This window comes from Pseudomonas sp. SWI44 (genome assembly GCF_002947915.1).
Taxonomy (GTDB): domain Bacteria; phylum Pseudomonadota; class Gammaproteobacteria; order Pseudomonadales; family Pseudomonadaceae; genus Aquipseudomonas; species Aquipseudomonas taiwanensis.
In genome coordinates this window covers 1,665,001-1,721,654 of sequence record NZ_CP026674.1, presented here as the reverse complement: position 1 = coordinate 1,721,654, position 56,654 = coordinate 1,665,001, and the positions used below count along the sequence as shown (strand labels likewise).

The 56,654-nt window shown below is 61.9% G+C and carries 51 protein-coding genes, 2 tRNA genes and 3 pseudogenes (2 of these 56 only partly in view); 34 read left to right on the top strand and 22 right to left on the bottom strand.

Translation table 11 applies throughout. The features are described 5' to 3' along the window. Together greA and C4Q26_RS08255 are read left to right on the top strand one after the other, a co-directional pair. Nucleotides 1-365, top strand: partial view of a transcription elongation factor GreA gene (gene greA / locus C4Q26_RS08260; protein ID WP_023378618.1) — the 3' portion only. The gene continues 118 nt to the left of window position 1, outside the view; only the last 365 of its 483 coding nucleotides appear in the window; its start codon lies off the left edge, out of view; its stop codon occupies nucleotides 363-365. Further along, nucleotides 343-792, top strand: a complete 450-nt coding sequence (locus C4Q26_RS08255) for an MFS transporter (protein WP_081669745.1) — start codon at nucleotides 343-345, stop codon at nucleotides 790-792. Before greA ends, C4Q26_RS08255 begins: the two co-directional genes overlap by 23 nt. 72 nt (nucleotides 793-864) lie before the next feature. On the opposite strand, the gene yhbY is transcribed toward C4Q26_RS08255, so the two are convergent. Next, nucleotides 865-1,173, bottom strand: a complete 309-nt coding sequence (gene yhbY / locus C4Q26_RS08250; RefSeq protein ID WP_023378620.1) for a ribosome assembly RNA-binding protein YhbY — start codon at nucleotides 1,171-1,173, stop codon at nucleotides 865-867. Between the two features lie 102 nt (nucleotides 1,174-1,275). On the opposite strand from yhbY, the gene rlmE reads away from it, so the two are divergent. From rlmE to C4Q26_RS08165, 16 genes are all read left to right on the top strand, one after another. Next, nucleotides 1,276-1,902: a 23S rRNA (uridine(2552)-2'-O)-methyltransferase RlmE gene (rlmE, locus tag C4Q26_RS08245; protein ID WP_023378621.1), complete on the top strand. Its 627-nt coding sequence runs from the start codon at nucleotides 1,276-1,278 to the stop codon at nucleotides 1,900-1,902. Between the two features lie 204 nt (nucleotides 1,903-2,106). Then, entirely contained in the window at nucleotides 2,107-4,011 is a 1,905-nt protein-coding gene (gene ftsH / locus C4Q26_RS08240) for an ATP-dependent zinc metalloprotease FtsH (RefSeq protein WP_023378622.1), read from the top strand. A gap of 8 nt (nucleotides 4,012-4,019) precedes the next feature. Beyond that, entirely contained in the window at nucleotides 4,020-4,871 is an 852-nt protein-coding gene (gene folP / locus C4Q26_RS08235) for a dihydropteroate synthase (protein WP_027908022.1), read from the top strand. 16 nt (nucleotides 4,872-4,887) lie between these two features. Next, nucleotides 4,888-6,228 (top strand): phosphoglucosamine mutase, encoded by a 1,341-nt coding sequence (glmM, locus tag C4Q26_RS08230; protein ID WP_023378624.1) that lies wholly within the window; start codon nucleotides 4,888-4,890, stop codon nucleotides 6,226-6,228. Nucleotides 6,229-6,294: 66 nt separating this feature from the next. Beyond that, complete coding sequence (gene tpiA, locus C4Q26_RS08225; RefSeq protein WP_027908023.1) at nucleotides 6,295-7,050, top strand: triose-phosphate isomerase; 756 nt, start codon at nucleotides 6,295-6,297, stop codon at nucleotides 7,048-7,050. Between the two features lie 4 nt (nucleotides 7,051-7,054). Beyond that, nucleotides 7,055-7,447, top strand: a complete 393-nt coding sequence (gene secG / locus C4Q26_RS08220) for a preprotein translocase subunit SecG (RefSeq protein ID WP_023378626.1) — start codon at nucleotides 7,055-7,057, stop codon at nucleotides 7,445-7,447. A gap of 21 nt (nucleotides 7,448-7,468) precedes the next feature. Further along, nucleotides 7,469-7,554 (top strand) — tRNA-Leu (locus tag C4Q26_RS08215). 98 nt (nucleotides 7,555-7,652) lie between these two features. Next, a tRNA-Met gene (locus tag C4Q26_RS08210) sits at nucleotides 7,653-7,729 on the top strand. Between the two features lie 130 nt (nucleotides 7,730-7,859). Continuing rightward, the gene (rimP, locus tag C4Q26_RS08205; protein ID WP_023378627.1) at nucleotides 7,860-8,318 is read left to right on the top strand and encodes a ribosome maturation factor RimP; all 459 of its coding nucleotides are present in this window, start codon (nucleotides 7,860-7,862) and stop codon (nucleotides 8,316-8,318) included. 59 nt (nucleotides 8,319-8,377) lie between these two features. Continuing rightward, nucleotides 8,378-9,859, top strand: coding sequence for a transcription termination factor NusA (gene nusA, locus C4Q26_RS08200; protein ID WP_023378628.1), 1,482 nt, complete (start codon nucleotides 8,378-8,380; stop codon nucleotides 9,857-9,859). Between the two features lie 27 nt (nucleotides 9,860-9,886). Next, nucleotides 9,887-12,424: a translation initiation factor IF-2 gene (gene infB, locus C4Q26_RS08195; RefSeq protein WP_023378629.1), complete on the top strand. Its 2,538-nt coding sequence runs from the start codon at nucleotides 9,887-9,889 to the stop codon at nucleotides 12,422-12,424. A gap of 116 nt (nucleotides 12,425-12,540) precedes the next feature. Beyond that, on the top strand, nucleotides 12,541-12,939 hold the full coding sequence (gene rbfA / locus C4Q26_RS08190) for a 30S ribosome-binding factor RbfA (protein WP_023378630.1): 399 nt from the start codon (nucleotides 12,541-12,543) through the stop codon (nucleotides 12,937-12,939). A gap of 3 nt (nucleotides 12,940-12,942) precedes the next feature. After that, on the top strand, nucleotides 12,943-13,860 hold the full coding sequence (gene truB / locus C4Q26_RS08185) for a tRNA pseudouridine(55) synthase TruB (RefSeq protein WP_023378631.1): 918 nt from the start codon (nucleotides 12,943-12,945) through the stop codon (nucleotides 13,858-13,860). 149 nt (nucleotides 13,861-14,009) lie between these two features. Next, nucleotides 14,010-14,279 (top strand): 30S ribosomal protein S15, encoded by a 270-nt coding sequence (rpsO, locus tag C4Q26_RS08180; protein ID WP_011532144.1) that lies wholly within the window; start codon nucleotides 14,010-14,012, stop codon nucleotides 14,277-14,279. 259 nt (nucleotides 14,280-14,538) lie between these two features. Next, complete coding sequence (gene pnp / locus C4Q26_RS08170) at nucleotides 14,539-16,644, top strand: polyribonucleotide nucleotidyltransferase (protein WP_023378632.1); 2,106 nt, start codon at nucleotides 14,539-14,541, stop codon at nucleotides 16,642-16,644. Between the two features lie 263 nt (nucleotides 16,645-16,907). After that, nucleotides 16,908-17,258, top strand: coding sequence for a BON domain-containing protein (locus C4Q26_RS08165; RefSeq protein WP_023378633.1), 351 nt, complete (start codon nucleotides 16,908-16,910; stop codon nucleotides 17,256-17,258). A 71-nt stretch (nucleotides 17,259-17,329) separates the two neighbouring features. Here C4Q26_RS08165 and C4Q26_RS08160 read toward each other — a convergent pair whose 3' ends face one another. Continuing rightward, nucleotides 17,330-17,632: a putative quinol monooxygenase gene (locus tag C4Q26_RS08160; RefSeq protein WP_023378634.1), complete on the bottom strand. Its 303-nt coding sequence runs from the start codon at nucleotides 17,630-17,632 to the stop codon at nucleotides 17,330-17,332. Between the two features lie 60 nt (nucleotides 17,633-17,692). Here C4Q26_RS08160 and C4Q26_RS08155 point away from each other — a divergent pair, with 60 nt between their 5' ends. After that, entirely contained in the window at nucleotides 17,693-18,106 is a 414-nt protein-coding gene (locus C4Q26_RS08155) for a VOC family protein (protein WP_023378635.1), read from the top strand. Nucleotides 18,107-18,179: 73 nt separating this feature from the next. Here C4Q26_RS08155 and C4Q26_RS08150 read toward each other — a convergent pair whose 3' ends face one another. From C4Q26_RS08150 to dksA, 16 genes and pseudogenes are all read right to left on the bottom strand, one after another. Beyond that, nucleotides 18,180-21,116 (bottom strand): DUF748 domain-containing protein, encoded by a 2,937-nt coding sequence (locus C4Q26_RS08150; RefSeq protein ID WP_104882188.1) that lies wholly within the window; start codon nucleotides 21,114-21,116, stop codon nucleotides 18,180-18,182. A gap of 78 nt (nucleotides 21,117-21,194) precedes the next feature. Further along, a complete protein-coding gene (locus tag C4Q26_RS08145) occupies nucleotides 21,195-22,064 on the bottom strand; it encodes an oxygenase MpaB family protein (RefSeq protein WP_023378637.1) in 870 nt (289 codons plus the stop codon). Between the two features lie 41 nt (nucleotides 22,065-22,105). Then, nucleotides 22,106-24,040 (bottom strand): acetate--CoA ligase, encoded by a 1,935-nt coding sequence (gene acs / locus C4Q26_RS08140; protein ID WP_027908025.1) that lies wholly within the window; start codon nucleotides 24,038-24,040, stop codon nucleotides 22,106-22,108. A gap of 188 nt (nucleotides 24,041-24,228) precedes the next feature. Then, nucleotides 24,229-25,893: a glucose-6-phosphate isomerase gene (pgi, locus tag C4Q26_RS08135; protein WP_023378639.1), complete on the bottom strand. Its 1,665-nt coding sequence runs from the start codon at nucleotides 25,891-25,893 to the stop codon at nucleotides 24,229-24,231. A gap of 269 nt (nucleotides 25,894-26,162) precedes the next feature. Next, on the bottom strand, nucleotides 26,163-27,026 hold the full coding sequence (gene panC / locus C4Q26_RS08130; RefSeq protein WP_023378640.1) for a pantoate--beta-alanine ligase: 864 nt from the start codon (nucleotides 27,024-27,026) through the stop codon (nucleotides 26,163-26,165). Continuing rightward, nucleotides 27,023-27,823, bottom strand: a complete 801-nt coding sequence (panB, locus tag C4Q26_RS08125; RefSeq protein ID WP_023378641.1) for a 3-methyl-2-oxobutanoate hydroxymethyltransferase — start codon at nucleotides 27,821-27,823, stop codon at nucleotides 27,023-27,025. The genes panC and panB overlap by 4 nt, the downstream gene beginning before the upstream one ends. A gap of 251 nt (nucleotides 27,824-28,074) precedes the next feature. Continuing rightward, the gene (gene folK / locus C4Q26_RS08120; RefSeq protein ID WP_104882962.1) at nucleotides 28,075-28,554 is read right to left on the bottom strand and encodes a 2-amino-4-hydroxy-6-hydroxymethyldihydropteridine diphosphokinase; all 480 of its coding nucleotides are present in this window, start codon (nucleotides 28,552-28,554) and stop codon (nucleotides 28,075-28,077) included. Continuing rightward, on the bottom strand, nucleotides 28,551-29,939 hold the full coding sequence (locus tag C4Q26_RS08115) for a polynucleotide adenylyltransferase PcnB (protein ID WP_023378643.1): 1,389 nt from the start codon (nucleotides 29,937-29,939) through the stop codon (nucleotides 28,551-28,553). Before C4Q26_RS08115 ends, folK begins: the two co-directional genes overlap by 4 nt. 904 nt (nucleotides 29,940-30,843) lie before the next feature. Further along, nucleotides 30,844-30,954: pseudogene (locus C4Q26_RS28725) on the bottom strand (hypothetical protein); the annotation flags it as partial. A 239-nt stretch (nucleotides 30,955-31,193) separates the two neighbouring features. Beyond that, nucleotides 31,194-31,304: pseudogene (locus C4Q26_RS28720) on the bottom strand (hypothetical protein); the annotation flags it as partial. Between the two features lie 239 nt (nucleotides 31,305-31,543). After that, nucleotides 31,544-31,654: pseudogene (locus C4Q26_RS28715) on the bottom strand (hypothetical protein); the annotation flags it as partial. Between the two features lie 239 nt (nucleotides 31,655-31,893). Continuing rightward, the gene (locus C4Q26_RS08095) at nucleotides 31,894-33,342 is read right to left on the bottom strand and encodes a sigma-54 dependent transcriptional regulator (RefSeq protein ID WP_023378644.1); all 1,449 of its coding nucleotides are present in this window, start codon (nucleotides 33,340-33,342) and stop codon (nucleotides 31,894-31,896) included. Nucleotides 33,343-33,346: 4 nt separating this feature from the next. Next, nucleotides 33,347-36,322 (bottom strand): sensor histidine kinase, encoded by a 2,976-nt coding sequence (locus C4Q26_RS08090; protein ID WP_027908026.1) that lies wholly within the window; start codon nucleotides 36,320-36,322, stop codon nucleotides 33,347-33,349. Beyond that, nucleotides 36,306-36,482 carry a hypothetical protein gene (locus C4Q26_RS08085; RefSeq protein WP_003250005.1) on the bottom strand — a complete coding sequence of 59 codons (177 nt, stop codon included), beginning with the start codon at nucleotides 36,480-36,482 and terminating at the stop codon, nucleotides 36,306-36,308. Before C4Q26_RS08085 ends, C4Q26_RS08090 begins: the two co-directional genes overlap by 17 nt. Nucleotides 36,483-36,620: 138 nt before the next feature. Further along, nucleotides 36,621-37,508, bottom strand: a complete 888-nt coding sequence (gluQRS, locus tag C4Q26_RS08080; protein WP_023378646.1) for a tRNA glutamyl-Q(34) synthetase GluQRS — start codon at nucleotides 37,506-37,508, stop codon at nucleotides 36,621-36,623. A 65-nt stretch (nucleotides 37,509-37,573) separates the two neighbouring features. Next, on the bottom strand, nucleotides 37,574-38,017 hold the full coding sequence (dksA, locus tag C4Q26_RS08075; protein ID WP_023378647.1) for an RNA polymerase-binding protein DksA: 444 nt from the start codon (nucleotides 38,015-38,017) through the stop codon (nucleotides 37,574-37,576). A 210-nt stretch (nucleotides 38,018-38,227) separates the two neighbouring features. On the opposite strand from dksA, the gene C4Q26_RS08070 reads away from it, so the two are divergent. Together C4Q26_RS08070 and sfsA are read left to right on the top strand one after the other, a co-directional pair. After that, on the top strand, nucleotides 38,228-39,400 hold the full coding sequence (locus C4Q26_RS08070) for a pyridoxal phosphate-dependent aminotransferase (protein WP_023378649.1): 1,173 nt from the start codon (nucleotides 38,228-38,230) through the stop codon (nucleotides 39,398-39,400). Continuing rightward, nucleotides 39,400-40,113, top strand: a complete 714-nt coding sequence (gene sfsA / locus C4Q26_RS08065; RefSeq protein ID WP_023378650.1) for a DNA/RNA nuclease SfsA — start codon at nucleotides 39,400-39,402, stop codon at nucleotides 40,111-40,113. Before C4Q26_RS08070 ends, sfsA begins: the two co-directional genes overlap by 1 nt. Here sfsA and C4Q26_RS08060 read toward each other — a convergent pair. Beyond that, nucleotides 40,103-40,420, bottom strand: a complete 318-nt coding sequence (locus C4Q26_RS08060) for a Rieske (2Fe-2S) protein (protein WP_027908027.1) — start codon at nucleotides 40,418-40,420, stop codon at nucleotides 40,103-40,105. The genes sfsA and C4Q26_RS08060 overlap by 11 nt on opposite strands. 148 nt (nucleotides 40,421-40,568) lie before the next feature. Here C4Q26_RS08060 and C4Q26_RS08055 point away from each other — a divergent pair, with 148 nt between their 5' ends. Genes C4Q26_RS08055 through C4Q26_RS08040 form a run of 4 tightly spaced genes read left to right on the top strand, consistent with a single transcriptional unit; the run spans nucleotide 40,569 to nucleotide 44,154 of the window. Next, entirely contained in the window at nucleotides 40,569-41,453 is an 885-nt protein-coding gene (locus C4Q26_RS08055) for a hemin ABC transporter substrate-binding protein (protein ID WP_104882181.1), read from the top strand. A 50-nt stretch (nucleotides 41,454-41,503) separates the two neighbouring features. Then, entirely contained in the window at nucleotides 41,504-42,487 is a 984-nt protein-coding gene (locus C4Q26_RS08050) for an iron ABC transporter permease (protein ID WP_177429858.1), read from the top strand. Beyond that, nucleotides 42,487-43,254, top strand: a complete 768-nt coding sequence (locus tag C4Q26_RS08045) for a heme ABC transporter ATP-binding protein (protein ID WP_104882179.1) — start codon at nucleotides 42,487-42,489, stop codon at nucleotides 43,252-43,254. Before C4Q26_RS08050 ends, C4Q26_RS08045 begins: the two co-directional genes overlap by 1 nt. A gap of 12 nt (nucleotides 43,255-43,266) precedes the next feature. Beyond that, entirely contained in the window at nucleotides 43,267-44,154 is an 888-nt protein-coding gene (locus C4Q26_RS08040) for a ChaN family lipoprotein (RefSeq protein WP_104882960.1), read from the top strand. 193 nt (nucleotides 44,155-44,347) lie between these two features. Here C4Q26_RS08040 and C4Q26_RS08035 read toward each other — a convergent pair whose 3' ends face one another. From C4Q26_RS08035 to C4Q26_RS08025, 3 genes are all read right to left on the bottom strand, one after another. Further along, a complete protein-coding gene (locus C4Q26_RS08035) occupies nucleotides 44,348-44,626 on the bottom strand; it encodes a TfoX/Sxy family protein (RefSeq protein WP_023378656.1) in 279 nt (92 codons plus the stop codon). A 154-nt stretch (nucleotides 44,627-44,780) separates the two neighbouring features. Then, nucleotides 44,781-45,128, bottom strand: coding sequence for a pentapeptide repeat-containing protein (locus C4Q26_RS08030; RefSeq protein ID WP_023378657.1), 348 nt, complete (start codon nucleotides 45,126-45,128; stop codon nucleotides 44,781-44,783). A 98-nt stretch (nucleotides 45,129-45,226) separates the two neighbouring features. Next, nucleotides 45,227-46,789 (bottom strand): bifunctional aminoglycoside phosphotransferase/ATP-binding protein, encoded by a 1,563-nt coding sequence (locus tag C4Q26_RS08025; RefSeq protein WP_104882959.1) that lies wholly within the window; start codon nucleotides 46,787-46,789, stop codon nucleotides 45,227-45,229. 116 nt (nucleotides 46,790-46,905) lie between these two features. Here C4Q26_RS08025 and mrcB point away from each other — a divergent pair, with 116 nt between their 5' ends. From mrcB to msrQ, 9 genes are all read left to right on the top strand, one after another. Continuing rightward, nucleotides 46,906-49,227, top strand: a complete 2,322-nt coding sequence (mrcB, locus tag C4Q26_RS08020; protein ID WP_023378659.1) for a penicillin-binding protein 1B — start codon at nucleotides 46,906-46,908, stop codon at nucleotides 49,225-49,227. A gap of 15 nt (nucleotides 49,228-49,242) precedes the next feature. Then, complete coding sequence (locus C4Q26_RS08015) at nucleotides 49,243-50,013, top strand: M48 family metallopeptidase (RefSeq protein ID WP_027908030.1); 771 nt, start codon at nucleotides 49,243-49,245, stop codon at nucleotides 50,011-50,013. Continuing rightward, nucleotides 50,013-50,345: a YqcC family protein gene (locus tag C4Q26_RS08010; RefSeq protein WP_023378661.1), complete on the top strand. Its 333-nt coding sequence runs from the start codon at nucleotides 50,013-50,015 to the stop codon at nucleotides 50,343-50,345. Before C4Q26_RS08015 ends, C4Q26_RS08010 begins: the two co-directional genes overlap by 1 nt. A 407-nt stretch (nucleotides 50,346-50,752) precedes the next feature. Further along, nucleotides 50,753-52,477, top strand: a complete 1,725-nt coding sequence (locus tag C4Q26_RS08005) for an acetolactate synthase 3 large subunit (RefSeq protein ID WP_023378662.1) — start codon at nucleotides 50,753-50,755, stop codon at nucleotides 52,475-52,477. A gap of 1 nt (nucleotide 52,478) precedes the next feature. Further along, nucleotides 52,479-52,970: an acetolactate synthase small subunit gene (gene ilvN, locus C4Q26_RS08000; protein ID WP_003250040.1), complete on the top strand. Its 492-nt coding sequence runs from the start codon at nucleotides 52,479-52,481 to the stop codon at nucleotides 52,968-52,970. 56 nt (nucleotides 52,971-53,026) lie between these two features. Continuing rightward, nucleotides 53,027-54,043, top strand: coding sequence for a ketol-acid reductoisomerase (gene ilvC, locus C4Q26_RS07995; protein WP_023378663.1), 1,017 nt, complete (start codon nucleotides 53,027-53,029; stop codon nucleotides 54,041-54,043). Between the two features lie 150 nt (nucleotides 54,044-54,193). Then, nucleotides 54,194-55,045: a CDP-diacylglycerol--serine O-phosphatidyltransferase gene (gene pssA, locus C4Q26_RS07990; protein WP_003250045.1), complete on the top strand. Its 852-nt coding sequence runs from the start codon at nucleotides 54,194-54,196 to the stop codon at nucleotides 55,043-55,045. 79 nt (nucleotides 55,046-55,124) lie between these two features. Beyond that, on the top strand, nucleotides 55,125-56,138 hold the full coding sequence (gene msrP / locus C4Q26_RS07985) for a protein-methionine-sulfoxide reductase catalytic subunit MsrP (protein WP_023378664.1): 1,014 nt from the start codon (nucleotides 55,125-55,127) through the stop codon (nucleotides 56,136-56,138). Beyond that, a protein-coding gene (gene msrQ, locus C4Q26_RS07980) for a protein-methionine-sulfoxide reductase heme-binding subunit MsrQ (protein ID WP_023378665.1) crosses the window boundary here: on the top strand, nucleotides 56,138-56,654 show its 5' portion. 95 nt of this gene lie beyond the right edge of the window; 517 of the gene's 612 nt are visible here — the first part of the coding sequence; it begins with the start codon at nucleotides 56,138-56,140; its stop codon lies beyond the right edge, outside the window. Before msrP ends, msrQ begins: the two co-directional genes overlap by 1 nt.

The following is a 56,654-nucleotide window of genomic DNA, read 5'->3' as shown; positions in this document are numbered from 1 at the left end:
AGCTGGGCGACCTCAAGGAAAACGCCGAGTACCATGCTGCCCGCGAAGAGCAGGGCATGGTCGAGGCGCGTATCCGTGACATCGAAGGCCGTCTGCAGAACTCGGTGGTGATCGATGTCACCACCATCGCGCACACCGGCAAGGTGATCTTCGGTACCACCGTGGACCTGGAGAACACCGAGACCGGCGATCAGGTGACCTACCAGATCGTGGGCGAGGACGAAGCCGACGTGAAGAAAGGCAAGCTGTCGAACAGTGCGCCGATCGCCCGTGCCATCATCGGCAAGGAAGAAGGTGACACCGTTGTCGTCAAGACGCCAAACGGTACGGTCGAGTACGAGATTGTCGAAGTCAAGCACATCTGACCGGCGCCTTCGGGCGCCCTCCCTCGAGGGAATCCTCTGGCAGCTGGCCCAGGTCTTCTGGGTTGGCGGCCTCTGGGTGTTCCATGTGGGTTTGGTGCCTGCGCTCAAGGTCAGTGGCCTGGCGCCATTGCTGGTGCAGGATATCGCTGGGCAGATTGACCGCTGGTTGATCGGCGTGGCGTTGCTTGGGCTGTTGACCCAGCTGGCGGTGCTGGCGAGGGTGGAGGGCCTGGCGGCCTGGTGGCGGCAGTTTCGCGGCCAGATGCTGTTGCTCGGCTTCGGTGCTTGCGTGGGGTACTACACCCTGCGCTATGGCATCTCGGTAGGCGAGCGCTGGCAGATGTTCTGTTTTCTGGTGCTGGGCTTCTCCGGTATCGTGCTGGTAGCCCAGCCTGTCCCGGTCAAGACGCGTTCACCGCGCCACTGACAGGGAAGGCGCCGAGGCCTCGACGCTGGCAAGCCGGCCCCCACAGGGTGAATACCTGCGGGGGCCTTTCCGTTACTTGTAACGGTGGATGTTGGACAGCTGCTTGTTCGGCTGCGGGTTCTTGCGGTAGATCAGCGCTTTCTTGCCGATGGTCTGCACCAGCTCCGCGCGGCCAGCCTTGCACAGCTCGGCGATGGCGGCGGCACGTTCTTCGCGATCTTCGGAGCGAATCTCGACCTTGATCAGTTCGTGGTCGGTGAGTGCACGTTCCAGTTCGGCGATGACGCCTTCGTTCAAGCCGTTGCCAGCCACGATCAAGACCGGCTTCAGGTCATGACCAATGGATTTGTACTGTTTCTTCTGCTCGTTATTGAGCGGCATAATCTGACCCTTTTCGTCTGATTCTGTAAAATTGACGGGCATTTTACCCGAGGGCCCGTGGCTCCGCCCAGTCAAACACGACGCATATCATCGAGGTGCCCCGTGGCGCAACGTTCCAAAAGCAGCCATAACTGGCTGAGAGAGCATTTCAACGATCCTTTCGTCAAGCAGGCGCAAAAGGATGGCTACCGCTCGCGCGCGAGCTACAAGCTGCTTGAGATCCAGGAAAAGGACCGACTGATCCGTCCTGGCATGAGCGTGATCGACCTGGGCGCCGCCCCGGGAGGCTGGTCGCAGGTGACCAGTCGTCTGATTGGTGGGCAGGGTCGCTTGATCGCATCCGACATCCTGGAAATGGACGCGATCCCCGACGTTACCTTCATTCAGGGCGACTTCACCCAGGATGAAGTCCTCGCCAGCATTCTGCAGGCAGTCGGCGATTCGCACGTGGACCTTGTGATTTCCGACATGGCCCCCAATATGAGTGGTACGCCTGCGGTGGACATGCCGCGCGCCATGTTCCTGTGTGAGCTGGCCCTCGATCTGGCCACCCGCGTCCTCAAGCCGGGCGGCGATTTCCTGATCAAGATTTTCCAGGGCGAAGGTTTTGACGTGTACCTCAAGGACGTGCGCAGCAAGTTCGACAAGGTACAGATGCGCAAGCCGTCGTCCTCGCGGGATCGCTCGCGTGAGCAATACCTGCTGGCCAGGGGCTTCAAAGGGGTGTGAAAAGGCGGGTTGGGGGGTGGTCGATAGTTATTTCCAATCGCCCGCCCCCTCAGGATCGTCCGAACTTCGTGTAGTCTAGGTTTCACAAAGGGTTACAGACGGTGCCTGCGGATGCGTAGGTAATGTAGTAAGTTAGGGCGACGAATATCATGCGAGGCACGGCTGCGTCGTGCGCCGGCCTCAGAGGGTAGCGAATTGAACGACATGGCAAAGAATCTGATCCTCTGGTTGATCATCGCGGCGGTCCTGGTGACGGTGATGAACAACTTCTCGAGCCCTAACGAGCCGCAGACCCTCAACTACTCCGACTTCATCCAGCAGGTAAAAGACGGGAAAGTCGAGCGTGTGACCGTCGATGGCTACATCATTACCGGCAAGCGTTCCGACGGCGACAACTTCAAGACCGTGCGTCCGGCCATTACCGACAATGGCCTGATCGGCGACCTGGTCGACAATCACGTCATCATCGAAGGCAAGCAGCCTGAGCAACAGAGCATCTGGACGCAGCTGCTGGTAGCCAGCTTCCCGATCCTGGTGATCATCGCCGTCTTCATGTTCTTCATGCGCCAGATGCAAGGCGGCGCGGGAGGCAAGGGCGGGCCGATGAGCTTCGGCAAGAGCAAGGCGCGCCTGTTGTCCGAAGACCAGGTCAAGACCACCCTGGCCGACGTCGCAGGTTGCGACGAAGCCAAGGAAGAGGTTGGCGAGCTGGTCGAGTTCCTGCGCGATCCGGGCAAGTTCCAGCGCCTGGGTGGCCGTATTCCGCGTGGCGTACTGATGGTAGGCCCGCCCGGTACCGGTAAGACCTTGCTGGCCAAGGCCATCGCCGGTGAAGCGAAAGTGCCGTTCTTCACCATTTCCGGTTCCGACTTCGTGGAAATGTTCGTGGGTGTCGGTGCCAGCCGCGTCCGTGACATGTTCGAGCAGGCCAAGAAGCACGCGCCTTGCATCATCTTCATCGACGAGATCGACGCCGTGGGTCGCCACCGTGGCGCGGGCATGGGCGGTGGTCACGACGAGCGCGAACAAACCCTCAACCAGTTGCTGGTCGAGATGGATGGCTTCGAAATGAACGATGGCATCATCGTCATCGCCGCCACCAACCGTCCGGACGTACTGGACCCTGCGCTGCTGCGTCCCGGCCGTTTCGACCGTCAGGTCGTGGTCGGCCTGCCGGATATCCGCGGCCGTGAACAGATTCTCAAGGTGCACATGCGCAAGGTGCCGGTCGGCGAGAACGTCAATCCGGCGGTCATCGCCCGTGGTACCCCTGGCTTCTCCGGTGCCGACCTGGCCAACCTGGTCAACGAGGCTTCGCTGTTCGCCGCACGCTCCAACAAGCGCCTGGTCGAAATGAAAGAGTTCGAACTGGCCAAGGACAAGATCATGATGGGCGCCGAGCGCAAGACCATGGTCATGTCCGAGAAGGAAAAACAGAACACTGCCTACCACGAGGCGGGTCATGCCATCGTCGGTCGTCTGGTGCCTGAGCATGACCCGGTCTACAAGGTGTCGATCATTCCTCGTGGCCGCGCCCTGGGTGTGACCATGTTCCTGCCGGAAGAGGACCGCTACAGCCTGTCCAAGCGCGCGTTGATCAGCCAGATCTGCTCGCTGTACGGTGGCCGTATCGCCGAGGAAATGACCCTGGGCTTCGACGGTGTCACCACGGGTGCCTCCAACGACATCATGCGTGCCAGCCAGATCGCCCGGAACATGGTGACCAAGTGGGGCCTGTCCGAGAAGCTCGGCCCGCTGATGTACGCCGAAGAGGAGGGCGAGGTGTTCCTCGGCCGCAGCGCTGCCAGCCAGCACGCCAGTGTCTCCGGTGAAACCGCCAAGCTGATCGACTCGGAAGTGCGCAGCATCATCGACCAGTGCTATGCCACGGCCAAGCAACTGCTGACCGACAACCGCGACAAGCTCGATGCCATGGCCGAGGCGCTGATGAAGTACGAGACCATCGACGCCGAGCAGATCGACGATATCATGGCCGGCCGTCCACCCCGCGAACCGCGTGACTGGGACGACGACTCGGCTTCGGGCACCTCTGCAACCCAGGGTGATCGCCCAGAGTCGCCGATTGGCGGCCCAGCGGCACAACACTAAGGGCACTTATGAGCTCACAGCAGTACCCGACCCGGTTGCCTTGCGGCAACCGGGTTCTTGATTTGTCCCGTACCCATGTCATGGGTATTCTCAATGTCACCCCCGACTCCTTCTCCGACGGCGGGCGCTTCAATCAGCGCGACGAAGCGCTTCGGCATGCCGAGGCGATGGTCGCTGCAGGCGCCACGCTGATCGACATCGGTGGCGAGTCGACCCGGCCTGGCGCGCGGGCAGTATCGGTTACTGAAGAGCTCGAGCGCGTGGCGCCGATGGTCGAGGCGATCAACAGTCGCCTGGATGTGGTGATTTCCGTGGATACGTCCACCCCGGCCGTGATCCGCGAGTCGGCGCGCCTGGGGGCCGGCCTGATCAACGACGTGCGCGCGCTGGAGCGCGACGGTGCACTGGATGCCGCTGCCGATACCGGCCTGCCGGTCTGCCTCATGCACATGCGTGGCGAGCCGGGCAATATGCAGGATGATCCACATTACGACGATGTGACCGCCGACGTTGCGCGCTATCTTGAACAGCGGATGGCGGCCTGCGCAGCGGCCGGTATCGACGCTGACCGAATCATTCTTGATCCTGGCTTCGGTTTCGCCAAGACCCTGGCGCATAACCTGAGCCTGTTCAAACACATGGAAGCGCTCTACCGCTTGGGGCGCCCGCTTTTGGTGGGCGTTTCGCGCAAAAGCATGATCGGCTTGACCCTGGATCGCCCGGTGGGCGAGCGGTTGTACGGCAGTCTTGCGCTGGCGGCATTGGCGATGACCAAGGGTGCTAGCATCCTGCGCGTCCATGACGTGGCCGAGACCGTTGATGTCGTGCGCATGATCGCTGCGGTACAGAACGCCGAATAAGAACATTGGAGTCCCTATGAGCAGAAAATACTTTGGTACCGACGGCATTCGTGGCCGCGTCGGCGAATACCCGATCACACCGGATTTCATGCTGAAACTGGGTTGGGCTGCGGGCATGGCGTTCCGCAAGCAGGGCAATTGCCGAGTGCTGGTAGGCAAGGACACCCGTATCTCCGGGTACATGTTCGAATCGGCGCTCGAAGCCGGTCTTTCTGCCGCCGGTGCCGATGTCATGCTGCTCGGGCCGATGCCGACGCCGGCTATCGCCTACCTCACCCGGACTTTCCATGCCGAAGCGGGGATCGTCATCAGCGCCTCGCACAACCCGCATGACGACAATGGCATCAAGTTCTTCTCGGGCCAGGGCACCAAGCTGCCGGACGAAGTCGAGCTGATGATCGAGGAGTTGCTGGACCAGCCGATGACAGTGGTCGAGTCGAGCAAGCTGGGCAAGGTGTCCCGTATCAACGACGCCGCCGGTCGCTACATCGAGTTCTGCAAGAGCAGCGTGCCGAGCAGCACCAGTTTCGAAGGCCTCAAGCTGGTGGTCGACTGCGCCCATGGCGCTACCTACAAGGTTGCGCCCAGCGTGTTCCGTGAGTTGGGCGCTCAGGTGACCGTGCTGCATGCCCAGCCGGACGGCCTCAACATCAACGAGAATTGCGGATCCACGCACATCGAGTCGCTGCAGGCTGCCGTACTGGTCGGCCATGCCGACCTGGGCATCGCATTCGATGGCGATGGGGACCGTGTGCTGATGGTCGACCACACTGGCGCCATCGTCGACGGAGACGAATTGCTGTTCATCATCGCGCGCGACCTGCACGAGCGCGGCAAGCTGCAGGGTGGCGTAGTGGGTACCCTGATGAGCAACCTCGGCCTGGAGCTGGCGCTCAAGGACCTGGATATTCCGTTCGTGCGGGCCAAGGTCGGCGACCGCTATGTCATGGCGGAGTTGCTCGAGCGCGAGTGGCTGGTTGGCGGGGAAAACTCCGGGCACGTGGTTTGCTGCAACCACACCACCACTGGCGATGCGATCATTGCCGCGCTGCAGGTGCTGTTGTCGCTCAAGCGCCGTGGCGAGACCCTGGCGCAGGCCCGCCAGGCCGTTCGCAAATGCCCACAGGTGCTGATCAACGTGCGCTTTGGCGCAAGCAAGGTCGACCCGCTGGAGCATCCTGCGGTGAAGGAGGCCAGTGCCAAGGTCACCGAGGCGATGGCTGGGCGCGGACGGGTACTTTTGCGCAAGTCGGGTACCGAGCCGCTGGTGCGGGTCATGGTCGAAGGCGACGACGAAAACCAAGTGCGCAGCCACGCCGAAGCCTTGGCCAAGCTGGTCAGCGAAGTTTGTGCCTGAAATAGGCTTGCCAGCGCAGATCTGGTTGGGTAAGATCTGCGCCCACTTTGACCGACGAGGTAAAGCATGCGTCGCCCCATGGTAGCTGGTAACTGGAAGATGCACGGTACCCGCGCCAGCGTCGCTGAGCTGATCCAGGGCTTGGGCAATATGTCCTTGCCAGACGGTGTGGAAGTCGCGGTGTTTCCGCCGGCGCTGTTCATCAATCAAGTCATTGATGGGCTGCAAGGCAGGGGGATCATCGTAGGTGCACAGAATTCTGCGGTAAAACCCGAAGAGGGTGCGCTGACGGGTGAAATTGCACCCAGTCAGTTGGTTGAAGCAGGTTGCAAGTTGGTTCTGATTGGCCATTCCGAACGCCGCCAAATTATGGGTGAAACTGAGGAAGTGCTGAAAGATAAGTTTGCAGCTGCTCAACTTAGTGGTTTAATGCCGGTGCTTTGCGTAGGGGAAACTCTCGAAGAGCGCGAGGCGGGCAAGACGCTTGAAGTTGTCGGGCGTCAACTAAGCAGTATCATCGATGCATTCGGTGTTAAGGCTTTTGCCAATGCAGTAATTGCTTATGAGCCCGTATGGGCCATTGGCACAGGTTTGACGGCTTCGCCGCAACAAGCGCAGGATGTGCATGCAGCCATTCGCGCGCAGTTGGCGGCGGAAGACGCCGAAGTTGCCGCGAACGTGCAGCTTCTCTACGGCGGCAGCGTGAAGGCGGCCAATGCGGCTGAGCTGTTCGGCATGCCGGATATCGATGGGGGGCTCATTGGTGGAGCGTCCCTGAACGCAGACGAATTCGGTGCAATTTGTCGCGCCGCAGGAAACTGAACAAATGCTGGAAACAGTTATCGTTGTTTTTCATCTGTTGGCAGCGCTGTCACTCGTAGTGCTGGTTCTGTTGCAACAGGGTAAAGGTGCGGAAGCAGGTGCATCTTTCGGCGCAGGTGCCTCTAACACTGTGTTCGGAAGCCAAGGTTCTGCTACCTTCCTGAGTAAATTGACTGCTATACTCGCTGCCACTTTCTTTTTGACAGCACTTGGGTTAGGATACTTCGCCAAGCAACAAGCTCACCAGCTGAGCCAGGCGGGTCTCCCAGATCCAGCGGTACTGGAAGTGAAAGAGCAGAAGCCGGCAGTTAATGATGATGTACCGGTGCTCCAGGAGCAGAAGAGCGAAACCACCAACGCTGGTGACGTACCTCCTCCGGCTCAAGAGCAGAAGTAACGGGTTTCAAGTAGTAATATTGCCGAGGTGGTGGAATTGGTAGACACGCAACCTTGAGGTGGTTGTGCCCATAGGGTGTAGGGGTTCGAGTCCCCTTCTCGGTACCAATTAAAGCTTGAGAGCCCGCTTTAGCGGGCTTTCTTGCAGGTGGAGGTTAGATTGACCCTGTAGCGGGTTCAGTCTTATACTTTCGCCCCAGCTTTGTCGCGGGGTGGAGCAGCTTGGTAGCTCGTCGGGCTCATAACCCGAAGGTCGTTGGTTCAAATCCAGCCCCCGCAACCAGCTTCAGCGGAGCCCCTTTTCAGGGGCTTTTTGCTAGCCGAACAGTTATCGGCGTCGTTGTCCAACGGCGCTTTCAGGGATGGGCGCTTCGCCCATTTTTTATTTGCACAGCATGCACGAGGGGGTTCAGGTGTCGAGCAAGCTAGAACAGTTGCAGGCCTTGTTGGCCCCGGTGGTCGAGGGTCTGGGCTACCAATGCTGGGGGATCGAATACATCTCCCAGGGCAAACATTCGGTCCTGCGTATCTACATCGACAAGGAAGGCGGAATCCTGGTGGACGACTGCGAAGCGGTCAGCCGTCAGGCCAGTGCCATCCTGGATGTTGAAGATCCGATCAGCAGTGAATATACCCTCGAGGTGTCCTCTCCAGGCATGGATCGCCCGCTGTTCACTCTGGAACAGTTTGCTTCGCATGCCGGCGAACAAGTGAAGATCAAGCTGCGTACGCCCTTCGAGGGTCGTCGTAACTTCCAGGGCCTTCTCCGCGGTGTGGAGGAGCAGGATGTGGTGGTCCAGGTGGACAATCACGAGTTCCTGTTGCCGATCGACTCGATCGACAAGGCCAATATTATTCCCAGTTTTGACTGAGACGTGCCGGGCCCGGCGGACTGTCCGGACCCAATGGCTTGCGCAAGGCGAGGCGTACGATGAGCAAAGAAGTACTGCTGGTTGTTGAATCGGTATCCAACGAGAAAGGTGTACCGCCCGGCGTCATTTTCGAGGCGCTGGAAGTGGCCCTGGCCACTGCAACCAAAAAACGTTTTGAGGACGAAGTCGACCTGCGTGTGGAAATCAACCGCCACACCGGTAGCTACGAGACCTTCCGCCGCTGGACCGTGGTCGACGAGAACGACCTGGACGATCCGGCTATCGAAACCTGGCTGAGCAAGATCCAGGACACGCATCCGGATGCCAAGATCGGTGACGTGATCGAAGAGAAGATCGAGTCCATCGAGTTCGGTCGTATCGCCGCCCAGACCGCCAAGCAGGTCATCGTGCAGAAAGTGCGCGAGGCCGAGCGTGCCCAAGTGGTCGACGCCTACCGCGAGCGCGTTGGCGAGATCATCTCCGGTACCGTCAAGAAGGTTACCCGCGACAACGTCATCGTCGACCTGGGTAACAACGCCGAGGCCCTGTTGGCTCGCGAAGACATCATTCCCCGTGAGACCTTCCGTGTCGGCGTGCGCCTGCGTGCGCTGCTCAAGGAAATCCGCACCGAGAACCGCGGTCCGCAACTGATCCTGTCGCGCACTGCGCCACAGATGCTGATCGAGTTGTTCCGCATCGAGGTACCGGAAATCGCCGAAGGCCTCATTGAAGTCATGGCTGCATCCCGTGATCCGGGTTCGCGTGCCAAGATCGCCGTCCGCTCCAAGGACAAGCGCATCGACCCGCAAGGTGCCTGTATCGGCATGCGCGGTTCGCGTGTCCAGGCCGTATCCGGCGAGTTGGGTGGTGAGCGTGTGGATATCGTCCTGTGGGACGAGAACCCGGCGCAGTTCGTCATCAACGCCATGTCGCCGGCTGAAGTCGCGGCGATCATCGTTGATGAAGATGCCCATGCAATGGACATCGCAGTTGCCGAAGACAACCTGGCCCAGGCTATTGGCCGTGGCGGTCAGAACGTTCGCCTGGCCAGTCAGCTGACCGGTTGGACCCTGAACGTGATGACCGAAAAGGACATCCAGGCCAAGCAGCAGGCTGAGACCGGCGACATCCTGCGCAACTTCATTGAGGAACTGGAAGTCGACGAGGAGCTGGCACAAGTGCTGGTCGACGAAGGCTTCACCAGCCTTGAAGAAATTGCCTACGTACCGTTGGAAGAAATGCTCAACATCGATGGCTTTGACGAGGATATCGTCAATGAGCTCCGCGCTCGTGCCAAGGACCGTTTGTTGACCAAGGCCATCGCTACCGAAGAAAAACTGGCAGACGCCCATCCGGCTGAAGACCTGCTCTCCCTCGAGGGCATGGACAAGGACCTGGCGGCGGAACTGGCGGTGCGCGGCGTGGTTAACCGCGAAGACCTGGCCGAGCAGTCGATCGACGATCTGCTCGACATCGACGGCATCGACGAAGAGCGTGCCGGCAAGTTGATCATGGCCGCCCGAGCCCACTGGTTCGAGTAATTAGGCGCGGCCTGAGGAGAGAAGTGCATGACGCAAGTCACGGTGAAAGAACTGGCCCAAGAGGTCGAGGCACCGGTAGAGCGCCTGCTGCAGCAGATGCGTGAGGCAGGTCTGCCGCACACCGACGCCGGTCAGGTAGTGACCGATAACGAGAAGCAGGTTTTGCTGACCCATTTGAAGAGCAGCCACAAGAGCAAGGCGGAAGAGCCGCGCAAGATCACCTTGCAGCGCAAAACCACCAGCACCCTGCGTGTAGCCGGTAGCAAGAGCATCAGCGTAGAAGTACGCAAGAAGAAAGTATTCGTGCAGCGCAGCCCGGAAGAGATCCAGGCTGAGCAGAAGCGTGAACTGGAAGAGCGTCGTGCGGCCGAGAACGCCGTTCGCGAGAAGGCTGAAGCCGAGGCTCGCCAGCGCGCCGAGGAACAAGCCCGTCGCCAGGCCGCCGAAACCACTGCTACGGCCCCTGCGGCCAAGGCAGAGCCGGCGCCTGCCCCTGCAGCTGCTGCTCCGGTAGTGGCCGAGGCGCCAGCGTCCGAAGACGCTGCCGCACGCGCTGCCGAGCGCAAGAAGGACGAGACTCGTCGCAACGAAAGCCGCACTCGCGACGAAGACCGTCGTGGCGGCGAGCGTCGTGGCGAAGCCCCGCGCGTGTCGATCAAGGTCAAGGTCAAGGAGAAAGAAAAAGCTCCTACGCCTCGTGCCGCGCCACGCACCACCGATGAAGAAAGCGATGGTTTCCGTCGCGGTCGCGGTGGCAAGGGCAAGCCGAAGAAGCGTAACCAGCATGGCTTCCAGAACCCGACCGGCCCCGTCATTCGTGACGTGACCATCGGCGAGACCATCACGGTCTCCGAACTTGCCCAGCAGATGTCGGTGAAAGCCGCTGAAGTCGTCAAGTTCATGTTCAAGCTGGGTACCCCGGTCACCATCAACCAGGTGCTCGACCAGGAAACTGCTCAGCTGGTCGCTGAAGAACTGGGCCATAAGGTCACCCTGATCAGCGACACCGCCCTGGAAGACTCCCTGGCCGAATCGCTGAAGTTCGAAGGTGAGACCGAGCCTCGTGCACCGGTAGTGACCGTCATGGGTCACGTTGACCATGGTAAGACCTCGCTGCTCGACTACATCCGTCGTGCCAAGGTTGCTGCTGGCGAGGCCGGTGGTATTACCCAGCACATCGGTGCCTACCACGTGGAAACCGACCGCGGCATGGTCACCTTCCTCGATACCCCAGGCCACGCTGCGTTCACCGCCATGCGTGCCCGTGGTGCCAAGGCCACCGACATCGTCATCCTGGTGGTGGCGGCTGACGACGGCGTGATGCCGCAGACCCGTGAGGCCGTGCAGCATGCCAAGGCAGCTGGCGTTCCGCTGGTGGTCGCGGTGAACAAGATCGACAAGCCGGGTGCAGACCTCGATCGTATCCGCAACGAACTGGCCGTCGAAGGCGTAACCTCCGAGGACTGGGGTGGTGACACTCCGTTCGTCAAGGTTTCGGCGAAGATGGGTACCGGTGTCGACGAGCTCCTCGAGGCCGTCCTGCTGCAGGCCGAGATCCTCGAACTCACCGCCACTCCGACCGCACCAGGTCGTGGCGTCGTGGTCGAATCGCGCTTGGACAAGGGCCGCGGTCCAGTGGCTACCATCCTGGTTCAGGACGGTACCCTGCGTCAGGGCGACATGGTCCTGGTCGGCTCCAACTACGGCCGCGTGCGTGCCATGCTCGACGAAAACGGCAAGCCTGTGAAGGAAGCCGGTCCGTCGATTCCGGTCGAGATCCTCGGTCTGGATGGTACGCCGGAAGCCGGTGACGAGCTGTCCGTGGTTGCCGACGAGAAGAAAGCCCGCGAAGTTGCCCTGTTCCGTCAGGGCAAGTACCGCGAGGTCAAGCTGGCCCGTGCTCACGCCGGCAAGCTGGAAAACATCTTCGAGACCATGGGTCAGGAAGAGAAGAAGACCCTCAACATCGTCCTCAAGACCGACGTGCGTGGTTCTCTGGAGGCCCTGCAAGGCTCGCTCAGCGGCCTGGGCAACGACGAGGTTCAGGTTCGTGTCATCGGTGGCGGCGTCGGTGGTATCACCGAGAGCGACGCCAACCTGGCGCTGGCGTCCAACGCGGTGCTGTTCGGCTTCAACGTGCGTGCCGATGCTGGCGCCCGCAAGATCGTCGAGCAGGAAGGTCTGGATATGCGTTACTACAACGTGATCTATGACATCATCGAAGACGTCAAGAAGGCCCTGACCGGTATGCTCGGCAGCGATGTTCGCGAGAACATCCTGGGTGTCGCCGAGGTCCGTGACGTGTTCCGCTCGCCGAAGTTCGGCGCCATTGCCGGCTGTATGGTCATCGAGGGTACTGTGTACCGCAACCGTCCGATCCGCGTACTGCGCGAGGACGTGGTGATCTTCGAAGGCGAACTGGAATCGCTGCGTCGCTTCAAGGACGACGCCTCCGAAGTGCGTAGTGGCATGGAGTGCGGTATCGGCGTCAAGAGCTACAACGACGTCAAGGTCGGCGACAAGATCGAAGTCTTCGAGAAAGTCCAGGTGGCTCGTACCCTGTAAGGGGTGGGCATGGCGCAGGCCTCGCCCCAGGGCGTTTGGCAGTGCCTCTGAAGGTAGCGCCCGGTCAGGCTTCAGCTTGACCGGGCGTTTGCCGCTTTACGTTACAGGTAGCAAGAATGGCAAAAGAATATAGCCGTACCCAACGCATCGGTGATCAGATGCAGCGTGAGCTGTCGGAGCTGATTCGCCGTGAAGTCAAAGATCCGCGCGTCGGCCTGGTGACCATCACCGCCGTGGACGTCAGCCGCGACCTGGGGCACGCCAAGGTCTTCATCACCGTCATGGGCCAGGACGGGACCGACGCCGTACCTCAGACCCTCAAGGCCCTTACCAGTGCCGCGAGCTTCCTGCGCCTGCACCTTGGGCGTGTCATGCAACTGCGCAGCGTGCCGCAGCTGCACTTCCACTTCGACGAGAGCGTCAGCCGTGGTGCCCATCTGTCGGCACTGATCGAGCGCGCGGTCGCCGAAGACCGTCTGCACCAGGATGCCGACAAGCCGGACGCCGGGGAGTAAGCGGTGGCCCAGGTCAAACGTATTCGCCGTAATGTCAGCGGCATCATCCTGCTCGACAAGCCATTGGGGTTCACCTCCAACGCCGCGCTGCAGAAAGTCCGCTGGTTGCTCAATGCCGAAAAGGCCGGTCACACCGGTAGCCTCGACCCACTGGCCTCCGGCGTACTGCCGCTGTGCTTCGGTGAGGCGACCAAGTTCTCGCAGTACCTGCTCGATTCCGACAAGGGCTACGAAACGGTCATGCAGCTGGGGCAGACTACCAGCACCGGCGATGCCGAAGGGGAAGTACTCAAGACTCGCGACGTGACCGTTGGTCGCGCCGAGATCGAGGCTGTGCTGCCGCGTTTTCGTGGTCAAATCAGCCAGGTACCGCCGATGTACTCCGCCCTCAAGCGCGACGGCCAGCCGCTTTACAAGCTAGCTCGTGCAGGAGAGGTAGTGGAGCGCGAGGCGCGTTCTGTTACTATTGGCCGCTTGGAATTGCTCGAGTGCGAAGGCACCCGTGCGCGCCTGACCGTCGGTTGCAGCAAAGGCACCTATATCCGCACCCTGGTGGAGGATATCGGCGAGGCCCTGGGCTGTGGCGCCTATGTCGCCGAGCTGCGCAGGACCCAGGCCGGGCCCTTCGAGCTGGCGCAGACGGTAACGCTCGAAGAACTCGAGCAGGCCCACGCCGAAGGGGGCAACGAAGCGCTCGATCGCTTCCTCATGCCGTCCGACAGCGGCTTGCAGGACTGGCCGTTGGTGCGCCTGTCCGAGCACAGTGCGTTCTACTGGCTGCATGGGCAGGCCGTGCGTGCTCCGGACGCGCCGCAATTCGGCATGGTTCGGGTACAGGATCACAATGCCCGCTTCATCGGTATCGGTGAGGTGAGCGAGGACGGGCGCATTGCGCCGCGTCGACTGATTCGGTCGGAATGACCGAACACACAGGGTCAGGCTTGCGCCGAGCCCTGTGGACACGAGGGTGGCTGTCAGTAGGCACGGTCACACCTCTTTTATTAATACGGGGATATTGTCCCTGGCCTATTGGACCCCGCTTGCGGGATCCGTTTATCAGGAGAAGCCAAATGGCCCTCAGCGTTGAAGAAAAAGCTCAGATCGTTGCCGAATACCAGCAAGCCGCCGGCGATACCGGTAGCCCGGAAGTGCAGGTTGCTCTGCTGACCGCCAACATCAACAAGCTGCAAGGCCACTTCAAGGCCAACGAGAAAGACCACCACTCCCGTCGTGGTCTGATCCGTATGGTTAACCAGCGTCGTAAGCTGCTGGACTACCTGAAGGGCAAAGACACCACTCGTTACAGCGCCCTGATCGGTCGCCTGGGTCTGCGTCGCTAATAGCGGCCTGGCCAGTGGTGTGCATGGCGTGTTGCATGCTCGATGCTGTATGGCAGCAATGCTGTACAGCGTTGGCGTCCAACACGCCACGCGTATCTCCGAGGTTGGCAGCCTGGTGATGTCGAGCGGATTTTCCGCTGGGCAGCCAGGCTCCCAGCCTCGTGTTGTATCTGGACGGTCAATGGGGCCGATTCCCCGTTCTGCCCAAGAATTCGCAAGAAACCAGTTCCCCCAGAGCCACTGAAAAAGGTAGGAAACCGTGAACCCGGTAATCAAGAAGTTCCAGTTCGGTCAATCGACCGTTACCCTCGAAACGGGCCGCATTGCCCGTCAGGCGACCGGCGCCGTGCTGGTCACCGTCGACAACGACGTCACCGTGCTGGTGACCGTGGTTGGCGCCAAGCAGGCCGACCCAGGCAAGGGCTTCTTCCCGCTGTCGGTCCACTATCAGGAAAAGACCTACGCCGCCGGTAAGATCCCAGGTGGCTTCTTCAAGCGCGAAGGCCGTCCTTCCGAGAAAGAGACGCTGACCTCGCGCCTGATCGACCGTCCGATCCGCCCGCTGTTCCCAGAAGGTTTCATGAACGAAGTGCAGGTTGTCTGCACCGTCGTCTCCACCAGCAAGAAGACCGATCCGGACATCGCTGCGATGATCGGTACCTCGGCTGCCCTGGCGATTTCCGGCATTCCGTTCGAAGGCCCGATCGGCGCCGCCCGCGTTGCCTTCCACGAGAGCACCGGCTACCTGCTGAACCCGACTTACGAGCAGCTGCAGGCTTCGAGCCTGGACATGGTCGTGGCCGGTACCGAAACCGCCGTTCTGATGGTTGAATCCGAAGCCCAAGAGCTGACCGAAGACCAGATGCTGGGCGCTGTCCTGTTCGCCCATGACGAGTTCCAGGCCGTGATCAAGGCCGTCAAGGAACTGGCCGCCGAAGCCGGCAAGCCAACCTGGGACTGGCAGGCGCCAGCCGCCAACACCGAACTGCTCAACCTGGTACGTGCCGAGTTCGGCGAGGCTATCTCGCAGGCCTACACCATCACCATCAAGGCCGACCGCTACAACCGCCTGGGCGAATTGCGCGACCAGGCCGTTGCCCGTCTGGCCAACGAAGAAACCGGCCCGACCGCTGGCCAGATCAAAGAGATCTTCGGCGAGCTGGAATACCGCACCGTTCGCGAGAACATCGTCAACGGCAAGCCGCGTATCGACGGCCGTGACACCCGCACCGTGCGTCCGCTGAACATCGAAGTCGGCGTTCTGCCGAAAACCCACGGTTCGGCCCTGTTCACCCGTGGCGAAACCCAGGCCCTGGTCGTTGCGACCCTGGGTACCGCCCGTGACGCCCAGTTGCTGGACACCCTGGAAGGCGAGAAGAAAGACCCCTTCATGCTGCACTACAACTTCCCGCCGTTCTCGGTGGGCGAGTGTGGTCGCATGGGCGGTGCTGGCCGTCGTGAAATCGGTCATGGCCGTCTGGCGCGTCGTGGCGTTCAGGCCATGCTGCCGAGCGACACCGAGTTCCCGTACACCATCCGTGTGGTTTCGGAAATCACCGAATCCAACGGTTCGAGCTCCATGGCTTCGGTCTGCGGTGCTTCCCTGGCCCTGATGGACGCCGGTGTACCGATGAAGGCGCCGGTTGCTGGTATCGCCATGGGTCTGGTCAAGGAAGGCGACAAGTTCGCGGTCCTGACCGACATCCTGGGTGACGAAGACCACCTGGGCGACATGGACTTCAAGGTAGCCGGTACCGCCAAGGGTGTTACCGCGCTGCAGATGGACATCAAGATCAACGGCATCACCGAAGAAATCATGGAAATCGCCCTGGGCCAGGCCCTGGAAGCGCGCCTGAACATCCTCGGCCAGATGAACCAGGTCATCGCTCAGTCGCGCAGCGAGCTGTCGGCCAACGCTCCGACCATGATCGCGATGAAGATCGACACCGACAAGATCCGTGACGTCATCGGTAAAGGCGGCGCCACCATCCGCGCGATCTGCGAAGAAACCAAGGCCTCGATCGACATCGAAGACGATGGTTCGATCAAGATCTTCGGCGAAACCAAGGAAGCGGCCGATGCAGCCAAGCAGCGCATCCTGGGCATCACTGCCGAGGCCGAGATCGGCAAGATCTACTTGGGCAAGGTCGAGCGCATCGTCGACTTCGGTGCTTTCGTGAACATCCTGCCTGGCAAGGACGGCCTGGTGCACATCTCCATGCTCAGCGATGCGCGTGTCGAGAAAGTCACCGACGTGCTGAAAGAAGGTCAGGAAGTCGAAGTGCTGGTACTGGACGTGGACAACCGCGGCCGCATCAAGCTGTCGATCAAGGACGTTGCCGCTGCCAAGGCATCGGGCGTCTAGGTCTTTTTCGAAAGGCTGGAAAGAAGGACCCTTCGGGGTCCTTTTTTTGTGCGTGCGATTCTATTTGGCGGACTTGCATCTTGCATGCAGGAAATACCCCCGGCGTGCAAAATGCACGATGAACGATCCCGGGGTTTTTCTATAAGTCATTGATTTAATTGGTGTTTTTATAAAGGCAAAAGCTGGCACATGCCGTGCAATATCTCTTGTACCTGCCGCCAGGAATCAAGGCGCAGACCTTTCGACAAACAGGAGTGACCTAAATGAAGAAGTTCGCCATTGCTGCCGCTACTGCTACCGCTCTGACCCTGACCATGGCTAACGCGGCATTCGCCCAGCAGTCCACCCAGGCCCCGATGACGCTGGCGGCCGGTGAGGTGACCAAAGCCAAGGAAGCAACCTCCGATACCTGGATCACCACCAAGGTCAAAGCTGACTTGATGACCGAGAAAGGCGTGCCTGGCAGCGATATTAAAGTCGAAACCAACAAGGGTGTGGTCTCGCTCTCTTCCGACGTTGCCATCACCGATTCGCAGAAAGAAATGGCCATTGCCATCGCCAAGAAGATCAAGGGCGTTCAGGCCGTGTCGGCCGATGGCCTGAAATCCGAGTAAGGGATGTCCCGTCGGCCAAATGGATTTGGCCACTCATTCAAGAAAGCCCCGGCATTGGCCGGGGCTTTTCTTTATGCGACGGGGTTTCGCGCTACCACATCGCTTTCGAAGCACACCTGCTCGATGATCAGGGGCTCGACGAGCGGCCTGCTGTCGCGAAAGTGCGCAGTCTGGGTATGGGCTTCATAGGCGTGCTCATCGCGGTAGATTTCGTAGAGGTAGATCAGATCCGGGTCAGCGCGGTCCTGGGATACGTCGAACACCAGGCAACCAGGCTCGGTGGCCACCGAAGCCGCAGCGTTGGCTTTGATAGCGCTGAGGAACGCGGCAGCGGTACCGGGTTTAACCCGGGTCTTGATGAAGAGACTGTACACAAGCGGATCCTTTTGTTTTAAATTCACAAACGAATTGTATACAAAATAGGAGCCGCGCGAATGTCCGAATTACCCACCCGTCCTGGTCGACTCAACGGCCTGCGTCATATCGCATTACTGGTGCCCAACCTGGAGGAGTGCGAGCGCTTCTACGTGGACGTGCTGGGCATGCAGGTGCTGCACCGGGCCAACGAAGACCTGGTGTACCTCACCTGTGGCAACGACAACCTTTCGCTTGGACGTGGGGCGGGCGCGTCGAACGGTTTTCAGACCCTGGATCACTACGGCTTCATCGTCGATACCGTGCAGGAGCTGGAAGCCTGGTACCACTACTTCAAGGCACACGGCGTGACCCTGCTGGATCGGCCCTTCGACCATGGCGACGGTGCCCGGAGCTTCCACCTGCTTGACCCGGCGGGCAACAAGGTCCAACCGCTTTATCACCCAGCGGTGTCGGGGCAGCGTTTGGCGTGAGGATGTATGTGGCTCTCTGGCCGGCAAACGGGCTCCTACAGGCGCCTGTTTGCCGGCGATGAAGACCTGGCGATCACTCCGCGTCCAGGTGCATTGGCGTCACCACGCGGCCATCGCGCTCGGCTTGCCCCAGGTTGGTGTCGATGAAGTACACCCGGTCGTCCTCGAGCTTGCCCTTGTCGACCAGATAGTCCTTGATGCTGCTGGCGCGCTCCTGGCCCAGGGTGCGCAACAGTGCTGTGCTTTCAGCCCAGGACTTGATCACCGCTTCGCGTAGCTTGGCCGTGCGCTCTTCGCGGCTCAGTTGCTCCCATTCGGCCGGTGGCTGCTGCTTGAGCCTGTTACGGTAGATGCCTTCGAGCATGGCGGGCTTGTCGCTGTCGTCGACTACCAGCATCGAGGCATTGGCCGGGACCTTGTCGCCACGGCGTTGAAGGATCTTGTACCAGGTGGCCTGATACTCACGCTCCAGGCGCTGTTCAGCGATCAATGGGCCATCGCTGCTCTGGGCACTGGTGCCTTCGATCTCCAGGCGCAGTTCTGGGCGCTGTTTGAGCGCGGCCGACAGTTTGTCCAGTGCAGCCTGCGCATCGGCGCTCAGTTCGCTGGAGCCTGGTGCGAAGGCGACGCTGCCAAGGTCTTCCGCGCCGCCGCCGGCAATCAGCCCGCCAATGAACTTGAACGGTGCCTGTGCCGCACGCAGCACCAGGTTGCGCAGTGTCTGCCAGACGATGGGCATGACGCTGAACTGAGGGTTGTTCAGGTCGCCCGCAACCGGCAGTTCGATGGAGATCTTCCCTTCGGTGTCCTTGAGCAGCGCCACCGCCAGGCGAATCGGCAAATCGACCGCGTCCGGGCTGTCGACCTTCTCGCCCAATTGCAGCTGCTCGACGACCACTTTGTTCTCGGCCTTCAGCTGGCCATTGGTGATCAGGTAGTGCAGGTCGAGATTCAGCCGGCCTTTGCGGATGCGAAAGCCTGCGAACTTGCCGGAGTAAGGCGTAAGCGTAGTCAGCTCGACTCGCTTGAAGCTGGTGGCGATGTCCAGGCTGGCCAGTGGGTTGAAGGGGTTCAAGGCACCTTTGATGGTAACCGGCGCATAACGGTCGACTTTGCCTTTGATATCGACCTTGGCCGGTGACGGCCTACGGTTGTCGATGGTGCCGATCTGACCGTTAAGCTGCTGGATGGCGGTGGCGAAGTTCGGGGTAAGGGTCAGGTCGGCGAAGTTTGCCGAGCCATCGTTGATGTCGATCTGGCCGATGTGTATGCCCAGCGGCTTGTCGCTGCCGCCTCCGGCTGGCTTGGCCTTGGCCGAGGCAGGGGCATTGGCCGGTTGAGGGATCAGCAGGTCGTCAATATTGGTGGTGCGGTCTTCGTTGATGATGAAGCGGGCATAGGGCTGCAGCAGGGTCACCTTGTCGATGGCCAGGGCGTCGCCGTGCACGTACGAGAGACCGTCAACGTTGACCTGCTGCCATTTCACGAAATCGCGGTTCTTGATGGTATCCAGGGTGTGCAATTGGCTGACCTGCGCTTTGCCGGCGACCGTGAAGGCCAGTGGCTCGGTGCTCTTGAGGTCGACCTTCAGGTCGCTGCCCAGCATGCCGCTGCGCAGCTCCAGGCGGATGAACGGGCTGATGTAGGACTGGGCGACACGCAAGTCGATGTCCCGGGTGCTGACATCGAGCTTGGCGCTGACCGGTGCCAGGTTCACCTGACCTGCCGCTTGCAGCTTGCCCTGTTTACCGACGCCCGTGTCGAGCTTCAGGGTGAAGGGTGATTGGTTGAGGCTGTCGAAGCCCTGCAAGTCCAGGTTCAGGGGGCCGACGTCCAGTGCCACGGGCTCCGGCTGGCTGCGGTCGGCCAGGTGCACCCTGTAGTTGCGCAGCTGCACGTCCTTGAGCAGCACCTGCCAGGGCTTGGCCGGCTCCTTGGTGGCTTTTTCTTCGGGTGTAGGCTCGGCGGCGGCGGGCTCGGCTTTCTCCTGTGGGGTGGCCTTGGCCGGCTGGCTGGCAAACAGCTTCTGCCAATCGAGCTGGCCGTCTTTCTCGCGTGCTGCCCAGGTTTCGAGCTGTTCGCTGCGGACCTTGCCGACGGTGACCAACTGCTTGGCCAGGTCGATCGACGTATCACTGACTTCCAGGCTGGCCAGGCGCGCCAGCTGACGGCCATCCGGCGCCTTGATGGCGAAGGGCGCGACCCGCACGGAGGTCTTGTCGAGCAACAGCTGTGTTTCTTTGGACAGGTTGAGAGTGTAGTGGGTGTCGAGGTTGATCACGCCGTCTTCCAGCACCAGCGGTACGGCATCGCGTACATAAGGCCAGAACACTTTCATTTTGCCGTCGGTGACCTTCAGGGTGCCTTCCGAGGCGATCGGCGACAGGCTGAACGTGCCGTTCCAGTCGATGCGCCCGCCGTTGGGACCCGCGGCCACCAGGGTCATGTCGGCGTTGTCATCTGGCAGGGTGCTGAGGTTTTTCAGCTCCAGATTCATCGCGTCGTAGAGGAACTCGATCGGCTCGCTGGGGCGGTCGTCCTTGAAGTGCAGGTAGCCGTCCTTGAGCTTGATGCTGCCGATGCGCAGGGGGAACGGATCGCTCGGCGGCTCCTCGGGCTTGGGCTCACTGGGCGGCAGCTTGAACAGCTGGGTCAGGTTGAGCGTGCCGTCCTTGGCGAACAGCAGTTCGCTGCGCGGCTTGTCGAGCTCGACCGCATCCAAGTGCAGTGCGCCTTTCCACAGGCTGTCCAGCGACAGGTTGGCGTACAGCCGCTCGAAGCCGACCTGCTCCTTGCCAGGCTCACCCAACTGCAAGCCCCATAGCGTCAGTTCGAGGCTGAAGGGGTTGAGTTCGATACGTTGCAGGTGCGCAGGTAGCGTGGCGTATTGGGCCAACTGCTGGTTGGCGATGCGCAGGGCGACGCCAGGGAGGATAAGGAAGCCGAGCAGGCTGTAGAGGGCAACGAGGGCCAGCAGTGCGCCGAGGGCGCGAGTCAATCCTTTGTACATGTGTCGCTTCGTCTGTCTAAGCAGGGGTCGTTGGAGTATGGCACGTTAAATCGGTTCCGCAGCGGCGACCATTTGACCTCACTCAATGCCCATGCGCCGTTTGGCCCGGTGGGCGGAGCCATTGCGCATGGCCCAGCGCAACACGGGGGCCGTGCGTTCGATTCCCAGGCGGATCATGCGCCGCTGTAAAGGGCCTTGCTCAAGGCCCAGCATGGCTTGCGCCCATTCCGGCAACAGGTCGATGCCTGCCTGCAGCATCAGCTTGCCGATCGGCTCGGCCAGTCGGCTGGGGGCAGGGGCGTTGAGCAGGATCTCTACCACTTCCAGGCTACGGGCATCACATTGCAGGTGTGGGCGCATGCGCTGCAGATAATCCTCGACCTGTTGGCGTGAGCGCGGCACATCGCGGGCGCCCAGGCGTTCGGCGATCAGGGCGATCTCGTCGTAGTAGGCATCCTGGTCGGCAAGAGACAGTTGCGGATTGCGGTAGCGCAAGTGGGCGGCCAGGAAACTGCTGACCTCGGCAACGTGCACCCAGGTCAGCAGGTCGGGATCGCTGGCGGAATACGGACGGCCGTCGGGTGCGACGCCGGTCACCTTGAGGTGAATGGTGCGCACTTTCTCGATCAGCCATTCGGCATCGCGGGTGGAGCCGAAGGTGGTGCCCGAGATGAACTGGCTGGTGCGGCGCAGGCGGCCAAGCAGGTCGTGGCGGAAGTTGGAATGATCCCACACCCCTGCCAGTGCCAGCGGGTGCAGCAATTGGAGCATCAGCGCGCTGATACCACCGACCAGCATGCTGGGAAAATCGCCATGCACGCGCCAGCTGATGCTGTGCGGGCCGAACAGGCCCGGGTCGCCCTTGGGCGACTCCAGGTCGAGCTGGCCCAGCGCCAGCCCGGTGAGGCTCATGACCTGGGTTTCGATGCGGCGACGTAGGGTTTCCATGGCGACCTGTCTTCAGGGCGGCCATGAACCCAGGCCGCCGGTTATTTGTTGAGGCGTGTGTCGATCAACCCCTGGACCACGCTTGGGTCAGCCAGGGTCGAGGTATCGCCCAGGTTCTCCAGTTCATTGCAGGCGATTTTGCGCAGTATACGCCGCATGATCTTGCCCGAGCGGGTCTTGGGCAGTGCGGGGGCCCATTGGATCAGCTCGGGTTTGGCGAAACTGCCGATTTCCTTGCTAACCAGATCGAGCAGCGCTTTCTTGAGCTCATCGTCCGGGGTGACACCGTTCATGGGCGTGACGAAGGCATATACCCCTTGGCCCTTCAGATCGTGCGGGTAGCCGACAACGGCCGCCTCGGCGACGCTGTCATGCAGCACCAGTGCACTTTCCACTTCGGCGGTGCCGATGCGGTGGCCGGAAACGTTGATTACATCGTCGATGCGACCGGTGATCCAGTAGTCACCCTCGGCATCGCGCCGAGCACCGTCGCCGGTGAAGTAGTAGCCTGGCATGGGTTTGAAATAGGTGTCGACCATACGCTGGTGGTCGCCATAGACACTGCGGATCTGCCCCGGCCAGCTGGCCTTGATGGCCAGAATGCCAGCCCCGGGCCCTTCGATGAGCTTGCCTTTGTCATCCAGCAGCACCGGTTGCACGCCGAACATCGGTTGCGTGGCGCAGCCTGGCTTGAGCTTCTGCGCGCCGGGTAGGGGTGTGATCATGATGCCGCCGGTTTCGGTCTGCCACCAGGTGTCGACGATGGGGCAGCGTTTCTGCCCGACTGCCTCGAAATACCATTCCCAGGCTTCCGGGTTGATCGGCTCGCCAACGCTGCCCAGCAGCCTCAGGCTTTGACGCGAGGTGCTCTGCAGCGGCCCGGAGCCTTCACGCATCAGCGCCCGCAGGGCGGTGGGGGCGGTGTAGAAGATATTCACCTTGTGTTTATCCACGACCTGCCAGAAGCGTGAAGTGTCCGGATAGTTGGGCACGCCTTCGAACATCAGCGAGATGGCGCCGTTGGCCAGCGGGCCGTAGACGATGTAGCTGTGGCCGGTGACCCAGCCGACATCGGCGGTGCACCAGAACACCTCGCCCTCGCGGTAGTCGAACACCACCTTGAAGGTGAGGGTGGCCTGCAGCAAGTAGCCTGCGGTGGTGTGCAGGACTCCCTTGGGTTTGCCGGTGCTGCCGGAGGTGTACAGGATGAACAGCGGGTCCTCCGCTTCCATGGCCTCTGGCGGGCAGTCGTCGCCGGCCTGTTCGGTCGCCTCGTGGTACCAGAGGTCGCGCTGGTTGATCCAGGCCACTTCGCTGCCGGTGCGACGCACGACGAATACGCTGCTGACATTGGGGCAACTGGCCAGGGCTTTGTCGACGTTCTGTTTCAGCGGGATGCGTTTGCCGCCGCGGATACCTTCGTCGGCGGTAATCACCGTGCGGCAGTCGGCATCGAGGATACGGTCGCGCAACGCATCAGGGGAAAAACCACCGAACACCACTGAATGGATGGCGCCGATGCGTGTGCAGGCGAGCATGGCATAGGCGGCCTCCGGGACCATCGGCATGTAGATGCAGACCCGATCGCCTTTCTTCACGCCCCGCGCTTTCAGGGCATTGGCCAGGCGGCAGACCTGGCGGTGCAGCGCTCGGTAGGTGATGGCCTTGGACTCGCCAGGGTCATCGCCCTCCCAGAGCAGGGCGGTTTGCTCGCCCCGTTTGGCCAGGTGGCGGTCGATGCAGTTGTAGCTCACGTTCAGTTGGGCGCCGTCGAACCAGCGCGCCTTGCCACTTTTCATGTCGCACTGCTGCACGCTTGACCAGGGGTTGATCCAGTCCAGGCGTTTGGCCTGTTCGGCCCAGAAGGTGTCGGGGTCTTCGACCGATTGACGGTAGAGGCGACGGTAGTCGTCGGGGGTGATGGCGGCAGATTGGCTGACGGCGAGCGCCTGGGGAAAATCGCGGATATCGAACATGGCGGGTTGTCCTGCTCTTGTCGGGGCGATGGACTGCTTCGGCTATTCGATAGGACAGTGTAGCTGGAGGGGTGTTCAACCGGTGCCGACCCTTCGCGGAGGAACCCAGGGGTACTGCGCCGCTTCACGGCGTGCGCAGTACCTGGAGAGGCGGGTTCACCCGCGAGCAAGCCGGTGTCGGCGCGGAATCAGCCGCGGTGACGGCCGCGGAAGTAGTTGATCAGGCCTTGCGTCGAGCCGTCCTCGGCGCTGTCTTCCAGGCTGCCGACCAAGCGTTGGTAGACGCCCTTGCCGAGCTCTTTGCCCAGCTCCACGCCCCACTGGTCGAAGGCATTGATGCCCCAGATCACGCTTTGCACGAAGACCTTGTGTTCATACATGGCCACCAGGGCGCCCAGGCGGCGCGGGCTGATGCGTTCGACCACCAGGGTGTTGCTCGGCCGGTTGCCCGGAATCACCTTGTGCGGGGCGAGCTTCTCGATATCGGCCTCGTTCAGGCCTTTCTGGCGCAGTTCCGCCTCGGCTTCCTCTCGGGTTTTGCCCAGCATCAGTGCCTGGCTCTGCGACAGGCAGTTGGCGTACAGCCACTGGTGGTGGTCCGCCACGGGGTTGAAGCTCACCACCGGTACGATGAAGTCCGCCGGGATCAGCTGGGTGCCTTGGTGCAGCAACTGGTGGTAGGCATGCTGGCCGTTGCAGCCAACGCCGCCCCAGATTACCGGGCCGGTATCGGTCTTCACTGGACTGCCGTCCTGCAACACGCTCTTGCCGTTGGATTCCATGTCCAACTGCTGCAGGTGCTTGGTGATGTTGCGCAGGTAGTGGTCGTACGGCAGGATCGCGTGGCTCGATGCCCCCCAGAAGTTGCCGTACCACACACCTAGCAGGGCCAGCAGCACGGGCATGTTCTTGTCGAACGGCGCGGTCTGGAAGTGCTGGTCCATGGTGTAGGCACCCGACAGCAGTTCCTTGAAGTTGGCCATGCCGATGGCCAGGGCGATCGGCAGGCCGATGGCCGACCACAGCGAGTAACGCCCGCCAACCCAGTCCCACATCGGGAAGATGTTCTCTTCGCGGATGCCGAAGGCCACGGCGGCGGCCTTGTTGCTGGAGACAGCGATGAAGTGGCGGTACAGCTCGGCTTCGGAGCCGCCCTGGGCGAGGTACCAGGTACGTGCGGCCATGGCGTTCTTCAGCGTCTCGAGGGTGTTGAACGACTTCGACGAAACGATGAACAGGGTCGTCTCGGCGCGCAGGTTGGCCGACAACTCATGGAATTCGCTGCCGTCGATGTTTGCCAGGTAATGGCAACGCACACCGCGCTGGGCATAGGGCAGCAGGGCTTCGGAGACCAGCTCTGGGCCGAGGAACGAGCCGCCGATGCCGATGTTCACCACGTCGGTGATCGGTTTCTCGCTGTAGCCCCGCCACAGGCCATCATGAATGCGGCCGACCAGCTCGGTGATCTGGTTCAGTACCTTGTGCACTTCCGGCATCACGTTGACGCCGTTGACGCTGAGTTTGTCGCCGACCGGACGACGCAGGGCGGTGTGGAGCACCGGGCGTCCTTCGGAAGCGTTGATGATCTCGCCGCTGAACATCGACTTGATCGCATCCTGCAGGCCGACCTCATTGGCCAGGCCTACCAGCAGGTCACGGGTCTGCTCGGTGATCAGGTTCTTGGAATAATCGAGGAACAGGCCGCAGCTGCTCAGGGAGAACTGGTCGAAGCGCTTGGCATCGCTGGCGAAGGCTTCGCGCATGCTGAAGCCTTGCATGGCGTCGCGGTGTTGCTGGAGTGCCTGCCAGGCGGGCAGGGCCGTAACATCGTGGGGTGTACGGTAATACGCCATTGCGGAGGGTTCCTTGGTGCGTGGTGTTGCCTTGGACAGGGCAGTGATTGCCGGGTTCAGGCTGGCCATCATTATAGGCAATGGCCCGGCGCAGGGAATGGGGCGAGAAGGGGAATTTAGGCGTGCCGCGATCCCTTTAGGAGCGGCCGTGTGTCGCGGTAGGGCTGTGTAGCAGCCCCGGATTCCAGCGTCCCTGCATCAGAGGGTGGGGGGCTGCCGGGCAGCCCTATCGCGACACAACGCCGCTTCCACACCCAATCGCAGCAGGCTTACGCGGTTTTTTCGTCCAGGTGCAGATACAGGTTGTCGATCAACCGGGTGTTACCCAGGTAAGCCGCAGCCAGAATCACCAGGTCACGGTCACCAAAGGTGGCCGGTTGCAGGTTCACGGCGTGGCGCACTTCGAGGTAATCCGGGCGCAGGCCGGCGGCGTTCAACTGTGCCTTGCCTTCCTCGACCAGTGCGGGGAAGTCGACTTGGCCACGGGTAATCTGTTCGCTGATGTGTTTCAGGGTGCGATACAGCACCGGCGCGACAGCGCGCTGCTCGGGCGTGAGGTAGCCATTGCGCGATGACAGCGCCAGCCCATCCTCGGCACGTACGGTCGGCTCGCCGATGATTTGAATCGGCATGTTGAGGTCACGCACCATCGCCCGGATAACTGCCAGTTGCTGGTAGTCCTTCTCGCCAAAAACGGCGAGGTCGGGCTGGACCATGTTGAACAGCTTGTTGACCACCGTGGCCACACCCTCGAAGTGTCCCGGTCGGCTGGCACCGCACAGGCCTTCGGAGAGGTTCGGCACGCTGACGCGGGTCTGCACGCTCATGCCGTCGGGGTACATTTCCTCGACCGTCGGGGCGAACAGTAGGTTGCAACCGGCCTCGAGCAGGCGTTCCTGGTCGGCAGCCAGGGTGCGAGGGTATTTGTCGAGGTCTTCGTTGGCGCCGAACTGCAGCGGGTTGACGAAGATGCTGGCAACCACGAAGTCGGCTCGTTGAGCCGCCTTGGTCACCAGTGCGGCGTGGCCGCTGTGCAGGTTGCCCATGGTGGGCACGAAGCCGATGCGTTTGCCCTCGCTGCGCGCGCGCGCGACGGCGGCACGCAGTTCCCGGACGGTCTTGACTGTATTCATGCGCTGAACCCGTGTTCGCTACCTGGGAAGCTGACCTCTTTGACGGCCTGTACGTAGGCGGCAAGGGCGCTCTGGATGTCTGGCTGGCCGGACATGAAGTTCTTCACGAACTTCGGTACGCGACCGCTCAGGGACAAGCCGAGCATGTCATGCAAAACCAGCACTTGGCCGTCGGTAGCATTTCCCGCACCGATGCCGATCACCGGGATGCTGACCGCCTGGGTGATCTCAGCTGCCAGTTCACTGGGCACGCACTCGAGCAGCAACATGGCCGCTCCGGCCTGCTCCAGGGCAATGGCATCGGCACGCATTTGCCGCGCCTGGGCTTCCTGGCGACCCTGTACCTTGTAGCCGCCCAGCACGTTGACGGTTTGCGGGGTCAGGCCCATGTGCGCGCACACAGGTACGCCACGGTCGGCGAGCAGTCGAATGGTCTCGGCCAGCCAGGCTGCACCTTCGATCTTGATCATGTGAGCGCCGGCACGCATCAGGGTCGCGCAGTTGGTGAAGGCTTGCTCTGGCGTGGCGTGGGCCATGAACGGCAGGTCGGCCAGGATCAGGGCGCCATCGTTGCCGCGTTTGACGCAGGCAGTGTGGTAAGCCATTTCGTCGGTGGTGACAGGCAGCGTGCTGTCATGGCCTTGCAGGACCATCCCCAGGGAGTCGCCCACCAGCAACACTTCGACACCGGCTTGGCTGGCCGCCTTGGCGAAGGTGGCGTCGTAGCAGGTCAGCATGGTGATTTTTTCACCCTTGGCCTTCAGGCCATGGAGGGTGGTCAGGGTTACTTCAGGCATTTAGGAAAATCCTCGTTCAGGCGCTTTGAAAAACGACTGCGACCAACACGTTGAGTCATCTTCCGGAGCGGCACATCATCGCTTGTGATGTTCGGGCACAGGTCCGTCCGGGCCTAGATACGGGTATGCGGCACTTTGGTGCCACACGGGACGCCTATAGTCGTGAGCGAGGTGGGGGAAGTCAATCACCCTGTTACCGCATTGTTACGATTCGGGTGTTACTGGCGTTACCTTGGTCTGGAGCGCCCGGATTACAGGCGTTCCAGCCCGACGAACGGGCAGTCTGCGAGCAACTGCGCGAGGGCGCGGCCATCGGCCAGGCGGAAGTCCGCGGGTACCAGTTCGGCAAGCGGGTACAGCACGAAGGGCCGTGCATGCATGTGGTAGTGCGGGACTTTCAGGCGCGGTACGTCGAGCACCTGGTCGCCGAACAGCAAGATGTCCAGGTCGAGCGTGCGCGGGCCCCAGCGCTCCTTGCGCACACGCCCCTGGTCATTTTCGATGGCTTGCAGGGCATCGAGCAGCGCCAGCGGTTCAAGCGATGTGTCGAGGGCGGCTACGGCATTGGTGTAACGCGGTTGGCCTGGCAGCAGCGAGTCGCTGGAATACAAGGCGGATGCGGCGACCAGGTGGGAGCCTTCGACCTGGTCGAGCGACTGCAAGGCACTGCGCAGTTGCTCGGCAGGCTGGTCCAGGTTGCTCCCCAGGCCGATGTAGGCGCGCGTGTTCAATCGAAGGCCTCGTCACCGCCACGCTTGCGCTTGCTGCCACTGCGTTTGCGTTTGCGCGGGCCGGCACCGGCGCCATCGTCACGGCTGCCCAGCTCGCGGATCATCTCGCGGCGTTCGCTGTCGTTGGCGTCCTGGTAGTCGGTCCACCACTGGCCGAGGTCGTCGGTGTCTTCACCGGCGCTTTCACGCAGCAGCAGGAAGTCGTAACCGGCACGGAAGCGCGGATTGTCCAGCAGTAGGTCGGCACGTTTGCCGCTGCGGCGCGGCAGGCGCTCCTGCATGTCCCAGATTTCGCGGATCGGCAGCGTGAAGCGCTTCGGGATGGCGATGCGTGCGCATTGCTCGGCGATCAGGTCGTGGGCTGCGCCGTTCATGGCCGGAATCGGCGGTACACCCTGGTTCTGCAGGTGCAGGACGCGGCTTGGCAGCGCTGGCCAGAGCAAGGCGGCGAACAGGAAGGCCGGTGTTACCGGCTTGCCTTGCTTGACGCGCAGGTCGGTGTTGTTCAGCGCCTGGCTGATCAGGGTGTGGGTGTAGGTCGGCCGCTCTTCCAGGGCATGGGCACTGGCCGGGAACAAGGGGTCGAACAAGTGCAGGTCGACCAGCATCTCGAAGGCGATCGCGCCTTGGCCGGAGAGGAACAGCTTGAGGGTTTCCTCGAACAGGCGGGCTGGCGGGATGTCACGCAGCAGCGGAGCCAGTTCACGAATGGGCTGGTAGGTGTGCTTCTCGATACCGAAGTCGAGCTTGGCGGCGAAACGCACAGCGCGCAGCATCCGCACCGGGTCTTCCTGGTAGCGGTGGGTTGGGTCGCCGATCAGGCGCAGCAGGCGGTTGCGGACATCGTGCACACCGTTGGCGTAATCGAGGATGCGCTCGCTGACCGGGTCGTAGTAAAGGGCGTTGATGGTGAAGTCGCGGCGTTGGGCGTCTTCCTCCAGCGTGCCGTAGACGTTGTCGCGCAGAATGCGGCCACTGGCATTGTGTGACGAACGGTGGCTGTCGCCCTGGTCTTCTTCGGAGTGAGGTGCACGGAATGTGGCGACTTCGATGATCTCACGGCCGAAATGCACATGGACCAGCTTGAAGCGGCGGCCAATGATGCGCGCATTGCGGAACTCGGCGCGGACCTGCTCGGGGGTGGCACTGGTGGCGACGTCGAAGTCTTTCGGCGTGATGCCCAGCATCAGGTCGCGGACACAGCCACCGACCAGGTATGCCTGGTAACCAGCACTTTGCAGCCGCTCGACGATATTCACCGCGTGGCGGCTGAACTGGTGGCGTTGCAGCGAGTGTTGGCTCTTGTTGATCACCTCAGGCGTGGTGCGTCTGTGGTGCTGGCCCGGTACGGGCGGGCGGAACGACTGGAACAGCTTCTTCAGCATGGGATGCACTGTTTGAAGGAATGTTCGGCCAAGAATAGGAGAATGGCCGCATGATGGGCGGGGATTCTAGCATTTACTCGGGGAATGGTGTAGGCGGTCGCAGGAAGCCTGCTGGAAGGAGAGAAACGACAAGGGGAGCCTAAGCTCCCCAAGAAGTCGTTGCGTGCTCTTATTGTTCTTCTGCTGGGCTTCTTGTTTTTGTTGAGTGCCCTGTCCACAAATCTCAAAGCTTGTGGACGACCCCCAATCCAGGGGTTAAGAGCAAACGGATTGCTTTGGTCGCTGATGTCACGTTGATCTATCGATCCAACCAGTTCAGGCGCTGCTTTTTAGTGCAGTTTTTGTTGTTCTCTGCCTGGTCGTGGGGCAAGCCCCAAACACGCATCCTCTCCAAAAGAATCAGTTAGCTGCGCCTCCGCCGTCTTGTTTTTATTGTGCGTGAGCCGTTTCGTCTTGTTCTTATTCTGAGTTGCAGTGCTTGTTATTGTTCTTGTGCCAAAGATATAGCAGGTGCCGTGCCAACTTTTGAAAACACAATAAAATCAATGGCTTGGCGAGATTTGGCGGAAGCGGGCGGGCGGGAAATGTAGAAATTTCGTTACCGTACACCTCGGGAACTGTTACGCGGGGAGAGCCTGGGTAACAGATTGTTGGGGTGGGGAGGTGTTACCTGGGAGGTTTACAGTCCGCAAGGGCCTGACGTAGCAGGTTTGGCGCCTGTGGGACCGAGCGCCGCCTGCGCGGCGCATCGCGAGCAAGGCTCGCTCCTACGTTTGCTTCGGACCAATCATCCCTGCGAGATGGGCGCGCGACCTGTAGGAGCGAGCTTTGCTCGCGATGCGCCGCGCAGGCGGCGCTCGATCTCACAGGCCCCTGAAAATCGGGCAGCGCGCCGTCCCCAGCCTCAATTATCGCTGGTGGCGTTGCTCTTGCGACGAGGAATGCCCAGGCGCTGGCGGCGCTCCCACAGGCACTTGCGGCTCACGCCCAGCTTGCGCGCAAGCTCGGGGGAGGTGTTACCTGGGAGGTTTACAGTCCGCAAGGGCCTGACGTAGCAGGTTTGGCGCCTGTGGGACCGAGCGCCGCCTGCGCGGCGCATCGCGAGCAAGGCTCGCTCCTACGTTTGCTTCGGACCAATCATCCCTGCGAGATGGGCGCGCGACCTGTAGGAGCGAGCTTTGCTCGCGATGCGCCGCGCAGGCGGCGCTCGATCTCACAGGCCCCTGAAAATCGGGCAGCGCGCCGTCCCCAGCCTCAACTATCGGTGGTGGCGTTGCTCTTGCGACGAGGAATGCCCAGGCGCTGGTGGCGCTCCCACAGGCACTTGCGGCTTACGCCCAGCTTGCGCGCAAGCTCGGGGGAGGTGTTACCTGGGAGGTTTACAGTCCGCAAGGGCCTGACGTAGCAGGTTTGGCGCCTGTGGGACCGAGCGCCGCCTGCGCGGCGCATCGCGAGCAAGGCTCGCTCCTACGTTTGTTTCGGGCCAATCATCCCTGCGGGATGGGCGCGCGACCTGTAGGAGCGAGCTTTGCTCGCGATGCTCCGCGCAGGCGGCGCTCGGTCTCACAGGCCCCTGAAAATCGGGCAGCGCGCCGTCCCCAGCCTCAATTATCGCTGGTGGCGTTGCTCTTGCGACGAGGAATGCCCAGGCGCTGGTGGCGCTCCCACAGGCACTTGCGGCTTACGCCCAGCTTGCGCGCAAGCTCGGGGGAGGTGTTACCTGGGAGGTTTACAGTCCGCAAGGGCCTGACGTAGCAGGTTTGGCGCCTGTGGGACCGAGCGCCGCCTGCGCGGCGCATCGCGAGCAAGGCTCGCTCCTACGTTTGTTTCGGGCCAATCATCCCTGCGGGATGGGCGCGCGACCTGTAGGAGCGAGCTTTGCTCGCGATGCGCCGCGCAGGCGGCGCTCGGTCTCACAGGCCCCTGAAAATCGGGCAGCGCGCCGTCCCCAGCCTCAATTATCGCTGGTGGCGTTGCTCTTGCGACGAGGAATGCCCAGGCGCTGGCGGCGCTCCCACAGGCACTTGCGGCTTACGCCCAGCTTGCGCGCAAGCTCGGTTTCGGTCATGTGGTCCTGGTGCTCGAGGACGAAGTGCTGGAAATAGTCCTCCAGTGACAGGTCCTCGGTGGGCTCATGGCTGGCATTGTTGGCGTTGCTACCCGCGATGATCGGGGTGTCGTCGAGAATATCGTCGTCCAGGTCGCTCAACTCGATATCGATGCCCAGCAGTTCGGCAGAAATTTCCGGGCTTTCGCTCAGAATGACTGCACGCTCCACGGCGTTCTCCAGCTCGCGCACGTTACCTGGCCAGCTGTAGTGACGGATCGCTTGCTCGGCCTCTGCCGAGAAACGCAGGTCGTCACGGCCAATGCGCGCACTCTGGCGAGCCAGGAAGGCGTTGGCGATTTCGTTGACGTCACTGCCGCGCTCACGCAGGGCCGGCAATTTCAGGGCAATGACATGCAGGCGGTAATAAAGGTCTTCACGGAATTGCCCGGCCTTGGCCAGGTTCTTCAGGTCCCGGTGCGTTGCAGCGATCAGCCGCACATCAACTTTCTGCGACTGAACCGAACCCACCCGGCGAATCTCGCCTTCCTGCAGCACACGCAGCAGGCGTGCCTGGGCCTCCAGCGGCAGTTCGCCGATCTCGTCGAGGAACAGGGTGCCGCCGTCGGCTGCTTCCACCAACCCCGCACGCCCCGCGCTGGCACCGGTGAAGGCGCCTTTTTCGTGGCCGAACAGTTCGGATTCGATCAGGGTCTCGGGAATGGCCGCGCAGTTGACCGAAATCATCGGTGCCTTGGCGCGGCGCGATAGATTGTGCAAGGCGCGAGCGACCAGCTCCTTGCCGGTGCCCGACTCGCCCTGGATAAGTACGTTGGAATCGGTGGGCGCGACCTTGCGGATCTTGCTGAACATGTCCTGCATCGGCGGGCAGGACCCGATGATGCCGATTTCACCATTGGCCGGTGCCATGCTGCCTTTGTCGGCCAGCGGTGCCTTGCCATTGGGGCGCGGTTCGGCGGTGACTGGGGCCACGACAGGTGCGTTCTGCCGGTCACGCAGAATGCGCGCGACGGCCTGGAGCATCTCGTCGTGGTCGAACGGTTTGGCGATGTAGTCCACCGCGCCCATTTTCATCGAATCTACTGCCGAGCGCAGGCTGGCATAGCTGGTCATGATCAGCACCGGTGTGCCCTGGCCGAGCTTGATCAGCTCGGTACCGGGTGCACCGGGCAGGCGCAGGTCGCTGACGATCAGGTCGAAGGTGGCAATGCTGAAGCGTTCCTGTGCTTCCTGTACCGAGCCGGCTTCGCTGACCTGGTACTGGTTCCGCTCCAGCAGACGACGCAGGGCCGAGCGGATGATGGTTTCGTCTTCGACGATCAGAATGTGCGGCATTGATTCAATTCTCTCGACGGTCTCGAATTTCAGGGGACGTCGCTACGACATGCCGGGGCAGGGTCACGCGGATCCGGGTGCCACGTTGCCGTTCGATGTCGGCCGGGCTGTCGATGGTGATTTGCCCATAATGCTCCTCCACGATGGAATAGACCAGAGCGAGCCCCAGTCCGGTTCCCTCGCCAGGGTCCTTGGTGGTGAAGAACGGTTCGAACAGGCGGTCCATGATGTTCTTGGGAATGCCGCTGCCTTCATCCTCCACGATCAGGTCGACCGTGTGCTCGTTGGCCTCGCTGCGCACACGAACGGCGCTGCCAGGTGGCGAGGCATCGCGGGCGTTGGAGAGCAGGTTGATCAGCACCTGAGCCAGTCGCTGCGGGTCGCCCTCGGCCCAGTGGTCGGGGTCGCAGAGGTTGAAGAACTGTACTTCGAAGTTGCGCCGGTTCAACGCCAGCAGACCAATGGCGTCCTGGGCCACCTCTGCCAGGCACACCGGCTCTTCGCTGTTCTGGTGGCTGCCGCCGGCGTGGGCGAAGCTCATCAGCGACTGGACGATGCGCGACACTCGCTTGGTCTGCTCCAGGATCTGGCTGGACAGCTCGATGATCTCGCCGTCACCCTCGCGCTCTTCACGCAGGTTCTGCGCCAGGCAGGCGATGCCGGTGATCGGGTTGCCGATCTCGTGGGCTACACCGGCGGCCAGGCGGCCAATGCTGGCCAGGCGTTCGGAATGCACCAGTTTGTCTTCCAGGGCCTGGGTCTCGGTGAGGTCCTCGACCAGCAGCACCAGGCCGCTGTTGCCTGGTGCCAGTGGCTCATCGATGGCCGCCTTGTGCAGGTTCAGCCAGCGGGGTTGACCGTCCAGGGCCAGGCGCTGCTTGTGCAGGTGCTCGTCGGGCACATTGATGAAGCCTTGCAACAGGCCGCGCCAGGGTTCGCTGATGGTGACCAGGCGCGAGCCCACCACGTGCTTGGCGGCAATGCCGGTGAGTTCTTCCATGGCCTTGTTCCACATCAGGATTTCCTGGTCCTTGGCCAGCGAGCATACGCCCATGGGCAGCTCTTGCAGGGTCTGGCGGTGGTAACGGCGCAGGGCATCGAGCTCGGCGGCCAGGCCGGTCAGGCGCGAGTGGTAGTCTTCCAGACGGCTTTCGATGAAGTGGATGTCTTCGGTGACATAGTTCTCGTTGCCGGACTTGTAGGGCAAGAAGGTCTCGACCATGTCCTGGGCAACGCTTGGCCCCATCAGGCCGGACAAGTTCGCCTCGATGCGGTCGCGCAGGCGGCGCAGGGCGTAGGGGCGGCGCTCGTCGAAGGGCAGGTAGAGATCGCGTAGCGCCTGCTCGACTTCCTTCTGCGCAGCCTTGGCGCCCAATGGCTTGGCCAGCTGGGTGGCGAACTCCTGGGGCGAGGCGGCATGCAGCTCACGACGTTGCGGGCGGCGTACGTTGTCCACCGCGCAGGCCTCGGCGGCGCTGGCTTCTTCGGTGCTGGCGTTGGTGAACAGCGAGATCAGGGTGAACAACAGCACGTTGGCCGCCAGCGAGGCAATGGCCGCCATGTGCCAGCTGGTGTCGTCCAGCACGTAGATCATGTCCAGCAGCGGAATGTAGAAGCCCTGCAGGTTGCCCAGCAACGGCAACAGCATCGTTACCATCCACACCAGGGTGCCCGCCAGCAGGCCGGCGATGAAGCCACGGCGGTTGGCGGTCGGCCAGTACAGCACCGACAGCACGCCGGGCAGGAACTGCAAGGTGGCAACGAAGGCGACGATGCCGAGATTGGCAAGGCTTTGGTGGTTGTTCTGGGTGAGGTAGAACATGAAGCCGGCGGTGATGATGGCGACGATCAGTGCGCGTCGGGTCCATTTCAGCCAGCGGTAGATGTTGCCCTCGGCGGGGGGCTGGTACAGCGGCAGCACAAGATGGTTGAGCGCCATGCCCGATAGCGCCAGGGTGGTGACGATGATCAGTCCGCTGGCGGCCGACAACCCGCCGACGTAGGCGAGCAAGGCCAGAGCCGGATTGCCGGCAGCTATTCCCAGGCCCAGGGTGAAATACTCGGGGTTGGTGCTGGCGCCCAGGCGCAAGCCGGCCCAGAGCACCAGGGGCACCGCCAGGCTCATCAACAGCAGGAACAGTGGCAGGCCCCAGCTGGCGCTGACCAGCGAGCGCGGGTTGAGGTTCTCGGTGAAGGCCATGTGGTACATGTGTGGCATGACGATAGCCGAGGCGAAGAACACCAGCAGCAGGGTGCGCCATGGCCCTTCCTGCAGCGGGGTATGCAACGCCGCCAGGGCGGTCTGGTTCTGCAGCAGCCACACCTCGAGCTGGTGAGGGCCGCCGAACACGCCATACAGGGCATACAGTCCGATACCGCCCAGGGCCAGCAGTTTGATCACCGATTCGAAGGCGATGGCGAAGACCAGACCTTCGTGTTTTTCGCGCGTGGCGATATGACGTGAGCCAAAGAAAATGGTGAACAGGATGATCAGCACGCAGAAGGCGAACGCCACCCGCGCCTTGACCGGTTCTCCGGTGAGAATGCTGATCGAGTCTGCGACCGCCTGGATCTGCAGGGCCAGCAACGGCAACACGCCGATCAGCATGATCACCGTCGTCAGCGCACCGGCCCAGGTGCTGCGAAAGCGAAACGCCAGCAGGTCTGCCAGCGAGGAAAGCTGGTAGGTCCGGGTGATCTTCAGGATCGGGTAGAGCAGCACCGGGGCGAGCAGGAACGCGCCTGAGACCCCCAGGTAACACGCCAGGAAGCCATAGCCATACTGGTAGGCCAGGCCAACCGACCCATAGAAGGCCCACGCGCTGGCGTATACCCCCAGCGACAGCGTGTAGGTCAGGGGGTGACGGATGATGGAGCGGGGAATCAGCCCCCGCTCGCTGATCCAGGCCACGCCGAACAGCACCAGAAGGTACGCGGCGCTGATCAGGATCATCTGGGTCAGGCTAAAGCTCATCGGCATCTCGTTGGCTCTGCAGGATGAAGGTGACGACGATCAGGATCAGCCAGAGCAGGTAGGGGCGGTACCAGGCTCCGGTCGGTTCGATCCACCAGTCCATGATGGCCGGGGAGAACAGGTAGATCCCCACGACCAGAAGCAGGACCAAACGATAGATGTACATGCTGGCCTCGATGGTTGGGCGCTGCGGGCTTGGACTTATTATTGGCGCAAATGGCTGGGGCGATGCTAGCGGGAATCCATGGGGTTCGCCAAGAGTTTGAATTTATTGGGCTTTTGTTTTCGAGAGGCCGGGCCTGCGTCAGTGCAAGTCTGCCTCTGCAACAGTGGCCTGCCGGGCAATCGCCTCTGGCCGCCACTGCTTGCGGGCTACCGCAAGGACTTCAGCCGGTGTTGCCAGCCGCAACTCCGGGTCTGCTGCCTGCCCCAAGGCCCGCAGCGCGCGCAGCAGCAAAGGCGTCGCCTGTTCCGCCTGCAGCGGCGGCGAGCGATAGGACTTGCCCAGCTTGTGTCCATCCGGCTGCACGATGAGCGGAATATGCAGGTAACGCGGCTGCGAAAGGCCCAGCAGTTCCTGCAGGTACAACTGGCGTGGGGTGTTGTCGAGCAGGTCCGCCCCGCGCACGATGTCGGTAACACCCTGCCAGGCATCATCCAGCACCACCGCCAGTTGATACGCATACAGCCCATCACGCCGCTGGATCACGAAATCGCCCACTTCACGCCCCAGGTGTTGCTGGAACTCGCCCTGCACCCGGTCTGTAAAGCGGTAGATCAACTCAGGCACCCGTAGCCGGATCGCTGCGCCTTCTCGGGCATGCCCGGCGTTACGGCAAAAGCCTGGGTAGATGCCGTTGTAGCCCTCCAGCTGCTTGCGCGAACAGGTACAGGCGTAGGCCAGGCCCATGCTGAACAGGCGGTCGACCACCGCGGCGTAGGCGTCGTGGCGCTGGCTCTGGTAGACCACTTCGCCATCCCACTCCAGGCCGTAGCGCTCTAGGGTCTGCAGGATCGCGTCGCGGGCCCCGGGCATTTCCCGGGGCGGGTCGGTGTCTTCCATGCGTACCAGCCAGCGGCCATCGACCGCGCGGGCGTCGAGCCAGGAGGCGAGGGCGGCGACCAGCGAGCCGAAGTGCAGGAAGCCGCTGGGAGTGGGGGCGAAACGTCCGATATAGCGGGAGTCTTTCATGGGCCGTACAGGTCGTAAAAATGAAAACGGGGCGCATGGTGCGCCCCGTTCGAATGGGAAAAGAGTCAGCCTTTGCCGACCGTCTTTTCCTTCTTCTCCGCGATTTCCTTGCAATCGAAGCACAGGTCGGCGGTGGGACGGGCTTCCAGGCGACGCAGGCCGATCTCGATGCCGCACGATTCGCACCAGCCGTATTCGTCGGCCTTGATCTTGTCGAGGGTCTTGTCGATCTTCTTGATCAGCTTGCGCTCGCGATCGCGGTTGCGCAGCTCAAGGGCGAATTCTTCTTCCTGGCTGGCGCGGTCAGCCGGGTCGGGGAAGTTGGCAGCTTCGTCCTTCATGTGATCCACGGTGCGGTCCACACTGTTCATCAGTTCCTGTTTCCAGGCACCGAGAAGCTTGGTGAAGTGCTTTTTCATGGGCTCGCCCATGTACTCTTCGCCCTGCTTTTCTACGTAGGGCTCGACACCGTACATGGTCTGGGCTTTGTGCTTTTCTACGGTGGACATGAATAGACCGCCTCTCACTCATCTGATCCAATGCGCAGGCTGCTCCATCTCCGGCACCCGCCGGCCCTGCGACTGCGAGCCGCCGAACTTACCAGATAGATCGGGGGTGCGCTACCCCGCCCGATTCTAGTGGTTGACAGCGGCGCAAGTCGTACGTTCGGTGCCGCGCAGAGGTAGAATCCACAGTTTAGACCCAATTGAGAGAAGGTCATGGCCCACACCCACAGTGCGCGCAGTCGCGCCATCGAACCCTTCCATGTCATGGCACTGCTGGCGCGGGCCAACGAGTTGCAGGCGGCTGGGCACGATGTGATCCACCTTGAAATCGGCGAGCCAGATTTCACCACCGCTGCACCCATCGTCGCGGCGGGCCAGGCGGCGCTGGCGGCAGGTCATACCCGATACACCGCGGCCCGTGGCTTGCCGGCCTTGCGCGAGGCGATCGCCGGCTTCTACCAGCAGCGTTATGGCGTGACGATCGACCCGCAGCGCATTTTGATCACCCCTGGCGGATCGGGCGCGCTGTTGCTGGCCAGCAGTCTGTTGGTGGACCCCGGCAAGCACTGGTTGCTGGCCGACCCAGGCTACCCCTGCAATCGACATTTCTTGCGCCTGGTCGAAGGCGGCGCCCAACTGGTCCCGGTGGGGCCGGACGTCAACTACCAACTGACGGCCGATCTGGTCGAGCGCCACTGGGACAAGGACACCGTTGGCGCCCTGGTCGCTTCGCCAGCCAACCCGACCGGCACGGTGCTCAGCCGTGACCAGTTGGCCAGCCTGTCCAGGGCCACCCGTGAGCACCATGGTCACCTGGTGGTGGACGAGATCTACCACGGCCTGACCTATGGCATGGACGCTGCGAGCGTGCTGGAAGTCGATGATGAGGCCTTTGTCCTTAATAGTTTTTCCAAGTATTTCGGCATGACCGGATGGCGCCTGGGTTGGCTGGTGGCACCGCCCAGTGCCGTGGCCGACTTGGAGAAACTGGCGCAGAACCTCTATATCAGCGCACCGAGCATGGCCCAGCACGCCGCGTTGGCATGCTTCCAGCCCGAGACCTTGTCGATTCTCGAAGAGCGCCGCGCAGAGTTCGCCCGCCGTCGCGATTTCCTGTTGCCGGCGCTGCGCGAGCTGGGCTTCGGGATCGCCGTCGAGCCTCAGGGCGCGTTCTATCTTTATGCCGATATCAGCGCATTTGGCGGCGATGCGTTTGCGTTTTGCCGGCATTTCCTCGAAACCGAACACCTGGCCTTTACCCCAGGTCTGGACTTTGGCCGCCACCTGGCCGGTCATCATGTGCGTTTTGCCTATACCCAGAGCTTGCCGCGCCTGGAGGAGGCGGTACAGCGCATTGCCCGTGGCCTGCGGAGCTGGCAAGGCTGATGCGCTTTTCACCCGCACTCGAACAGGGGCGCCTGCTGCGTCGCTACAAACGCTTTCTGGCCGATATCGAACTGGCCAGCGGCGAGCAGCTGACCATCCATTGCCCCAACACCGGTTCCATGCTCAATTGCATGCTTGAAGGTGGTCAGGTCTGGTTCAGCCGCTCCAACGACCCCAAGCGCAAGTTGCCTGGAACCTGGGAAATCAGCGAAACGCCTCAGGGGCGCCTGGCCTGCGTGAACACCGGTCGGGCCAATGCATTGGTCGAAGAAGCGTTGCACGCAGGTGTCATCCGTGAGTTGGCAGGTTTCACCGGACTCAAGCGCGAGGTGGCGTACGGCGAAGAACGTAGCCGTGTGGATTTTCGCCTGGAGTTCGCCGATGGCCCGGCTTATGTCGAGGTCAAGAGCGTGACCCTGGGTTACCCGGACTCCTCGGTCGCCGCCTTCCCCGATGCGGTGACCCAGCGCGGTGCCAAGCACTTACGCGAATTGGCGGCCCTGGCCCGGCAAGGTATTCGTGCGGTGCAGCTGTACTGCGTCAACCTGACCGGTGTGGACGCTGTGCGCCCTGCCGAAGAGATCGATGCGGCCTACAGTCAGGCCCTGCGCGCGGCCGTGGCGGATGGCGTAGAAGTGCTGGCCTACGGCGCTCGCCTGGACGCCGGTCAGATCGTCATCGACCGCCCTTTGCCGGTGCTGCTCAACCGGTAAGCCAGATGCCCTGGCTGTCCTCACGGCAGCCCAGGGCCTCCAACGCCTCGCCCTCGCAGGGGCCGGCCACGCATTCGCCACTTTCGATCAGGAACAGGGCGCCGTGATGGGCGCAGTGGATCAGGCTGGCGCTGTCATCGAGAAAGCTGTCCTCTGCCCAGTTCAACGCAATACCGCGGTGGGGGCAACGGTTGCGGTACAGGTACACCTGGCCTCGGCGACGTACGCCGAACACCGCGGTGCCGTCTACGCTGAAGGCGCGGCTATGGCCCTCGGGCAGCCCGTGGGAAGTACAAAGGAAGTGCATGGCAGGGGTGTTCCAGGTGGCAACGTCTGGCTTGACGCTTTAATGCGAATAATTATCAAATTGCAGCCGCTCGCTGCGCCTGCCTGCCTATGGTGCGCAGTTCCGCCGCCCGCCACAAGGCGCGTGGCCTGCCTTCAGGAGGAATCCGATGATGCGCCGTATCGCTGCCCATGTCGCCCTGTGCGTGGGCCTGGTGCTTTCAACCCAGGCCCTGGCCACCGACTCGCCGCAACGCTGGGTCAGTGCTGGGGGCTCCCTGAGCGAATGGATCAGCCTGCTGGGTGGCGAGCAGCGGCTGGTTGGTGTCGATACCACCAGCCAGCATCCTGAGTCGCTGAAGGCATTACCAAGCATCGGGTATCAACGGCAGCTGTCGGCCGAGGGCATTCTCAGTTTGCGCCCGGATGTACTGGTTGGGACCGAGGAAATGGGGCCGCCGCCGGTGTTGGCGCAGATTCGCAAGGCCGGTGTGCAGGTCGAGCTGTTGTCCAGCAAGGCCGAGCTGGCTGCCGTGGATGAAAACCTCAAGCAGCTGGGCAAATTGTTGGGGGTGCAGCAGAAGGCTTCGGAGCTGGCTGCGGGCTACCACCAGCAACTGGAAGCGCTATCGGCAAGGGTCAGACAGGCCCAGGCAGGCCAGAAGGCGCCGGGCGTATTGCTGCTGGTCGGCCATGCGGGAGCCAAACCGTTGATTGCCGGGCAAGGCACGGCGGGCGATTGGGTAGTGCGTCAGGCTGGTGGGCGTAACCTCGCCGAACACCCAGGCTACAAGCATTTCTCCGTCGAAGCGTTGGCTGCGCTGGACCCGGATGTCGTGGTGTTCTCCGACCGTGCCCTTGTGGGCGAGCAGGCCTTGCAAGCATTGCTCAAGGAAAACCCGGCACTGGCCGTATCACGCGCGGTGCGTGAGCAGCGCCTGGTTGCGCTGGACCCGACCCTGTTGGTGGGTGGCCTTGGCCCACGCTTGCCGGCCACCCTGCAAGGGTTGGCGGAAAGCTTCTATCCCAATGCCAAGGCACGTCCCACTCAATGAAGCAGCGGATCGCGCCGCGCAGCGTGTGCCTGGGTTTGGGCCTTCTGTGTCTGCTGGCGGTCTGGCTGTCGCTGGCACTAGGGCCGGTCAGCTTGCCATTGTTCGATACCCTGCGCGCGGGGCTGCGCTTGCTCGGGCTGCCCGTTGGAGGTGATGGCCTCGAGCAGGCGCAGATGATTCTTGGCCAGATCCGCGTTCCGCGCACCTTGCTAGGCCTTGCCGTCGGAGCGGTGCTGGCGCTGTCCGGGGTTGCCATGCAAGCGCTGTTTCGTAACCCGTTGGCTGACCCGGGGCTGGTGGGCGTGGCGAGCGGCGCGGCGCTTGGCGCGGCAGTGGCGATCGTGGCGGGGAGCTGGCTTGGAGGTTTGCCAGAAGCGCTGGCACCGTACCTGCTGTCGGCTTGTGCATTCGTCGGTGGGCTCGGTGTGACCGCGCTGGTGTATCGCCTGGGCCGGCGCGATGGCCAGACCCATGTCGCCACCATGCTCCTGGCCGGCATCGCCATGACCGCTTTAGGCGGCTCGGCGGTGGGGTTGTTCACCTATCTGGCCGATGACGCCACGCTGCGTACACTGACATTCTGGAACCTGGGCAGCCTCAATGGCGCCAGTTACGAGCGTTCATGGCCAGTGCTTCTGGTCACGCTGGCCGTGGCGATCTGGCTGCCGCGTCGGGCGCAGGCGCTAAATGCCTTGCTGCTGGGTGAATCGGAGGCCCGTCACCTGGGAGTCGATGTGGAGCGGCTTAAGCGCGAACTGGTGCTTTGCACGGCGCTGGGCGTAGGTTCGGCGGTGGCGGCAGCCGGCCTGATCGGCTTCGTCGGTCTGGTGGTGCCGCACTGGGTGCGGCTGCTGGCTGGCCCGGATCATCGGGTATTGCTGCCGGCCTCGCTGCTGGCAGGCGGCGCGTTGCTGTTGTTTGCCGATTTGGTTGCGCGCCTGGCCCTGGCCCCAGCCGAGTTGCCGATTGGGATCGTTACCGCGTTCATTGGTGCGCCGTTCTTTCTGTTCTTGCTGGTACGGGGGCGCAACTGATGCTTTCAGTCGAGGGCCTGCACTTGCGGCGGGGAAGCAACGAGGTGCTGCACGGCCTCCACCTTCAGTTGCAGCCAGGCCAGGTGCTGGGCGTGCTCGGTCCGAACGGTGCGGGCAAAAGCAGTCTGTTGGGTGTGCTGTGCGGCGAGCTGGCGCCCAGCGAGGGCCAGGTGAGGTTGCAGGGGCGGGCATTGGCCGACTGGCCAGGGCAGGCGCGGGCACGACGCCTGGCGGTGCTGCCACAGGTGTCCAGCCTGGGGTTCGCCTTTCGTGTGGACGAGGTGGTCGGCATGGGGCGTCTGCCTCATGACACCGGCCGGCAACGTGATCGAGAGATCGTCGAGGCGGCGTTGCAGGCAGCGGATGCCTGGCATCTGGTCGAGCGCAGCTACCTGGCGCTGTCCGGCGGCGAGCGTCAGCGGGTTCACCTGGCGCGGGTCCTGGCCCAGCTATGGCCAGGCGAAGTGGGGGCCACGTTGCTGCTCGACGAACCAACCTCGATGCTCGACCCTCTGCACCAGCACACCACGTTGCAGGTTGTGCGAAGCTTTGCCGACCGTGGTGCGGCGGTGCTGGTGATCCTGCATGACCTGAACCTGGCGGCGCGTTACTGTGATCGCATCCTGCTGCTGGAGCAGGGGCGCTGTCATGCGCTTGCTGAGCCGCAGGCGGTCTTGACGCCTCGGGCGCTCAAGGCGGTATTTGGCATCGATGTTCTGGTGCAGGAGCACCCAGAGCGTGGCCACCCGTTGATCATCACTCGCTAGGAGGCTCTGTGCATGCGTCATCCATGGCTGTCTGCTGTTTCGCTGGGTCTGGGGCTGGCCTTGGGCGGGTGCCAGGCGAGCTTGCCGACGCTACCGGCCTGGCAAAGCAGTGAAGGGCGTGACAGTGCGCGGTTGGGGCAGATTCGCGACCTGACCAGCGGTCAGTCGATCAGCCCTGAGCAACTGGTCCGGCGCCTGGCCGATGCGCCACGAGTGATTGTGGGCGAGAAGCATGACAACCCTGACCACCATGCCCTGCAGCTATGGTTGCTGCGTGCCGTGCAGACCCAGCGCCCCCAGGGCAGCCTGTTGATGGAGATGCTGCAACCGGACCAGCAGTCCCAGGTCGATGCCGTGCAGCAGCAAGCCCAGTTGCCTCAGGACCTGCCCAAGGCTCTGGCCTGGGATGACGGCTGGGATTGGCCATTGTATGGGCCGATCGTGCGGGAGGCCTTGCAGGGGCATGTCCCCTTGCTGGCGGCCAACCTTTCACCCGAGCAGATGCGTCAGGCCTATCGCCAGCCGCCGCCATTGCCCGGCACACTCTCCAACAGCCCGGCAGTGAAAGCGGCATTGCTCAAGCAGGTACGGGAAGGACACTGTGGTCTGTTGCCGGAAAGCCAACTGCCGGCGATGCTGGCCGTTCAGCAGCAGCGTGACCGGCGAATCGCCGAACGACTCAACGATGCGCCGCAGCCTGCAATGTTGCTGACCGGGGCCTATCACGCGCGCAAGGACCTGGGCGTGCCACTGCATTTGGCCGACCTGGAGGCGAAAGGGGAGACCAAGGTGTTGATCTTGGCCGAGGTGGGTCAGACTGTGGAAGCTGGCATGGCCGATTACGTGTGGTACACCGCCGCCCTGCCCGAGCAGGATTACTGCGCGACGCTGCGTCAGTAACGATTTCGGCGCGCCGGTCAGCGTCCAGGCAAAAAAAGACCCGGCAAAACTGCCGGGTCAATAACCGTGATTAGCCTGATGAGGAGATAATCTGAGAGTCCGAACCAGGGGCTTTCAGCTTATCCAACCAGTCTCGCGACCAGTTGTGATAATCATAACGATTCTCATTTAATCGTCAATCCCCTTTGTGCGTTCATTTCGCATTTTTTTGCGTAAGGCATTTCGCATCCAGTTGTTGGTTGAGTGCTTCCTTGCGTTCGGCCGGCAAATCGTTCCAGTGCATGTCCAGGAGCGCGCCTTCAATGGCGTACAACAGCACCTTCGATGCCCGGAATCCCCGCGTTTTGACGGCTTGGTACGCACCCACGGCACCGAGACGACGCAGGTCCGACGCACTGTGTATACCCGCCGCGTGCAACCACTGCGCAGAGGTCTTGCCAAGATTCTTCAGATGCTGCAATTCATCGTTCATCTAGCCTCCTTGCGATGGCTGAACGGGTCTTGGGGGATAAATCGCGAGCAGGTCAGAAAGGAGTGTAGCGGGGGTTCGCAAATGCGCGGCCTTTTGCCATCGGGGCCGACGAGATGCCCGAGAGGTGGGGCTGTCGGGCAGCCCCAGCCATGATTCAGGCTTTCGGTCGATAGCGCATGCGCGTGCCGAACTTGGCTGACATGAGGATTTCGTCCGCGCTCAGCTCCGGCGGGAAGTACGTGCCGGAGATCTGGGCATGGGCGATGCTCGCCCCTTCCAGGCCATTGTCACGCAGGTCCAGCCCGCGCAAGTCGGCAGCGCGGAAGTACGCGTCGGTGAAGTCGATGCCACGCGCATCCAGCTCACGCAGGTCCAGGCCACGGAAGTCGCCGCCGCGAAAGTCGATCAGCCCCACGGCGGGTCTTTCACGATTGAATGCGCTGATGTTCTCGTCGCGGACCAATGCGTACAGGGCATTGTCCAGTTGACGGGGCTGGTTCATGACGGCGCCTCCTTATGATTGTGATGATATTGTAATGCCATCACTGTGGAGGCGCCGAACTTCAGGCGTGAAGTGTCGACTGCTTCACGCCTTTAGGCTCAGAGGCCTGGCAAACGCTGGCGAACCTGATCGATCACCTGGTTCATGCTGGCGCTGTCCTGGGTGTCGACGCGGGTGCTGTGTTTGAGTTCCTCCTCGTCCGGAGGCTCACGGCTGGCCTGCTGCGCCTTGATCACCTCCAGGGTGGCATCCGAAGGGTCGCTGTTTTCTGCCTGGCGCTGCTCCAGCCAGCTGGCGATGACGGCCTCAGGGGCGTGGCAGTCGAGGATCAGGAAAGGCACGCCGGTGTGATTGGCGACTTCCGCCGCTGACTGGCGCTGTGCGCGTTTGAGGTAGGTGGCATCGAGCACTACCGGGAACCCGGCGCGCAGGATGGTCGCCGCCAGCTCGTGCAGGCGCTGGTAGGTGGCGGCGCTGGCGTTCTGGTCGTAGATGCCGGTGTTCTGCTGCCCGGCGTTTGCCGCTTGCTGCTCACCGAACAGGCGTTTGCGCTCTACGTCCGAACGCACGCGGATGGCCCCCAGGGCTTCGACCATGCGCATGGCGACATGGCTTTTGCCCACGGCCGAAACACCGTGGGTGATGGCCAGAAGGCGCGAGGGGATGGCGCTGTAGCTTTCCGCCAGGTTGGCGTAGTTACGGTAGGTACGCAGGGTGGTGGCGCGTTGTACGCCGTCGGCGTCTGCCGGCAGGCTGAACAGCGCAACCTTGGCGCGTACCAGGGCACGATAGGCCTTGTAGAAGTTGAGCAGCTCCAGGCCCTCGTAGTCGCCGGTGAGCTCCAGGTACTGGCTGATGAAGCGGCGCGACAGACACTTGAGGCCACGGTCTTCCAGGTCCATGGCCAGGAAGCCGACGTCGGCGTAGACATCGGTCAGGCGGAAGGGCTCGTTGAACTCGATGCAGTCGAAGATCACCACCTTGCCGTCGATCAGGGTGGCATTGCCCAGGTGGATGTCGCCATGGCACTCACGGATGAAGCCTTTGGCCTTGCGTTGCTCCAACAGGCTGTGCAGGCGCTCGAAGCTGCTGTGGGCCCAGGCTTGCAGGTTGTCCAGTTGTTGCAGGTCGGCCTTGTCGGTGAGGAACGGACGGATCTGCTCGAAGTTCTGCTCCACCGGCGCCATGACGCTGTCCGGGGTGCCCAGCGGGTGGTCGACCGGCACTTTTGGCGCCTGCAGGTGGAACTCGGCGATCTGTCGGGCCATCTGGTCGATATGGCCAGCATTCAGTTCACCGTTGGCCTGCAGCGTGTTGAGCATTTGGCCCTGGGGGAACTGGCGCATTTTCAGGACGTATTCGATAGCCTCGCCCTCGCCGCCGATTTGCGGTGCCTCGGCAGTACCGGTGATCGGCAGGACCTCAAGGTAGAGACCGTCGGTCAGGCGCTGGTTCAGACGCAACTCTTCGTTACAGAAATGCTGGCGCTTATCCAGGCTGGTGAAGTCGAGAAAGCCGAAGTTCATCGGTTTCTTGACCTTGTAGGCGTACTCGCCGGTGAGCAGAACCCAGGAGATATGCGTCTCGATGAGTTGGAAGCCATCCACCGGGTGAGGGTAGAGGGCTGGGTTCTGCAAGGCGTTGATCAAGGCTTGGCTCACGAGAAATCCTTCCGGGGCAGGGAATTCGAATGCGCCATTATGGTCAATGGTGCCGTCCCTGCATACCGCCAGAGGGCGTCTGCCCAGCCTTTACAAAGTGCGTATAATCCGCCGCCATGACTCGAACTCGATCCCCCCGCACCCCTCAGAAACGCCCGACCGGCCGCTCCCGCGCCTGGCTGGGCTGGGCTTTGAAGCTCAGCCTGGTTGGCCTTGTGATCGTCGCCGGCTTCGCGGTTTACCTCGATGCCGTCGTCCAGGAGAAGTTCTCTGGCAAGCGCTGGACCATCCCGGCCAAGGTGTATGCCCGGCCGCTGGAGCTGTTCGTCGGACAGAAACTGAGCAAGAACGACTTCCTCACCGAACTCGATGCGCTCGGCTATCGGCGCGAGAGCGCCGCCAACGGCCCAGGTGCGGCCGCGGTCAATGGTAACAACGTCGACCTCAATACCCGTGGCTTCCAGTTCTACGAGGGCATGGAGCCGGCCCAGTTCGTGCGCGTGCGTTTCTCCGGTGACTATGTTGCGGGGCTCTCCGGCGCCAACGGCGGCAAGCTCGATGTGGTGCGCCTGGAGCCTTTGATGATCGGCGGTATCTATCCGAAGAACCTCGAAGACCGCATTCTGATCAAGATCGACCAGGTGCCGCCGTACCTGCTCGAAACCTTGGTGGCGGTGGAAGACCGCGACTTCTACAGCCACTTCGGCGTATCGCCCAAGTCGATTGCCCGCGCCATGTGGGTCAACACGTCATCCGGCTCCATGCGCCAGGGCGGCAGTACCCTGACGCAGCAGTTGGTGAAGAACTTCTACCTGACCAGCGAGCGCAGTCTCAGCCGCAAGCTCACCGAAGCGATGATGGCCGTGCTGCTGGAGCTGCATTACGACAAGCGCGAAATTCTCGAGGCCTACCTCAACGAAGTGTTCGTTGGCCAGGACGGTCAACGTGCCGTGCATGGCTTCGGCCTGGCCAGCCAGTTCTTCTTCAGCCAGCCGCTGTCGGAACTCAAGCTGCATCAGGTCGCGTTGCTGGTGGGTATGGTCAAGGGGCCGTCCTACTACAACCCGCGCCGTTACCCGGAGCGTGCGCTGACTCGCCGTAACCTGGTGCTCGACCTGCTGGCCGAGCAGAACGTGGTGAGCAAGGAAGTCGCCGAAGCGGCCAAGAAAATGCCCTTGGGCGTGACCAAGCGTGGCAGCCTGGCCGACAGCTCGTTCCCGGCCTTCCTCGACCTGGTCAAGCGTCAGCTGCGCCAGGACTACCGCGATGAGGACTTGACCGAAGAAGGCCTGCGAATCTTCACCAGCTTCGACCCGATCCTGCAGATGAAGGCCGAGAGCGCCATGAGCGAGACGTTCAAGCGCCTGGCCGGGCGCAAGGGCGCTGATGAGGTGGAGTCGGCAATGGTTGTGACCAACCCGGAAACCGGTGAGGTGCAGGCGCTGATCGGCAGCCGCCAGTCGGGCTTCGCCGGCTTCAACCGCGCCATCGATGCGGTGCGTCCGATTGGTTCGCTGGTCAAGCCAGCGGTCTACCTGACCGCGCTGGAGCAACCGACCAAGTACACCCTGACCAGCCGCGTGCAGGATGAGCCGTTTTCGGTCAAGGGCGCTGACGGCCAGGTATGGCGTCCGCAGAACTACGACCGCCGCCCCCATGGCACCATCTACCTGTATCAGGGGCTGGCCAACTCCTACAACCTGTCGACCGCCAAGATCGGCTTGGAAGTGGGGGTCCCGAACGTCATCAAGACCATTGGGCGGCTGGGCGTGAATGTCGATTGGCCAGCCTTCCCATCGATGCTGCTGGGCGCCGGTGGGATGTCGCCGATGCAGGTCGCGACCATGTACCAGACCATCGCCAATGGTGGCTTCAATACCCCGATGCGCGGTATTCGCAGCGTGCTGACGGCCGAAGGCGAGCCGCTCAAGCGCTACCCGTTCCAGATCCAGCAGACTTTCGATCCGGGCTCGATCTACCTGGTGCAGAACGCCATGCAGCGAGTGATGCGTGAAGGTACCGGTCGTTCGGTGTACAGCGTGCTGCCAAGTTCGCTGACCCTGGCAGGCAAGACCGGGACCAGTAACGATTCGCGCGACAGCTGGTTCTCCGGCTTCAGCCAGGACCTGCTGGCCGTGGTCTGGCTGGGCCGCGACGATAACGGCAAGACACCGTTCACTGGCGCCACCGGTGCCCTGCAGGTATGGACCAGCTTCATGCGCAAGGCCGACCCGCTGCCGTTGGACATGCCGCAGCCGGACAATGTAGTGCAGGCCTGGATCGACCCGTACAGCGGGCAAGGTTCCGATGGCAGCTGTCCGGGAGCCGTGCAGATGCCGTATATTCGCGGGAGCGAACCGCCCGCGGGTGCGACCTGTGGCGGTGAGCAGGATCCGGTTGAGTCGGTCATGGACTGGGTCAAGGGCTGGATGAATTAAGCACTGGCTGCATTGATGAGGTGTGAAGTGAAAAAGTGGTGGTTTCCTGCCGTGACGGCACTGGTTGTGCTCCAGGGTTGCTCCAGCGTTCCGCGGGGCAATATCCCGGTCGTCGACTCGAGCACACGCGTGTCCAACAGCGAGCGCATCACTGCCAACCGTTCGGCGGTTGGCATGAGCGGTGGCACCTCTCAGGCACAGACGCTGCCCGAGGACTCCGGGGTGACCGTGGTCATTCCACAGGGCGCGGGTTCCGCGCCAATCCAGACGTTCCCGGCCGCGACCGGGGCGGCACCGATCAGCACTGCGCCAATCAGCACCACACCGATCACGACCAACCCCAATCCGATCGCCGACGAGCCGTTCGACATCGCGTCGATGAGTGGCGGTTCGAGCGCCACCAGCGCCCCGACCGGTATTCCACGCAGCGGTGCCTCGGGTGGCCTGTCGGCCGATGAGCAGTTGGACGGCCCGGTGCTGGCATTGCTCACCACCGCCCAGCAGCAGCAAGGCAGTGGCGACTTCAATGGCGCGGCTTCCAGCCTGGAGCGTGCCCAGCGCATCGCCCCGCGCGAGCCGCAAGTGCTGTTCCGCCTGGCCCAGGTACGCTTGTCCCAAGGGGATGCCGCTCAGGCCGAACAACTGGCGCGTCGTGGCCTGAGCTATGCCAACGGCCGCCCGAGCCTGCAGGCCGAGCTGTGGAACACCATCGCCCAGGCACGCGAAAAGCAAGGCGATAGCGCCGGTGCCGCACTGGCGCGGCAAAAGGCTCGGGTCAGCTCCTGATGGTCGAACAACGGATCCTGGACATCGCCGATCACCTGCTGCTCATCGAGCGTGAGCTGCAGGTGCAAGGCTGGTGGAGCGACGCCTCGCCGAGCAAGCAGGCGCTGGCCAGCACGGTGCCATTTGCGGTCGATACGCTGAGCTTCGAGCAGTGGCTGCAGTGGATCTTCCTGCCCCGCATGAGGCTTATCATCGAGCGGGGCCAACCGCTGCCCAACGCCTCGGGCATCCTGGTCATGGCCGAAACCGTCTTTGTCGATCGTCCGGAGCAAAGTCGTGAGCTGCGGCGCCTTTTGGCAGCTTTCGATCAATTGATCGCTCCTTCCGCCTGATTTCTTCTTTTTTTCCTTCAAGGGCCGCAGATTGTGGCCCTTTTTTATGGAAATCTTATTTTTTCTGCTGCTGAGGCGGTTTTTAGTGGTGGCAGGAATTCATCTTGAGGAAAAATTGGCAATAATTTTTCTTGACTTGTAGCCGCCAAATCACAAGAATCCAGATTCCGCTGTAGAGGGACTGCCAGAAGCAGACCCGCTAAGCAGATCATGAGGCGCACACCCGCGCCGACCTGTTACACCCCGCAACGCGTTACCTCGCGCTGGGTGGGAAACCCCCGCAACACTCTGGGGAGCTCCCAATACTTGCTCAGTCAGTGCTGACGTTCGCTCATGCTCTGCTTGGCAGTAAACCTATTAAGACCCGTCCATGTGGGCGGTATTCTGGCGTTTTAGAGGTGAACAACGTGGAGCTTTTATCTGGCGCTGAGATGGTCGTCCGCTTCTTGCGTGACGAAGGCGTTAAGCACATCTACGGGTACCCTGGTGGTGCTCTCCTTCATGTTTACGATGCACTGTTCAAGGAACCGGAAGTCGAGCACATCCTGGTTCGTCACGAGCAGGCTGCTACCCATATGGCGGACGGCTACGCCCGTGCCACCGGCAAGGCCGGTGTGGTGCTGGTGACTTCCGGCCCGGGTGCGACCAATGCCATTACCGGTATTGCCACCGCCTACATGGACTCGATTCCGATGGTCATCCTGTCCGGCCAGGTGCCTAGCACCATGGTGGGTACCGATGCCTTCCAGGAAACCGACATGATCGGGATCTCGCGGCCTATCGTGAAGCACAGCTTCATGGTCAAGCATGCCTCGGAAATCCCTGAAGTCCTGAAAAAAGCGTTCTACCTGGCGCAATCCGGCCGTCCTGGCCCGGTCGTGGTCGACATTCCAAAAGATATGACCAACCCGGCCGAGAAGTTCGAATACGTCTACCCGAAAAAGGTCAAGCTGCGCTCCTACAGCCCAGCCGTACGCGGCCACTCCGGTCAGATCCGCAAGGCAGCCGAGATGATCCTCGCCGCCAAGCGCCCGATCGTGTACTCCGGTGGCGGCGTCATCCTCGGTGGTGGCTCCGAAGCCCTGACCGAAATCGCCAAGTCGCTGAACCTGCCTGTCACCAATACCCTGATGGGGCTGGGTGGCTTCCCGGGCACCGATCGCCAGTTCCTTGGCATGCTCGGTATGCACGGCAGCTTCACCGCCAACATGGCCATGCACAATGCCGACGTGATCCTGGCGGTTGGTGCGCGTTTCGACGACCGTGTGGTCAATGGCCCGGCCAAGTTCTGCCCCAACGCCAAGATCATCCACATCGACATCGACCCTGCGTCGATCTCCAAGATGATCAAGGCTGACGTACCGATCGTGGGGCCAGTCGACAGCGTGCTGAGCGAAATGCTCACCATCCTCAAGGAAATCGGCGAGCAGCCTGACAAGGCCGCGTTGGATGCCTGGTGGAAGCAGATCGACGAATGGCGCGGTGATCGTGGCCTGTTCCCTTACGACAAGGGCGACGGCAGCGTCATCAAGCCACAGACCGTGATCGAGACCCTCTGCGAAGTGACCCATGGCGACGCCTTCGTCACCTCCGACGTAGGTCAGCACCAGATGTTCGCGGCGCAGTACTACCGCTTCAACAAGCCGAACCGTTGGATCAACTCTGGTGGCCTTGGCACCATGGGCTTCGGTTTCCCGGCGGCCATGGGCATCAAGCTGAACTTCCCGGATCAGGACGTGGCCTGCGTCACTGGCGAGGGCAGTATCCAGATGAACATTCAGGAACTGTCCACCTGCATGCAGTACGGCCTGCCGGTGAAGATCGTCAACCTGAACAACGGCGTGTTGGGCATGGTCCGCCAATGGCAGGACATGTCCTACAACGGTCGTCACTCGCATTCGTACGTCGAGTCGCTGCCTGACTTCATCAAGCTGGCTGAGGCCTATGGCCATGTGGGCATCCGCATCACCAGCCTGAAGGACCTCAAGCCGAAGCTGGAGGAAGCCTTCGCGATGAAGGACCGCCTGGTGTTCATCGACATCGCGGTTGACCGTACCGAGCACGTCTATCCGATGCAGATCAAGGATGGCTCGATGCGTGACATGTGGCTGAGCAAGACGGAGCGTACCTGATATGCGGCACATCATCTCCCTGCTGCTGGAAAACGAACCCGGTGCGTTGTCCCGTGTGGTCGGCCTGTTCTCCCAGCGCAACTACAACATTGAAAGCCTGACCGTGGCGCCGACCGAAGACCCGACCCTGTCGCGTCTGACGCTGACCACCGTTGGCCATGACGAAGTGATCGAACAGATCACCAAGAACCTGAACAAGCTGGTCGAAGTGGTCAAATTGGTCGACCTGTCGGAAAGTGCTCACATCGAGCGCGAGCTGATGTTGGTCAAGGTCAAGGCCACCGGTGCCCAGCGCGCCGAGATCAAGCGCACCACGGATATCTTCCGTGGCCAGATCGTCGACGTCACCGCCAGCGTGTACACCGTGCAACTGAGCGGTACCAGCGACAAACTGGACAGCTTCATCCAGGCGATCGGCACTGCATCGATTCTCGAAACCGTGCGCAGTGGCGTCACCGGCATTGCCCGTGGCGACAAAGTGCTCAGCATCTAAATTCAAAAATTAGCGATGGCTCCGCAGGGGGCCGAGATATAACCAGGGGTATTTCCATGAAAGTTTTCTACGACAAAGACTGCGACCTTTCCATCATTCAGGGTAAGAAAGTCGCCATCATCGGTTACGGCTCCCAGGGCCACGCTCAGGCGTGCAACCTGAAAGACTCCGGTGTGGATGTCACCATCGGTCTGCGTAAAGGTTCGGCCACCGTTGCCAAGGCAGAAGCCCATGGCCTGAAAGTGACCGACGTTGCCTCTGCCGTCGCTGCTGCCGACCTGGTCATGATCCTGACTCCGGACGAGTTCCAGGGCCAGCTGTACAAGAACGAGATCGAACCGAACATCAAGAAGGGCGCCACCCTGGCCTTCTCCCACGGCTTCTCGATCCACTACAACCAAGTCGTTCCTCGTGCCGACCTGGACGTGATCATGATCGCGCCGAAGGCTCCGGGCCACACCGTTCGTTCCGAGTTCGTCAAAGGCGGCGGTATCCCTGACCTGATCGCTATCTACCAGGACGCCTCCGGCAATGCCAAGAACGTTGCCCTGTCCTACGCTTCGGGCGTTGGTGGCGGCCGTACCGGCATCATCGAAACCACCTTCAAGGACGAGACCGAGACCGACCTGTTCGGTGAGCAGGCTGTTCTGTGTGGCGGTACCGTCGAACTGGTCAAAGCCGGTTTCGAAACCCTGGTCGAAGCTGGCTACGCGCCGGAAATGGCCTACTTCGAGTGCCTGCACGAGCTGAAACTGATCGTTGACCTCATGTACGAAGGCGGCATCGCCAACATGAACTACTCGATCTCCAACAACGCCGAGTACGGTGAGTACGTCACCGGCCCAGAAGTCATCAACGAAGAATCCCGCAAGGCCATGCGCAACGCTCTGAAGCGCATCCAGGACGGCGAATACGCGAAGATGTTCATCTCCGAAGGCGCCACCAACTACCCATCGATGACCGCCAAGCGTCGTAACAACGCTGCCCACGGCATCGAGATCATCGGTGAGCAACTGCGCTCGATGATGCCTTGGATCTCGGCTAACAAGATCGTCGACAAGACCAAGAACTAAGTCTTATCGAAAGATGAAAAACGCGGCTTCGGCCGCGTTTTTTCGTTCCGACAGTCAGCTTCTGGTATAAAGCAGACCAGTGGCTTGCTGTAAGAACCTGTTTTGCAGGCCCGTGTCGAACATTTTCCATCCTGTTGCAAGGTACCCTCCATGAGCGAACGTCCCGAAGAGCCGAACAAGCCCTCCGACGCCGAAAGCCTGCTACCTGTCGATGAGCACGTTGAAGAAGGGCATGACGCCGAAGGGCGCAAGGTGCGCCATCGCGGCATCTATCTGTTGCCTAACCTGTTTACCACCGCCAACCTGTTCGCGGGTTTCTATTCCATCATCAGTTCGATGAGCGCACAGAGCGCCCTCAGTGCCGGTGACCCGCGGGAGGCGAGCAAGTATTTTGCCTTTGCCGCCATCGCCATCTTCGTTGCCATGGTGCTTGACGGTCTCGATGGCCGAGTGGCACGCATGACCAATACCCAGAGTGCCTTCGGCGCCGAGTACGACTCGCTGTCGGACATGGTTGCCTTTGGCGTGGCACCCGCGTTGCTGGCGTTCGGCTGGGCGCTGGGCGACATGGGCAAGGTCGGCTGGATGGTCGCATTCATCTACGTCGCTGGCGCCGCGCTGCGCCTGGCGCGTTTCAATACCCAGGTGGGCACTGCTGACAAACGCTACTTCATCGGCCTGGCCAGTCCGGCTGCCGCCGGAGTGGTCGCCGGTACCGTATGGGCTTTCAGCGACTACGGCATCCAGGGCTCGAAACTGTCGTTTCTGGTCGCGCTGCTGGTAGCCGCTGCCGGCATGCTGATGGTCAGCAACATCAAGTACAACAGCTTCAAGGAGCTGGACCTCAAGGGACGCGTTCCGTTCGTGGCGATCCTTGCTGTGGTGCTGGTGTTCGCCGTGGTGTTCAGCGACCCGCCACGCATCCTGCTGCTGATCTTCCTTGCTTACGCGGCTTCGGGGCCAATCCAGTTCCTGTTGAAAGCGCGCCGTCGTAAAGCGTGACATTCTTTTAATGGTGGAATAACCCTCCGGCTCCATAGTCTTACTGGAACATCCGCTATCCAGTGCTATGGAGCCGACCATGCTCATCAAGCTTCCCAAGTCTTCCGAGTGCAAGGCATCGGAGATCACCCCCGAAGGCGTATACCTTTCCCGTCGAACCCTGCTGGGTGGCTCCCTGGCTGGCCTCGCCCTGGGCGCATTGCCGGGCCGGGCCAGCGCGGTTGAAGCCTCGCGTTATGCCGATGTGCAGGCCGGCGCCGCACCGGCTTGGTTCACCGAGAAGCTTGCAGCTACACGCTGGCAGGCGGTAACGGTCAAAGATGAGGCGATCACGCCCTTCAAGGATGCGACCCACTACAACAACTTCTATGAATTCGGGCCCGACAAGGGCGACCCGGCGGCCAATGGTGGCAGCCTGAAGACCGAGCCGTGGAGCGTGGTGATCGATGGTGAGGTGGGCAAGCCGGGGCGGTATGCGCTGGAAGACTTCGTCAAACCCTATCAGCTCGAAGAGCGTATTTACCGATTGCGCTGTGTCGAGGCCTGGTCGATGGTCATCCCCTGGCTGGGTTTTCCGTTGGCGCAGTTGCTTAAGCAGGTCGAGCCGACCTCGAAGGCGCGTTATGTGCGCTTCGAAACCCTGAACGATCCAGAGCATATGCCTGGGCAGCGTTCAGGCTTTGCCCTGATCGACTGGCCCTACAGGGAGGGGTTGCGCCTCGACGAGGCGATGCACCCGCTGACGATCCTGGCGGTTGGCATGTACGGCCGGGAACTGCCTAACCAGAATGGCGCCCCTTTGCGGCTGGTGGTGCCTTGGAAGTATGGGTTCAAGAGCATCAAGTCGATCGTGCGCATCAGCCTGGTGGCCGAGCAGCCTGGCACCACATGGCAAGGGTTGGCGCCGGATGAGTATGGCTTCTATGCCAATGTGAATCCGACGGTCGACCATCCGCGTTGGACTCAGGCGCGTGAGCGGCGTCTGCCCAGTGGGTTGTTCAGTCCCAACGTGCGGGAAACCCAGATGTTCAATGGCTACGCCGACGAAGTTGCGTCGCTGTATACCGGGCTGGATCTGCGGAAGAACTATTGATGCGTTATCCCTGGTTGCGACTGGCCATTTTCGTTGTGGGCTGCCTGTTTCCGGTGTGGTGGCTGTATGAGGCCGCGATGAATCTGCTTGGGCCGGATCCGGGCAAGATCATGATGGATCGCCTGGGGCTCGGGGCGCTGACCTTCCTGCTGGTCACCCTGGGCATGACCCCGCTGCAGAAGTTATCGGGGTGGTCGGGCTGGGTCGTGATTCGGCGGCAGCTGGGGTTGTGGGTGTTCGCCTATATCGTGCTGCACATCCTGGCCTACCTGTTCTTTATCCTCGGGCTGGATTGGGCGCAGTTGGCGGTGGAGCTGCGTAAGCGGCCTTACATTATCGTGGGAGCGCTCGGGTTTCTTGGCTTGCTGGTGTTGGCGGTCACCTCGAACCGTTACAGCCAGCGGCGGCTTGGGGCACGCTGGAAGAAGCTGCACAGGTTGGTGTATGTGATTCTTGGGTTGGGGTTGTTGCATTTCCTTTGGATCGTGCGTTCCGACCTCAGGGAGTGGGCCATCT

Bases quoted from the DNA above. Each gene is read 5' to 3' on its own strand.
- ftsH (WP_023378622.1), top strand. From the start codon at position 2,107: ATGGCAAAGAATCTGATCCTCTGGTTGATCATCGCGGCGGTCCTGGTG.
- C4Q26_RS08150 (WP_104882188.1), bottom strand. From the start codon at position 21,116: ATGTACAAAGGATTGACTCGCGCCCTCGGCGCACTGCTGGCCCTCGTT.
- C4Q26_RS08165 (WP_023378633.1), top strand. From the start codon at position 16,908: ATGAAGAAGTTCGCCATTGCTGCCGCTACTGCTACCGCTCTGACCCTG.
- C4Q26_RS08070 (WP_023378649.1), top strand. From the start codon at position 38,228: ATGGCCCACACCCACAGTGCGCGCAGTCGCGCCATCGAACCCTTCCAT.
- C4Q26_RS08085 (WP_003250005.1), bottom strand. From the start codon at position 36,482: ATGTACATCTATCGTTTGGTCCTGCTTCTGGTCGTGGGGATCTACCTG.
- mrcB (WP_023378659.1), top strand. From the start codon at position 46,906: ATGACTCGAACTCGATCCCCCCGCACCCCTCAGAAACGCCCGACCGGC.
- C4Q26_RS08090 (WP_027908026.1), bottom strand. From the start codon at position 36,322: ATGCCGATGAGCTTTAGCCTGACCCAGATGATCCTGATCAGCGCCGCG.
- yhbY (WP_023378620.1), bottom strand. From the start codon at position 1,173: ATGCCGCTCAATAACGAGCAGAAGAAACAGTACAAATCCATTGGTCAT.
- C4Q26_RS08060 (WP_027908027.1), bottom strand. From the start codon at position 40,420: ATGCACTTCCTTTGTACTTCCCACGGGCTGCCCGAGGGCCATAGCCGC.
- sfsA (WP_023378650.1), top strand. From the start codon at position 39,400: ATGCGCTTTTCACCCGCACTCGAACAGGGGCGCCTGCTGCGTCGCTAC.
- gluQRS (WP_023378646.1), bottom strand. From the start codon at position 37,508: ATGAAAGACTCCCGCTATATCGGACGTTTCGCCCCCACTCCCAGCGGC.
- C4Q26_RS08045 (WP_104882179.1), top strand. From the start codon at position 42,487: ATGCTTTCAGTCGAGGGCCTGCACTTGCGGCGGGGAAGCAACGAGGTG.
- C4Q26_RS08015 (WP_027908030.1), top strand. From the start codon at position 49,243: ATGAGGTGTGAAGTGAAAAAGTGGTGGTTTCCTGCCGTGACGGCACTG.
- panB (WP_023378641.1), bottom strand. From the start codon at position 27,823: ATGCCTGAAGTAACCCTGACCACCCTCCATGGCCTGAAGGCCAAGGGT.
- C4Q26_RS08030 (WP_023378657.1), bottom strand. From the start codon at position 45,128: ATGAACCAGCCCCGTCAACTGGACAATGCCCTGTACGCATTGGTCCGC.
- secG (WP_023378626.1), top strand. From the start codon at position 7,055: ATGCTGGAAACAGTTATCGTTGTTTTTCATCTGTTGGCAGCGCTGTCA.
- C4Q26_RS08055 (WP_104882181.1), top strand. From the start codon at position 40,569: ATGATGCGCCGTATCGCTGCCCATGTCGCCCTGTGCGTGGGCCTGGTG.
- glmM (WP_023378624.1), top strand. From the start codon at position 4,888: ATGAGCAGAAAATACTTTGGTACCGACGGCATTCGTGGCCGCGTCGGC.
- C4Q26_RS08155 (WP_023378635.1), top strand. From the start codon at position 17,693: ATGTCCGAATTACCCACCCGTCCTGGTCGACTCAACGGCCTGCGTCAT.
- pgi (WP_023378639.1), bottom strand. From the start codon at position 25,893: ATGGCGTATTACCGTACACCCCACGATGTTACGGCCCTGCCCGCCTGG.
- acs (WP_027908025.1), bottom strand. From the start codon at position 24,040: ATGTTCGATATCCGCGATTTTCCCCAGGCGCTCGCCGTCAGCCAATCT.
- C4Q26_RS08010 (WP_023378661.1), top strand. From the start codon at position 50,013: ATGGTCGAACAACGGATCCTGGACATCGCCGATCACCTGCTGCTCATC.
- msrP (WP_023378664.1), top strand. From the start codon at position 55,125: ATGCTCATCAAGCTTCCCAAGTCTTCCGAGTGCAAGGCATCGGAGATC.
- rpsO (WP_011532144.1), top strand. From the start codon at position 14,010: ATGGCCCTCAGCGTTGAAGAAAAAGCTCAGATCGTTGCCGAATACCAG.
- dksA (WP_023378647.1), bottom strand. From the start codon at position 38,017: ATGTCCACCGTAGAAAAGCACAAAGCCCAGACCATGTACGGTGTCGAG.
- C4Q26_RS08035 (WP_023378656.1), bottom strand. From the start codon at position 44,626: ATGAACGATGAATTGCAGCATCTGAAGAATCTTGGCAAGACCTCTGCG.
- C4Q26_RS08040 (WP_104882960.1), top strand. From the start codon at position 43,267: ATGCGTCATCCATGGCTGTCTGCTGTTTCGCTGGGTCTGGGGCTGGCC.
- infB (WP_023378629.1), top strand. From the start codon at position 9,887: ATGACGCAAGTCACGGTGAAAGAACTGGCCCAAGAGGTCGAGGCACCG.
- folP (WP_027908022.1), top strand. From the start codon at position 4,020: ATGAGCTCACAGCAGTACCCGACCCGGTTGCCTTGCGGCAACCGGGTT.
- C4Q26_RS08115 (WP_023378643.1), bottom strand. From the start codon at position 29,939: ATGCTGAAGAAGCTGTTCCAGTCGTTCCGCCCGCCCGTACCGGGCCAG.
- C4Q26_RS08095 (WP_023378644.1), bottom strand. From the start codon at position 33,342: ATGCCGCACATTCTGATCGTCGAAGACGAAACCATCATCCGCTCGGCC.
- ilvC (WP_023378663.1), top strand. From the start codon at position 53,027: ATGAAAGTTTTCTACGACAAAGACTGCGACCTTTCCATCATTCAGGGT.
- nusA (WP_023378628.1), top strand. From the start codon at position 8,378: ATGAGCAAAGAAGTACTGCTGGTTGTTGAATCGGTATCCAACGAGAAA.
- tpiA (WP_027908023.1), top strand. From the start codon at position 6,295: ATGCGTCGCCCCATGGTAGCTGGTAACTGGAAGATGCACGGTACCCGC.
- panC (WP_023378640.1), bottom strand. From the start codon at position 27,026: ATGAATACAGTCAAGACCGTCCGGGAACTGCGTGCCGCCGTCGCGCGC.
- ilvN (WP_003250040.1), top strand. From the start codon at position 52,479: ATGCGGCACATCATCTCCCTGCTGCTGGAAAACGAACCCGGTGCGTTG.
- pssA (WP_003250045.1), top strand. From the start codon at position 54,194: ATGAGCGAACGTCCCGAAGAGCCGAACAAGCCCTCCGACGCCGAAAGC.
- rbfA (WP_023378630.1), top strand. From the start codon at position 12,541: ATGGCAAAAGAATATAGCCGTACCCAACGCATCGGTGATCAGATGCAG.
- C4Q26_RS08145 (WP_023378637.1), bottom strand. From the start codon at position 22,064: ATGGAAACCCTACGTCGCCGCATCGAAACCCAGGTCATGAGCCTCACC.